A 45,693-nucleotide genomic window follows, 5' to 3' on the forward strand; every position below is an offset into this window, starting at 1 on the left:
GCCCCGCGGCCCTGGCCCGCGCCCCGGACGACGCGGGGGCTGGGGAGCAGGCGAAGGTGAGCCACGAGCAGCAGTGGTCGGAGCCCGAGCGCACCCACTACCAGTCCTCACCCGATTGCCGCAACGCGCTCTGGGCGACCTCGTCCAGCCTGAACTACGAGGACCGGCAGTACCCGGCGGTGCGCGACTTCCGGGCGGCGATGGCCCGCTACTACCCCGACCGGGCGGCGCAGCTGTCCGCCTGGGAGCTGGAGGGCTGGGCGGGCGCCCAGTGGCTCACCGACGCGATGGACTCGTGCGGCGCGGCGCTCACCCGGGCCTGCGTGGAGGCGTTCATGAACCGCGCCGAGCCGTACGACGCGCACGGCCTGATCCTGCCCGCCTCCTTCGTCCCCGAGCCGCCGCCCGCGGGCCCCGTGCGCGCCTGCCTGAACGCCGCCCGCTGGCAGGACTCGGCCGGGGGCGGCGCGGGCGGCTGGGTCACCCAGGTGCCGTCGATGACGACGACCTGCTACGACGTGCCCCAGCTGCCGTACAAGCCCTGACCGGTCCGGTGCGTCAGTCGTCCGGGAGCCGCTCGACCACGACCATCGCCGCGTCGTCGTCCAGGTGGCCGCCGACGTGGGCCAGGAGGTCGCGGCGCAGGCGGTGCAGGAGGACGGACGGGCGGTCGGCCTGCCAGGCCGTGACGCGTTCGGTGAGCGGGTAGAAGCGCTTGCGGGCGTCCCGGGCCTCGATCACGCCGTCCGTGTAGATCAGCAGCCGGTCGCCGGGCCGGAACGGGAACACCTCGACCCGGTACTCGCCCGGCGCCAGTTCGCCGAGGCCGAGCGGCGGCGCCGGGTGGTCGGCGGCCAGCGGGGTGATGCCGTCGGCGCGCAGGAGCAGCGGGGGCGGGTGGCCGCAGTCGATCAGGCGGACCTCGGTGCCGTCGTCGGGGATGTCGAGCAGGACGGCGGTGATGAAGGACTCGCCGCTGTCATCCGCCCCGGCGTCCTCCTCGGGCCCGTCGCCGGAGCCGCCGACCAGCCGCCGGTGGCTCGCCTGGGCGCTGAGCTGGGCGAGGTCCCAGCAGACGCTGCCGTCCAGGTAGGCGGCGAGCCCGGGCAGCTCGGCGTGCAGGTGGGCGGCGGCGCGGAAGGCGCCGAGCAGGAGCGCCGCGTCGCCGAGCGAGGACAGGCCCTTGCCGCGCACGTCGCCCACCAGGAGCCGGGTGCCGGTCGGGGTGCGGGCCGCCGCGTAGAGGTCCCCGCCGACCTGTGCCTCGGCCTCGGCGGCCAGGTAGACGGAGGCGAGGTGCAGCGGCCCGATCCGGTCCGGGAGGGGGCGCAGCAGCACCCGCTGGGCGGCCTCGGACACCGAGCGGACCCGGGCCAGCTCGCGCTCGTGCCGGTCGCGCAGCACCCGCAGGGTGACGATCAGCACCGAGACGGCGAGCTGAGCGGCGAGCTGGGTCTGGATGTTCGTGGTGGTGAGGCCCGCCTCCCGGACGCCGCCGATGACGGCGAGCGCGGCGAGCGCGAGCACGGCGACGCCGAACGTGGCGCGGGCGCCGGCCAGGGAGGCGGTGAGCGCCGGGGCCACGATCAGCAGCGGGCCGAGGTGGATGTCCGGCGGCGAGAGGATGTCGACGACCGTGATGACGACGATCAGCGCGAGCGGCAGCGCCGTCAGCGCGCGGCGGTCGAGCCGCCACGGTCGGCGGCGGTCGCGGGGGCGCGGGTCACGGTCTCGCTGCCGTAGTGGCACCTCTCCTCTGTACACCGTGGGGGCGGTGCGGCGCACCCCGGGCGGCGGTCGCGGGGGCCGGTGGGTGGCGGGCGACGGGTGCGGGCCGGTGGGTGGTGGGCGGCCGTCGCGGGGGCCGGTGGGCGTCCGGTGTGGGAGCCGGTGGGCGTCCGGGGAGGGTCAGCCCTCGGCGCCGTAGCGGGCGAGGTAGTCGGCGAAGCGCGAGACGTCGGCGTCGGACCAGTCGGTGAAGCGCTCGGTGAAGGCCAGCCGGCGTTGTTCGTTGGCGTCCCGCAGGAGGGTGAGCCCGGCGTCGGTGGCGCGCAGGATCTGGCCGCGCTGGTCGTCCGGGTCGGTCTCGCGGCGCAGCAGGCCGAGCCGCTCCAGGGCGGTGACCTGCCGGCTGACGGTGGACTTGTCGAGCATGAAGTACGCCGCGACGTCGGCCGCCCGGCAGCCGCCGCGCTCGGTGATCAGGTCGAGGATGCTGTAGGTGACCAGGGAGAGGTCAGGGTGCAGCTGCGAGGCCTTGTGGCGGGCGCGGCGGGCGAAGGCGGTCAGCTCGCGCTGGATGGTGTCGATCGACGTCTGGCGGCCGGGCACGGCGTCCTACCTCCTCGGGATTTGTTGCACTATACAACGGGTTTCGGCGGGATGCCCGCCGGTCCGCCGGTCGGCCCGTCCGTGGGCTCGTCCGTCGACCGGTCCGTCGGCCCGTCGGTCGACTCGCCCGCCGGTCCGCCCGGTGTCCCGTCGGCGCTCGTGCCCTCGGCCCGCCACGCGCGGGCGGCGGCGATCCGGCGGGTCGCGCTGGGGTGAGTGGCGAACAGTAGCTCAAGCACCCGGGGCGGGTCGACATCGGACACGTTGGCCAGTGCCAGTCTGCGCTGCATCGCGATGAACTGCTCGGCGTCCGAGGTCAGTTCGAGGGCGTGCCGGTCCGCCCTGGCCTCGATCCGGCGGCTCGCCGCGCACTGCGCCGGCCCCGACAGCGCGCCCAGCAGCGCCCCGATTGCCGCCAGCAGCGGCAGCGCCCGCGGATCCGCCGCGTCCGCCGCCCCGGCCGCCTCCAGGAGCGGCCGCCACGTGCCCAGCAGACCCAGCACCACCACCGCCACGGCCGCGCCCGCCGCGCCCAGCACGGTGCCGGTCAGGACGTCCCGGTGCTTCACGTGCCCCAGCTCGTGCGCGACCACCAGCTCCACCTCGCGCGGCTCGGCCGTCGACAGCAGCGTGTCGTACGCGACGATCCGGCGGGTCGCGCCCAGCCCCGACACGTACGCGTTCAGCGCGGTCGTCCGCCGGGAGGCGTCCGCCACCAGGACGTCGCGGATCCCGACGCCGTCCCGCTGCGCCAGCGCGAGCAGCGCCGTCCGCAGCGGCCCCTCCGGCATCGGGGTGAAGCGGTTGAACACCGGCTCGACCACGAGCGGGTGCAGGAACGACAGCGCGCCGACGAGCACCGCCGCCGCGCCCGCCCCCGACACCCACCAGCGCTGCGGCGACCACGCCGTCAGCGCGAACAGCCCGAGCGCGAGCGGCAGGACCAGCACGAGCGCCAGCGCCAGGCCGCGCACCGCGTCCAGCGCCCAGCCCGCCCAGCCCTGTGTCACCAGCCCGTACCGGGCCCGGACGGTCCGCGCGCCGGCGCCGAACGGCAGCTGCGCCGCCTGGCCGAGCACGACCAGCGCCGCCGCGCCCGCCAGGACCTCGGCCGTGCGGGAGCCGCCGAACCAGCCGCCGACGGCGCTCACCAGGCCCGCCCCGGCGGGGGTGAGGCCGAGGACGAGGGTGAGCGCGAGACCGGTCAGCCGCCCGCCCAGCGCCCACGGGAGCTGGGCGCGGCGCAGGGCCCGGCCGCGGGCGCGTTCGGCGGGGGTGAAGTCGTCCGTGGTCGTGGTGTCCATGGGAGGGGTGCGGCTCCGGGGTCCTGGACGGCGGGTGTCGGGGTGCAGCGTGTCGGGGTTCAGCGTGTCGGGGTTCAGCATGGCGCACCGGGCCGGGGCGTGGCCCGTCCTCAGGCGGGTTCACCCCCCCGTTGGCCGGGTGGGTCCTGGCTTCGGGCGGGTGGGTTCCGGCTCCGGTCTTGTCCGCACTGTGTCCGAACGGTGCCGAAACCGCGCGGGTGCGTGACGTAGGCTGACCGCTCTTGTGCCGATGCTCCGCGCGGCCGCTCCGTCGTGCTGCTCTGCGTTGCCGCTTCGTCTTGCTGCTGGTGTTGATCTCGGGGGGAACCACTCATGCGCCGCGCCGTCTCGTCCGCTGCCGCCTGCACCGCGCTCCTGCTCGGGCTGACGGGTGTCGCCGCGTGCGGGCCCGACGACGCGGCGTCCGGGGCCGGAGCCTCTGCATCCGGGGCTTCCGCGTCCGCCGCCGCCCCGTCGGCCGCGGCTTCGGGGAAGGGCTCCTCCGCGCCGACCGCCTCCGCGGCAGCTCCCGCCCCCGCGACGGCCAAGCCGACGGCGCCGCGGCCCGACGGGACCATCCGGGTGGCCTTCGCCGGGGACGTCCACTTCGAGGGCCGCACCGAGGCCCGGCTCGCCGTGCAGCCGCCCGAGCCGCCGCTCGGCCCGATCTCCGCGACCCTCGCGGACGCCGACCTGTCCGTGCTCAACCTGGAGACCGCGATCACCGGCCGCGGCGCCCCGGAGCCCAAGCTCTACACCTTCCGCACCACGCCCAAGGCGCTCGACGCCCTCAAGGCCTCCGGCGTCGACGTCGTCTCCATGGCGAACAACCACGCCGTCGACTTCGGCGCCGACGGCCTCGCCGACACCCTCGCGGCCAAGGACTCCGCGCCGATCCCGGTCATCGGCGTCGGCCGCACCGCCAAGGAGGCGTACGCGCCGTACGTCTCCACGGTGCGCGGCGTGAAGGTCGCCGTCGTCGCGGCCAGCCAGATCGAGGACCTCACCAACCAGAAGTGGCGCGCCGGCGCCGCCAAGCCGGGCATCGCCTCCGCCCTCGACGTCCCCGCCGTGGTCAAGGCGGTGGAGGACGCGAAGCGCCAGGCCTCCGTCGTCCTCGTCTACCTGCACTGGGGCGAGGAGGGCAAGGCCTGCCCGACCGCCGACCAGACGTCCATCGCGAAGAAGCTCGCCGCCGCCGGCGCCACCGCCGTGGTCGGCACCCACGCCCACACGATGGTCGGCTCCGGCATGCTCGGGAACACCTACATCGGGTACGGCTTCGGCAACTTCCTCTGGTACGGCACCTCCAACTACCCGTTCTCGAACGAGACCGGCGTCACCACGCTGACCGTCACCGGCGACGGCCGGGTGACCGGCGAGGCGTTCGCCCCGGCGACGGTCGACGACCGGGGCGTTCCGGTGCCCGTCACCGGCGCCGCCGCCGAGGCCGCGCTCAAGCGGCGCGACGGCCTGCGCGGCTGCGCGGGACTCGCGCCCGCTCCCGCCGCCGCGCACTGAGCTCGCCGACGTCCCGGGTGGTCAGCGCCGCGGCCGCGGACAGCCCGGTGCCGCGCGACGCGGCCAGTCGCTCGCGGACCTCGCGCGGCGTGCGCGGGCGCCAGCCGGGCCCGTCGCAGCACGAGGAGTGGAACGTCACGCCCGCGCCCAGCAGCGCCGTGAGCGCCCGCCAGCCGGCGTCGTCCCGCTTCCCCGGCACCTCCAGGTCGTGCCCGGCGTCCGTCAACTGCCCGCCGCAGCGCGGGCACCCGTCCCGCCCCGGTGCGCCGTGGCGCTTCATCGACACCCGGCAGGACACGCAGACGTAGTGGCGCCGGGAGGTCTGAGATCGCGTGCACATGCACGCCAGGCTAGGAGAGCCGGCGCGCGGCGGCACCCGGTTTTCGGCACGTGCGGACGACGGCAGGATCGGCCCCCGGGGCGGACCGTCGGGTGGCACCGTCCGATTGGCGCCGTCTGAGTGGCACCGTCCGGATGGCGCCGTCGTGCGGCCCGGAAGGCGGACGGATGATCGAGGCGGAACTGAAGGCGCTCGTGCGCCGACCGGGGGCGGTCCTGCGCCACCTGGAGGGCGGGTACGGTCCGGGGCGGGCGGAGGTGTACCGGGACACCTCCTACGACACGCCGGGCGGCGAACTGCTCGACGGCGACCGGGAGCTGCGGATCCGCGAGATCGAGGGCGCGGACGGATCCCGGCGCGCGCTGCTCACCTACAAGGGCCCCCGGGTGGACGGACCGTCCGGCTCGAAGCCCGAGCACGAGACGGCGGTGGCGGACGCCGGAGCCGCCCACGGCATCGCCCGGGGCCTCGGGTACCTGCCCCGGCTCGCCTTCGAGAAGCGCTGCCGCAACTACGCGGTGGAACGCGACGGCCGCCGAGGGCTCGGGCGAGCTGGCCCCGGCGCTGGCCGTTGTGCGCGGGCTGATGGCCGAGCTCGGCATCGAGGACGGCGACTTCACCCCAGAGCTCTACACGGACGCGGTGGCGGCCCGGCGCGGTGCGGGGGGTGGGGGCCGGACGGGGCGGTGAGCTGTGGGCCGGCGGGGTTCCGATGGGCGGGCTGCTGCTCTTCGGGCTGCGGTGCTTGGGACTGTCGCGCTTCGGACCGCCGCGCTTCGGGCTGTCGGGTCTTCAGGAGGCCGGGTGTCCGGGGTGGTTCGGTCGCGGGAGCGCCGTGCCTCCCGGCGTCTGGGCGTGGACGAACAGCTGTGTTAGGTTAGCCTTACCTAAGAGAGCTGGTCGGAGGGGAAGTCCGTGCTGCAGTCCGAACTCGCCGGTACGGTCGCCCTGGTCACCGGGGCCGCCCGGGGCATCGGCGCGGCCGTCGTCCGGGCGCTGGTCGCCGAGGGGGCCGTCGTCGCGGCGGCGGACCGTGACGCCGGCGCGCTCGCCGCGCTCGCCGAGGAGTCGCCCGCCATCCGCCCGTACGTCCTGGACGTGACGGACCCGGCCGCCGTCGAGGCCGTCGTGGCGTCCGTCGAGGCCCGACTCGGGCCGCTGGGCGCCATGGTGAACGTCGCAGGGATCCTTCGTGCCGCACCCGCCGTCGAACTCTCCGACCGGGACTGGGCGGACATCTTCGCCGTCAACTCCAACGGGGTGTTCCACGCGTGCCGCGCGGCCGGCCGGCGGATGGCCGAGCGCGGGGGCGGTGCCATCGTGACCGTCGGCTCCAATGCCGCCAGCGTGCCCCGCGCCGGGATGGCCGCCTACGCGGCCTCCAAGGCGGCGGCCACCATGTTCACCCGCTGCCTCGGGCTCGAACTCGCCCGCTCGGGCGTGCGCTGCAACATCGTCTCACCCGGCTCGACCGACACCGCGATGCAGCGCTCTCTCTGGGGCGACGACGCGGAGGCCGCCCAACAACGCGTGATCGACGGCGACTTGGCCGCCTGGCGGATCGGCATCCCGCTCGGTCGGATCGCCGCACCCGCCGACGTCGCCGAGGCGGTGCTGTTCCTGGTCTCCGACCGGGCCCGGCACATCACCATGCACGACCTGTACGTCGACGGCGGCGCCACCCTGCGCGCCTGACGGGCGGATCGGGCCCTCGGGCCGCCGTTCCGTTCCCCAGGCTCTTTCTCAGGCCCGTTCTGGTCCTTTTCCGGTCCTTTCCGGTCCTTCCCGGCCGACGCCTCCCCAGGCCCCCGTCGGCCGTCAACTCCCGGGCAGCTCCCGGACGTCCACCCCACGCAGACTGGAGACTCCAGGTGACCACGGTCCACCACGCCCCCGTCGGGGACCCGCCGTATCCCCCCGCGGCCACCACCGCCCCGGACCACACCGTCATCGGCGCGGCCAGCGGCCTGCTCGGCCAGTACCGGGCCGCCCCCGACGAGGCCTTCTTTGCCTCGCCGACCCGCACCCTGCTCACCTCCGGCGTCCTTGCCCGGGTGCCGCAGGACGGGCGCCCGCTGCCCGCCCGCGTGGCCGCCACGCTCGCCGACGCCCGCCGGGCTGGAGTCGAACGACCGTTCGTGGTGGGCGCGGTGGCGTTCGACCACGACGCGCGGGCCGAACTCACCGTGCCCGTCCGGGTCCGCGCCACCGGCGCACTGCGCGACGACCCGCTGATAGCCCTCCCCGCACCGCCGGCCGAACAGGTGGACTGGCAGGTGCGCCCGGTACCCGAGCCAGCCGGGTACGGCGCCGGCGTCGCGGCGGCCGTCGAACGGCTGCGCGCAGGGGAGTTGAGCAAGGTCGTCCTGGCCCGCACGCTCGAACTGACCTCCGGCGCCCCGCTCGACCTGCCCGCCGTCCTCCAGCGCCTCGCCCGCCGCGACCCGGGCGGGTACACCTTCGCCGTCCCCGCCGGCGGCGGCCGTACGCTGATCGGCGCCAGCCCCGAACTCCTGCTCTCCCGCCGGGGAACGGCCGTCCTCGCCAACCCGCTGGCCGGCTCGGTGCCGCGCAGCGCCGACCTCGGCGAGGACGTCCGCCGGGCGGCCGCCCTCCTGGAATCGCCCAAGGACCTGCACGAACACGCCGTCGTGGTCGACGCCATCCGCACCGCGCTGGCACCGTACTGCCGCACCCTCGACATCCCGGCGCGGCCGACCCTCGTGCGCACGGCCGCCATGTGGCACCTCGCGACGACGATCACCGGCGAACTGGCCGACCCGGCCGCCTCCGCGCTGGAACTGGCCGCCGCGCTGCACCCCACCCCGGCGGTGTGCGGCACCCCGACCCCCGTCGCCCGCAGAGTCATCGGCGAGACTGAACCGTTCGACCGCGGCCTGTACGCCGGCATGGTCGGCTGGGGGGACGTGGACGGCGACGGCGAGTGGGTGGTCACCATCCGCTGCGCCGAGGCGCACGAGCGCACCCTGCGCGTCTTTGCGGGCGCGGGCGTCGTCGCGCAGTCCCGGCCGGAGGCCGAACTCGCCGAGACCGAGGCCAAGTTCCGCACTTTCCTGGACGCGGCGGGGGTGCCGCGATGAGTCGGCTTGACGAGGCGACGGGGTCGGAAGAGGCGACGGGGCTGGACGAGGCGACGGGGTCGGAAGAGGCGACGGCTCCGAGCGAGGTGACGCCCATGGACGAGGTGCTGGCCGGATTCACCCCGTATCCGGCCGAGTTCACTGAGCGCTACCGGGCCGCCGGGCACTGGCGCGGCGAGACCTTCGGCCGGATGCTGCGCGAACGCGCCGCCGCGCACGGCGAGCGCGTCGCGATCGTCGATCCGGCGGGGGAGGGACGGCGCTGGACGTACGCCGAACTCGACCGCCGGGCCGACCGGATGGCCGCCGGACTGCTGGCCCGGGGGATCCGGCGCGGGGATCGCGTCGTGGTCCAACTGCCCAATGTCGCCGAGTTCTTCGAGGTGGTCTTCGGGCTGTTCCGGATCGGCGCGCTGCCGGTCTTCGCGCTGCCCGCCCACCGGTACACCGAGATCGGGCACTTCTGCTCCTTCACGGGCGCGGTCGCGTACGTGATCCCGGACGTCGACGGGGGCTTCGACTACCGCGAACTGGCGGACCGGGTACAGGCGGAGAGTCCCAGGCTGCGGCTGGTGCTGGTGGCGGGGGAGGACCCCGGGGGGCACGTGCGGCTGGCCGACGTGCCCTGCGATGTGCTGCCCTGCGACATGCCCCTCGGAGGGGAGTTCGGCGAGCCGCAGCCCGGGGAGGTCGCGTTCCTCCAGCTCTCCGGCGGCAGCACCGGCGTACCGAAACTGATCCCGCGCACCCACGACGACTACATCTACTCCCTGCGCGGCTCCGTCGAGCTGTGCGCGCTGGACCAGGACAGCGTCTACCTGTGTGCCCTGCCCGTCGCGCACAACTTCCCGCTCAGCTCGCCCGGTTCGCTCGGCACGCTGTACGCGGGCGGCCGGGTGGTGCTCTGCCCGCGGCCGGGCCCCGAAACGGCGTTCCCGCTGATCGGGCGCGAGGGCGTGACGATCACCGGCCTGGTACCGCCGCTCGCCCTGCTGTGGCTGGACGCCGCCGAGCGCGGCGCGTGCGGCTTCGAGAGTCTGGAGGTCCTGCTGGTCGGCGGCGCCAAGTTCAGCGAGGAGGCCGCCCGCCGGGTCGGCCCGCTCCTCGGCTGCACGCTCCAGCAGGTGTTCGGCATGGCCGAGGGGCTCGTCAACTACACCCGCCTGGACGACCCCGACGACGTCATCGCCACGACCCAGGGCCGCCCGATCTCCCCGGACGACGAGGTCCGGGTCGTCGACGACCACGACCGGGACGTGCCGGACGGGACCACCGGCCACCTGCTCACCCGCGGCCCGTACACGATCCGCGGCTACTGGAACGCGCCCGGACACAACGCCGACTCCTTCACGGCGGACGGCTTCTACCGCACCGGGGACCTCGTCCGGCGCACTTCCACCGGCCATCTCGTGGTCGAGGGCCGCGCCAAGGACCAGATCAACCGAGGCGGCGAGAAGGTGGCCGCCGAGGAGATCGAGAACCACCTGCTCGCCCACCCGGCCGTGCACGACGCGGCCGTGGTGTCGATGCCCGACCCCTACCTCGGCGAACGCACCTGCGCGTACGTCGTCTTGCGGCGAGCCGAAAGCGAACACCAGCCGAAGGCCGTCGAGTTGAAGCGATTCGTGCGCGGGCGCGGGCTCGCCGACTACAAGGTGCCGGACCGGGTCGAGTTCGTCGACGCCTTCCCCGCCACCGGCATCGGCAAGGTGAGCAAGAAGGGCCTGCGAGCCGCCATCGCCGCCTCCCTCCGTACGGCCCCTGGCTCGAACGCCGGCCCGAACGCCGCCCTGAATATTGGCCCGAACGTCGGGCCGAACGTCGGCCCGAACCGAAAGTAGTGACGCCGTGGGCCTGCCCCGCATCCCCTCGTACCCCATGCCCGGCGCCGCCGAGCTGCCCGCCAACCGGGTGGCCTGGACGGTCGACCCGTCGCGCGCCGTCCTCCTGGTGCACGACCTGCAGAACCACTACCTCTCCGCCTTCGACACGTCCGCCGCCCCGGTGCCCGAACTCTTCGGCAACGTCCGGCGGTTGGCCGAGGCGGCCCGCGCCCGGGGAATCCCGGTCGTGTACTCGGCCCAGCCCGGCGGGCAGAGCGCGATCGAACGCGGTCTCCAGCAGGACTTCTGGGGCCCCGGGATCCCGGACGACCCGCACGCGGTGGCGATCGCCGACGCCGTGGCACCGGCCCCCGGGGACACCGTCCTGACCAAGTGGAAGTACAGCGCCTTCGTCCGCACCGAGCTGGCGGGCCTGCTGCGCGAACAGGGCCGGGACCAGCTGGTGATCACCGGCGTCTACGCCCACATCGGCGTCCAGGCCACGGCCTGCGACGCGTGGATGCGCGACCTGCCGGCCTTCGTGGTGGCCGACGCCGTCGCCGACTTCGGGCCGGACGAGCACCGCGCCGCGCTCGCCTGGGTGGCCGGCCGCTGCGGGCAGGTCACCACCACCGACGCCGTCCTGAGCATGCTGGAAGGGAAGTGAGCGCCATGGCCTTCACCGTGGAGCGGATCCGGGCCGAGGTCGCCGACCTGCTCGGCGAGGACCCGGCGGACATCCCGCTGGACGAGGACCTGGCGGACTGGGGGCTGGACTCGGTGCGGCTGATGTCGCTCGCCGAGCGCTGGCGGGCCGAGGGCGCGGACGTCGCGTTCGTGCGGCTGGCCGAGCGGCCGGAGGTCGGGGCCTGGGCCGCGCTGCTGGGCGCGGCGGCGTGACGGCCGTGGCTGCGCTGACCGTGGTTGCGCTGACCGTGGTTGCGCCGGCTGGGGCACCCGCCGTCGCACCCGCCGTCGCGCCTGCGGTGGCGGTCACCGTGATCGGTGGCGCGCGGCCGGAGCGGGCGGCTGAGCACCCGCCGACCACCGTGATCGGCCCGGTCGAGGCGCAGGCCGCCCGGACGCCCGCCGCACCCGCGCTGGTGCTCGCGGGCGGGGCGGTGGTGACGTACGGCGAGCTGAACGCGGCGGCCAACCGGCTGGCGCGCGCCCTGGCCGCCCGGGGTGCCCGGCCGGGCACGGTCGTCGGGCTGGGCCGGCTGAGACCGGTGGACCAGCTGACCGCGCTGTTGGCGGTGGCCAAGTCGGGGGCGGCGTTCCTGGTCCCGGAGCCGGGGGAGCTCGGGGAGCCGGGAGAGCTTGGGCACTTGGGGGAGCCGGGAGACACTGGCGTCCCGGCCGCGGCGACTCCGCTGCTGGTGCTGGAGGAGGACGACCTGGCGGTAGGCGGCGGGCTCGCCACCGACCCGCCCAGGGCACTGACGCCGCAGCACCCGTTGTGCGTCGCCCCCGGCCCGGGCTCCCGCCCGTCGGCCGCCCGGCTGACGCACGGCGAAGCGGACCGCCGGGTGCGCGAGCTCCAGGCGGCGTACCGGCTGGGCCCGGACGACCGGGTGCTTCAGACGGGGCTGCCGACGTGGGCGTACTTCTGGCCGCTGCGGACGGGTGCGGCGATCGTGCTCGCTGACGGCTGACGGCCGACAGAAGACAGCGAACAACTTTCAGATAACAGATTTCAAAATCTGTTATCTGAAAGTTGTCATCTGTTACCCGCCCCCGGTCCCCCCGTCAGTCCTCCGCCACCGCCGCCCGGCCCGCCGCGAAGTCCGCCGCCGTCCACGCCATGGCGACCGCGCCGTCGAGCACGGCGCGGTCGCCCTCCGTCGACACCGCCGCCTGCGCGAAGGCGGGTTCGTGCGGGGCGCACGTGCCGCCGGTGATGTCCAGGACCGGGTGGATCGCCGGCACCGCGTGCGACACGTTGCCCATGTCGGTGCAGGCGAACGGTCCGCTCTCGACCGGTTCCGGGCGCCCCAGCGCCGCCGCGTTCGCCCGCCACAGGGCGAGCAGCCCGGCGTCGCCGCGCATGTCGAGGTAGTCCGGCTCGGGCCGCGTCAGCGCCACCCCGCAGCCGGTCGCGAGCGCCCCGGCGCGGAAGCAGGCCTCGACGCGCTCGCGCAACTCCGTCAGGTCCTCGGCCGCCGTCGCCCGCAGCTCGTACTCGGCGCTCGCGCTGTCCGGGACAAGGTTGGGCGCCGTCCCGGCGGCCGTCGTGATGCCGTGGACGCGCCATTGCGGCGGGAGGTGCTGGCGCAGCAGTCCGAGGGCGACCTGGGCGACGGTCAGCGCGTCGGCGGCGTTGCGGCCCTCGTGCGGGTTGAGGCTCGGGTGGGCGGTGCGCCCGGTGTAGCGGACGGACAGGGTGCCGAGCGCGAACGACCGGAAGTCCGCGACCTCCACCGGGCACGGATGCACCATCATCGCGGCGTCCACCCCGTCGAACACGCCCGCGTCGAGCAGCAGGGCCTTCCCGGCTCCGCGTTCCTCCGCCGGTGCGCCGATCACGCGCACCGTCAGCCCGAGCCGGTCCGCGTGCGGGGCGAGCCCGAGCGCCGCCCCGACGCCGGCGGCGGCGATCAGGTTGTGTCCGCAGGCGTGGCCGAGCCCGGGCAGTGCGTCGTACTCGCAGACGAGCGCGACGGTCGTCGGCCCGCTGCCGAGGGTCGCGGTGAACGCGGTGTCGAGGCCGGCCGCCGGTGCGGTGACCGCGAACCCGTGGGCGTCCAGCAGTTCGGCGCACCAGGCCGCCGCCCGGTGTTCCGCGAACGCGGTCTCGGGGTGGGCGTGGATGCGGTGACTGAGCGCGAGCAGGTCCGCGCGTCGAGCGTGGACGTGCTCGCGGACGGCCTGCTTGGTCGTGGTGAGCGGCACGGCGAGTGTCTCCGATCGGTCAGGGCCCGCGCTCCAGCAGGCCGTTGACCAGATCGTATGACATTAGGTTAGGCTAACCTAAGTCGCTCGTCCCTTGCTGTTCCCCCTGCCGTTCCCCTTGCCGAGCCGCCTTCCCGTTCCGCCTTCCCGTTCCGCCTGCCGGACCCGACCGGACCCGACCGGACCCCGAGGAGCTCCCCGCACCATGCCCCGCCACCAGGCCGCGTCCGACCCAGCCGCCCCCCTCCGAGGAGCGGTCGCCGACCTCCCGCTGCTCGCCACCCAGGCGGCCATCTGGTTCGCCCAGTCGCTCGACCCCGGCAGCCCGGCGTACAACACCGGTGACGCCGTCGAGATCACCGGCCCGCTCGACGAGACCCTGTTCGAACGCAGCCTCCGGCGGGCGGTCGGCGAGGCCGAGGCGTTGAGCGCCGTCGTCGTCACCGGCCCGGACGGCACGCCGCGCCAGCGGCTGCGCCCCGGCCGCCCCTGGCCGCTGCACCGCCTCGACGTGAGCGCCGCCGCCGACCCCGACGCCGAGGCCGACGCCTGGATGCGCGCCGACCTCGCCCGCCCGGCCGACCTCACCGCCGGCCCGCTGTTCACCCACGCCCTGATCCGCCTCGCCGCCGACCGGCACCTGTGGTACCGGCGGATCCACCATCTCGCCGTCGACGCCTATGCGTTGGCCCTCCTGGGCGAGCGCGTCGCGGAGCTGTACACGGCAGGCGCCGGCGGCACCCGTCCCGCCGAGAGCCCGTTCGCCCCGCTCGCCGAACTCGTCGCCGAGGAGCAGGCCTACCGCCACTCCGACGAGTACGCCGCCGACCGCGCCTTCTGGACCGCCCGCCTCGCGGACACCGGCAGCGCCGCCGCCACCACCGACGCGACCGCCGCACCGGCCACGTTCCCCGGCCGCACCGCCGATCCCGACGCGAACGCCAACGCCACCCCCGCCACCACCGCCCCGCCCCTGCGCCTCGCCGCCGACCTCCCCGCCGGCACCCGCGACCGCCTGGAGCGCGCCGCCACCGCCGCCCGCGCCACCTGGGCCGAACTCGTCCTCGCCGCCACCGCCGGCTACCTGCACCGCCTGGCCGCCACCGAGGACGTCGTCCTCGGCCTCCCGCTCGCTAACCGGCGCGGCCCCGCCGCCCTGCGCACCCCTGTCGCCACCGCCAACGTCCTCCCGCTGCGCGTCGCCGTCCACCCCGCCGACACCGCGGACGGGCTCCTGCGCCGGGTGGTCCGCGAACTGCGCGCCGTCCGCCGCCACCAGCGCTACCCCCTGGAGGACCTGCGCCGCGACCTCGCCCTGACCGGGGACCGCCGCGCCCTGTTCGGCCCGGTGGTCAACATCAAGGCCTTCGAGGGCGACCTCGACCTCGCCGGCCTGCCCGGCACCGTGCGCAACCTCGCCGCCGGCCCGGTCGACGACCTCGCGCTCGCCGTCTCGCCCGGCCCCGACGGCGCCCTGCGGCTGGTCCTGGAGGCCGACCCCGTCCGCTACGACGCCGACGCGCTCGCCGCCCACCGGGACGGCCTGCTGCGCTACCTCGACGGCCTCGCCCGGCTGCTCCTCGCCGACCCCGGCACGCCGATCGCCCGCATCGACCTGCTCGACGCCGACGCCCTCCGCCGCGCCACCACCGGCCGCGACGAGCCGCCGGCCGACCGGACGCTGCCCGAGCTGTTCGCCGAGCAGGCCGCCCGGACCCCGGCCGCCGCTGCCGTCTGCTGCGGCGAAGTCGCGCTCACCTTCCAGGAGTTGGACGAGGAGTCGACGCGCCTCGCCCACCGCCTCGCCGCGCTCGGCGTCCGCGCGGGGGCACCCGTCGCCCTGGCCCTGCCCCGCAGCGCCGACACCGTGGTCGCGATGCTCGCCGTGCTCAAGGCCGGCGGTGCCTGCGTGTCGCTCGACCTCGCCCACCCCCGGCAGCGCCTCGCCGCCGTCCTGGCCGACGCCCGCCCGGCCTGCGCCGTCGGTACCGCCGCCGCCCTCGCCGGGCTCGACCTGCCGGGCCACGTGCCCACGATCGTCCTCGACGCGTCGCTCCCCGAACCACAGTTCCCCGAACCGTCGCTCCCCGAACCACAGTTCCCCCAACCGCCGCTCCCCGAACCGCCGGTCACCGTTCTTCCGGCGCCCCAACTCGCCGACCCCGCCTACATCCTGCACACCTCGGGTTCCACCGGCCGGCCCAAGGGCGTCGTCGTCACCCACGCCGCGCTGGCCAACCTCCACGCCGGACACGGCGAGGACCACATCGCCCCGGCCGTCCGGCGCACCGGCCGCACCCGCCTGCGCGTCGCCCACAGCGCCTCCTTCGCCTTCGACGCCTCGTGGGACCCACTGCTGTGGATGGTCCACGGTCACGAACTGCACCTCCTCGACGACGCCACCTACCGCGACCCGGCCGCCCTCGTCGCCCACGTCGACCGCGAGCGCGTCGACTACCTCGACGTCACCCCGTCCTACCTCGAAGTCCTGCTCGCCGAAGGCCTCCTGGACGACGGCCGGCACCGCCCGGCCGTCATCGCCGTCGGCGGCGAGGCCACCCCGCCCGCGCTGTGGCAGCGCCTCGCCGCGGTCCCCGGCGTGTGCTCCGTCGACCTGTACGGTCCGACCGAGACCACCGTCGACGCCTACGCGTGGACCCCGGGCCCCGACGGCACCCCCGTCGGCCGGGTGGTGCGCGGCTCCCGGGCCTACGTCCTGGACGGCTCCCTGCGCCCGGTGCCCGACGGAGCCACCGGCGAACTCCACATCGCCGGGGCCTGTTTGGCGCGCGGCTACCTCGGCCGTCCGGACCTCACCGCCGAACGCTTCGTCGCCGACCCGTACGGCCCGCCCGGCTCCCGGATGTACCGCACCGGGGACCTCGCCCGGCGCCGCCCCGACGGGACGCTGGAGTTCCTCGGCCGCGCCGACGACCAGGTGAAGATCCGCGGCTTCCGCGTCGAGCCCGGCGAGATCGCCGCCGTCCTGGCGCAACTCCCCGACGTCGAGCGGGCCGTGGTGATCGCGCGACCGGGCCCGCAGGGCAAGCGGCTGCTCGGCTACGCGGTCCCCGCGCCCGGTGCGACGCCCTCGCCGGCCGCGCTGCGGGCCGGACTCGCCGCCCGCCTGCCCGCGCACATGGTGCCGGCCGCCGTCCTCGTCCTCGACGACCTGCCGCGCACCGCCCACGACAAGCTCGACCACCGCGCCCTGCCCGAACCCTCCGCCACCGCGGGCGGATCGGAGCCCGCGGCCACCCCGCAGGAGGAGGTCCTGTGCGGCCTCTTCGCCGACGTCCTCGCCCTCGCCGAGACGCCCGGCCGGGAGGCGTCCTTCTTCGACCTTGGCGGCCACTCCCTGCTCGCGGGCCGCCTCGCCGCCCGCGTCCGCGAGACCCTGGGCGCCACCGTCGGGTTCGCCGACGTCTTCCGCCACCCCACCCCGGCCGGGCTCGCCACCCTGCTGCGCGAGCGTTCCGCCCCCGAGCCGCGCCCCGCCCTCGTGCCCGTCCCGCGCGCCGAGCGCATGCCGCTGTCGCCCGCCCAGCGCGGACTCTGGTTCCTGCACCGGCTCGAAGGCCCCAGCCCCACCTACAACATCCCGCTCGCGCTCACCCTCACCGGTCCGCTCGACCGGGACGCGCTCGCGCTCGCCGTCGCCGACCTCGCGGCCCGGCACGAGATCCTCCGCACGGTCTACGGCGAGGAGCCCGACGGGACGCCGTACCAGCGGGTACTGCCCGCCATGCCCGTTGCGCTGCACCATGGCGACAGCCTTGCCGAGGCGGTCCGCCACGCCTTCGACCTGACGGCCGAACCGCCCCTGCGGGCAGGCCTGTTCAGGGACGGCGAGCAGGAGCACGCGCTCCTCCTCCTGCTCCACCACATCGCCGGCGACGGCGCGTCCACCACCCCGCTGGCCCGCGACCTCGCCACGGCCTACCGCGCCCGGGCAGCCGGGTCCGATCCCGAATTCGGCGAACTCACCGTCCAGTTCGCCGACCACGCCGCCCGCCAGCGGCAGCTCCTCGGTACGCCCGAGGCGCCGGCCCCGCTCGCCGCCCGGCAGCTCGACCACTGGCGGACCGCGCTCGACGGCCTGCCCGACCAGCTCGAACTCCCCACCGACCGCCCGCGCCCGGCCGTCGCCGGACACGACGGCGCCACGGTGCCGTTCGCGCTCGGCGCCGAGGCCCACGCCGCCCTCGCGGCGCTCGCCCGGGCCACCGGCACCACCGTCTTCATGGCCGTCCAGGCGGGTCTCGCCGCCGTGCTCACCCGGCACGGCTGCGGCACCGACATCCCGGTCGGCACCCCGGTGGCGGGTCGCGACGAGCCGGAGACCGCCGCGCTGGTCGGCTACTTCGTCAACTCGGTGGTCCTGCGCACGGACACCTCGGGCGACCCGGGCTTCCGAGAGCTGCTCGGGCGCGTCCGCGGCACCGTCCTGGCCGCGCACGAGCACGCCGACCTGCCGTTCGACCGGCTCGTCGAGGAGCTCAACCCGCCCCGGTCGCTGGCCCGGCACCCGCTCTTCCAGGTGATGCTGGCCTGGCAGAGCCGCCCGGACGAGGACTTCGCGCTGGCCGGGGGCCTCACCGCCCGCATGGCCGCCGTGCCCACCGGCACCGCCAAGTTCGACCTCACCCTCAACGCGGGCGAGCTCCCCGGCGGCGGCATCGGCGGCTTCCTGGAGTACCGCACCGACCTGTTCGACGCGTCCACCGCCGAGGCCCTGGCCACCCGGCTCGCCCGGCTCCTGACCGCTGCCGCGGCCGACCCCGACACCGCCATCGGCCGACTCCCGTTGCTCGGCGAGGAGGAGCGCCGGCGCGCACTCGTCGACTGGAACGGCACGCCCGTCCCCTCGGTGCCCGGTCCTGGGCTGCCTGGCCCTGGCGTGCCCGGCGCGACGCTGCCCGAGCTCTTCGAGGCGGCCGCAAAGGCCAATCCCGGGGCCGTGGCCGTCGGTTACGGGGACGATCGGCTCGACTACGCCGAACTCGGCGCCCGCGCCGACCGCTTGGCCCGCGCCCTCGCCGCGCGCGGCATCGGTCCCGGTACGATCGTCGCGCTCGCCCTGCCCCGCTCGCTCGAACTCGTCGTCGCCCTCCTCGCGGTGACCAAGTCCGGCGCGGCCTACCTGCCGCTCGACCCCGACTACCCGGCCGACCGCCTCGCCTACATGCTGGCCGACGCCGCCCCCGCCGCCCTCCTCACCGATCGCGCCACCGCACCCCGGCTGCCCGGCAACGACGTGCCCCGACTCCTCGTCGACGACGAAGAAGAGGCGTTCCCCGCCGTCCCGCTCGCCCAGCACGAACGCACCCGTCCACTGCGGGCCGACGACACCGCCTACGTCATCTACACGTCCGGCTCCACCGGCCGGCCCAAGGGCGTGCCCGTCACCCACCGCAACGTCGTCCGGCTGTTCGGCGCCACCGACCACTGGTTCGGCTTCGGTCCCGAGGACGTCTGGACGCTCTTCCACTCCTACGCCTTCGACTTCTCCGTCTGGGAGCTGTGGGGCGCCCTGCTGCACGGCGGCCGGCTGGTCGTCGTCCCGCACCTGGTCAGCCGCGACCCGGCGGCCTTCCTCGACCTGCTCGCCCGCGAGCGCGTCACCGTCCTCAACCAGACCCCGTCCGCGTTCTACCAGCTCAGCGCCGCCGACCGGGACCACCCCGGGCGCGAACTCGCCCTGCGGTACGTCGTGTTCGGCGGCGAGGTGCTCGAACCCGGCCGCCTCGACGACTGGTACGCGCGGCACCCCGAGGACGCGCCCGTCCTGGTCAACATGTACGGCATCACCGAGACCACCGTGCACGTCACCCACCGCGCCCTCGACCGGGCGAGCGCCGCCGCCGGAACCGGCAGCACCATCGGCGTCAACATCCCCGACCTGCGCGTCTACGTCCTCGACGAGCACCTCCAGCCCGTGCCGCCCGGCGTCACCGGCGAGATGTACGTCGCCGGGGCCGGCCTCGCCCGCGGCTACCTCGGCCGTCCCGCGCTGAGCGCCGGGCGCTTCGTCGCCGACCCGTACGCCGAGCTGTTCGGCGAGCGCGGCACCCGGATGTACCGCTCCGGCGACCTCGCCCGCCGCCGCGCCGACGGGGAACTGGAGTACCTCGGGCGGGCCGACCAGCAGGTGAAGATCCGCGGCTTCCGGATCGAACCCGGCGAGATCGAGGCCGTCCTGGCCGCCCACCCGGGCGTCGCCGACGCCGCCGTGGTCGTCCGGGAGGACGCACCCGGCGACAAGCGGCTCGTCGGCTACGCCGTCGCCACGGCCACGCCGGACGAGCTCCGCGCCCACGCCGCCGCCGGACTGCCCGCCCACATGGTGCCGTCCGCGGTCGTGCTCCTCGACCGCCTCCCGCTCACTGCCAACGGCAAGCTGGACCGCCGCGCGCTGCCCGCCCCCGAGGCGCCCGCCGCCGGCGCCGGCCGTCCGCCGCGCACTCCGCGCGAGCAGCAGCTGTGCGAACTGTTCGCCGAGGTCCTGGGCGCCCCCGCGGTCGGCGTCGAGGACGACTTCTTCGCCCTCGGCGGCCACTCGCTGCTGGTCGTCCGCCTCGCCGGCCGGATCCGCGACGTCCTCGGCGTCGACGTGGGCATCGGCACCCTGTTCCGTGCCCCGACGGTCGCCGCCCTGGACACAGCCCTGGCCGCCGGGGACGAGGACGCCGACGCGCTCGACGTCCTGCTCCCGCTGCGGCCCGCCGCACCCGGACGGCAGGCCCCGCTGTTCGCGATCCATCCGGCGGGCGGCCTGAGCTGGTGCTACACCGGGCTGATCCGCCACCTGCCCGCCGACGTGCCGATCTACGGCCTCCAGGCGCAGGGCGTCGGCGCCGCCACCGCGGAGGAGCCGCTGCCGCGGAGCCTGGAGGAGCTGGCGGCGCACTACGCGGACCGGCTGCGCGAGGTGCAGCCCGACGGCCCGTACCGGCTGCTCGGCTGGTCCACCGGCGGCATCATCGCGCACGCCGTCGCCGTCCGGCTCCAGGAGCTGGGCCACGCCGTCGAGCTGCTCGCCATCCTGGACGCCTACCCGGCCGAGGGCTTCCGCGAGCTGCCCGTCCCCGACCAGGCCGAGGCGCTGGAGGCCCTGCTCACCATGGGCGGCTTCGGCCCGGCCGACCTCGCCGGCCGGCCGCTCGAACTCGCCTCCGTCACCGCGCTGTTGCGCCGCGAGGGCAGCCCGCTCGCCGGGCTCGGCGACGCCACCGTCGAGGCCCTGAACCGGATCTACCTCAACACCAACCACCTCGTGCGCGGCTACGACCACCGGCGCTTCGACGGCGACGTGCTGTTCTTCCGCGCGACCGTCGACACCATCGACGAGACGCTCGTGCCCGAGCTGTGGACGCCGTACGTGTCCGGCCGGATCGCCGACACCGACGTCGCCTGCTCGCACAAGGACATGACCCTGCCCGCACCCATCGCGCACATCGCCCGCGTGATCGCCGACCACCTGGAGAACGCCACCCATGAGTGACGCACCCGCCAACCCCTTCGACGCCGACGGCGACTTCCTCGCCCTCGTCAACGGCCAGGGCCAGCACTCCCTCTGGCCCGCCTTCGCCGCCGTCCCGGCCGGCTGGGACGTCGCCCACGGCCCGTGCGCCCGCACCGCCGCCCTGGACTGGATCTCCGCGCACTGGACCGACCTGTGACCGCACCCGCCGAGGCCCGGCCCCTTCTGGCCGGCCGGGCCGCGGTGGTCGTCGCCTACACGGCCGCGATGTGCATGAGCGGCCTGGACTCGACGATCGTCAACCCCGCGCTGTACACGATCGCGGGGGACTTCGGCCGGCCGGTCGAGGCGGCCAACGCGGTCGAGACCGCGTTCCTCGTCGGCCTCGCCGCCGGCCTGCCCGTGGCCGGCTGGCTCGGCGACCGGTACGGGGTGAAGCGGGTGTTCCTCGGGGCGCTGGCCGCGTTCACGCTCGCCTCCGCGCTGTGCGCCGCGGCGCCCGGGCTGGGCGCACTGGCCGCCGCCCGGGCCGTCCAGGGCGTCGCGGGCGGCCTGCTGACGCCGGTCGGGATGACGCTGCTGTTCCGGGCCTTCGCCCCGCACGAGCGGGCGGGCCTCGGCAAGGTGCTGATCGTGCCGACGGCACTGATGCCCGCCCTCGGCCCGCCGCTCGGCGGGTTCCTCACCGAACACCTCTCCTGGCACTGGCTGTTCCTCGTGAACGTGCCGATCGGCGCGGCCGCCGTGGCCGTCGGGCTCGTCGGCCTGCGGGCGGGGGAGGAGCCCCCGGCCGGACGCTTCGACACCACCGGCTTCCTGCTCGCCACCCCGGGCCTCGGCCTGCTCACGTACGCGCTCGGCTTCGGCCCGGCGCAGGGCTGGTCGTCGCCGGAGGTGCTGGTGAGCGGGGTGACCGGGACGGTGCTCCTCGTGGCCGTCGTGCGTCACCAACTCCGGTCCGCCGAACCACTGGTGGACCTGCGGCTGCTCGCCGACCGCACCTTCGGCGCCGCCGCCCGGCTCGCGCTGCTGACGTCGGCCGGGCTGATGGGCGCGCTGTTCGTTCTCCCGCTGCTCTACCAAGTGGCCCTCGGCGCCTCGGCGCTGGACGCGGGCCTGAGCGTCTTCCCCGAGGCGGTGGGCCTGATGGCTGCCTCCCAGGCGGTGGACCGCCTCCTGCCCCGCCTCGGCCCGCGCCGCCTGGCCGTGCCCGCCCTGCTGCTGGCGGCGGCGGTCCTGACCGCGCTGGCTCTCACCGAAGACCCGTGGGCGGTAAGGGCGTTGATGTTCGCCGTGGGCCTGGTCCTGGGCACCGCCGTGCTCACCCTGCAGATCGCCGGCTTCGCCGACGTCCCGCCGCCCGCGACGGGCCGGGCGATGGCCCTGTTCACGATCGTCCGCACCCTCGGCGGAGCCCTGGGCATCGCGACGACCGCCGCCCTCGTCGCCCTCCTGGCCGACGGCGACAACCCCACCCCCTACCGCATCGCCCTCCTCGCCACCGCCCTCCCGATCGCCGCCGCTGTCCTCCCCGCCACCCGCCTCCCGAAGGCCCTCGCGCCCCCGCCACCGGAAGACTGATCACGCGGAGAGTCGATCCGCATCCCCGAACCGTTCGGCTTCGAGCTCGACCTGTCGGGGCTGGTCCCCTACCGGGACTGACTATTCGCTCGGCCAGAGGATCAGGTTCGGGAGGGCGTGGCGGGTCGGGGTGCCGCCCGACGATGTGAGGGCTGTGCGGATGTCGTGGAGGTCCTCGACCGTGAGCTGGAGCGGGGGTTCGTCGGGCTGGTAGGTGGTGCGGATCGGGTAGTCCACGCCCGGGGTGGTGGTCATCTCGATGTGGCAGCCGAGCACGTGGGTGGCCGGGCGGCGGTCGGCGAGGGCGATCAGGCGGTCGATGCTGCGCGTGAACGCGGGCCAGTCGTCGATGTAGAGCCGCCCGGGGTAGACGGTGTCGCCGGTGAGGAGGACGCCCGTCCAGGGGTCGTAGTACGTGACCGCCGCCGGGTGGTGGCCCGGGGTGGCGAGGCACTCCAGCACCCGGCCGCCGCCCAGGTCGACGAGGGCCACGGCGTCCGGGTCGGTGTCGAAGCCGAAGAAGGGCCATGCGACGGCCGGGTCGGCGGCGACCACGGTCGTGTCGGGGCGGTCGGCGAACTGGCCGTCGCCCGCGACGTGGTCGCCGTGCGGGTGGGTGTGCAGCACGAGCAGTCCGTACCCGTCCCGCGGGTGGCGGGCGAGCCACGCCTCGATCTGTTCGTCGACCACCGCGCGCAGCGGGAAGTGCGCGGCGTCGGCGGTCGCCCCGGTGTCGAGCAGCACCGCCCGCTCGGCCCCGAACAGGAGGTACAGGAACGGCGCCTCGTAGTGGACGGCCTTGTTCTGCCGCAGTACGACCGTGTGCTCGTCGTACGCGTGGACCTGGATCTCCGGCCCGGTGTCGTGCTTGGCCGACGGCGAGCCGTGGATCCACCGCACGTCCAGCGGCCGCGGCACCGGGACGGCCCGGGTGAAGTCGGGCATGACGCCTCCTCCGGTGCGTCGTCTTGTCGGGCCGGGTACGGCGCACGTCTCGTCCGGGGCGGGCGCGCCGGTGCGCCGCCACCGGGACGCTAGCACGGTGCCGGGCCGCCCTCATGACGCTCCGGGGACCGCTTCCCGGACGCCGGTTTCCGGCCGGTCCGGCGCACCGAGTGGGAAGAGTTTTCCAGGCGACGTACAGTTCCGCTTCGTGATCGAGATCGAGATCGTCGTCGAACAGCAGGCGGGCGGTGCGTGGGACGCCCTGGCGGAGGCGGCCCGCGTCCTGACCGGGGAACTGGCCGGTCCCGTCGAGGAGACCACGGGCCTCGACCTCGGCCCCGGGGTGCGCCTCGCGCTGGTGGACCCGGACGCGTTCGCGCAGCGCCGCGAGGCCTACGTGCGCCGGGTCTGCGAGACCGTCCTCGCGGGCGAGGCGCTGGCGGCCGTCGCGGACCCGGCGAAGCGCGAGAAGGCCGAGGCGGCGCTGCGCAAGGGGCCGGCGTCGGCGGACTCCGACCGCAGGATCAGCTGCGTGCCGTCCGGTCGGGTGGTGCAGGACGAGGAGGGCCGGTGGGTGCTCCTGCTGGCCCCGGCGCTGCTGGCGGGCGCGCCGCAGCGGGCCCCGCTGCGCGCGGTGCTGGCGCACCTGCTGACCCACCAGGCCCAGATCCGCGCGGGCGGCCCCCGGCCGGGCGCGGACGCGGTCGAGGCGCTGCTGCTCCACCGGACCTCCGGCGGCACGCGGGAGGACGACCCGGTCCTCGGCGCGCTGTGGGAGGGGCACGCGCGCTGGGCGACGCGCCGGCTGCTGGCCCGGGACCAGGCGGGGGAGCGGAAGACGGCCCGGGCCGCCCGGCTGCTGTCCCGCCTGCCGGGCGTGCGCGCCGAGTCGGACACCCACGAGAAGGCGGTGCGGTTCGTGCGCACGCTGGTCGAGGCGGGTGGGACGGAGACGGTGAACCGGATCTGGACGGACCGCTCCCTGGTGCCGACCCGCCGCGAGCTCACCTCCCCCGCCCGCTGGCTGGCCCGCACGGGGCTGGGGCCCGCGGAGGGCGGTCCCCCGGAGGGGTGAGGGGCCCGGGTCGGCGGCGGTCGCGCAGCAGGTGCGCGAGCCCGTCGGCGAGGCCGCCACGCCAACAGGCGTAGTCGTGCCCGCCGTTGAACTCCCGGTATTCGAGGTCGTAGCCGCGCGCCGTGAGGACGTCGCGCAGGTGGCGGCTCTGGGCGAGGAGCAGCCACTCCTGGAGCCCCACCTCGACGTAGAAGCGCGCCGCCCGGCGCTCCTCGGTGGCGAAGCGGCGGGTGAGCCACTCGCTGCCGGCGTCGAACTCGGTCTCGTCCGGCCACCAGAACGAGCCGGACTGGGCGAGCGCGTTGCCGAAGCGCTCCGGGCGCCGGTAGGCGGCGAAGGCGGCGGTGAGGCCGCCCGCGCTCTGGCCGGCGACGACGGTGGCCGCCGGGTCCGTGGTGGCGCCGAACTCGCGGGCGGCCCAGGGGAGGAGCCGGTCGGCGAGGAAGTCGACGAAGCCCGGGTTGCAGCTGAGGTCGGCCGCGCGCTCGGGGCCCATGGTGTGCACGAGCAGCGCGACCGTCGGGGGGAGGGCGCCGTCGGCCGCCAGGTTGTCGAGGGTGTCGCCGACGGACAGCACCTCGCCCCACATCTCGCCGTCGAGCAGCACCGCCACCGCGTACGGCGCGGCGGGCCCGTCGGCGCTCCAGCCGGCCGGGAGGTGGACGTCCACCCGGCGCCCGTCGAGCGCACGGGCCGTCGTCCGCCCGCGCGGCACGCCGTCGCGCCGGGCCGCGTACGGCTGGGCGGGCGCCTCGGGGAGGCTGAGGACGGTGGCGGGCCGCCGGCCGTCCCGGGCGGGGAGCAGGGGGCCGCCGTGCGGGTCGGGCCGGGCGTCGTCGAGGACGCGCATCCAGTCGGCGCGCGCGGTGCCGGGGGGCGCGCCGTGGAACGGGTACACCTGGTAGGACGCGCGATGGTCGGCCCGCAGGCGGTAGGTGATCTCCCAACGCCCTCTCCCCGTCGGTTTCATGAGGTGCGGGGTGAGGTCGCCGGCGTGCCGGTCCCGGTCCGTGACGGTGTGGACGAGCGCGAGCACGCCGTCGCAGTCCGGGCCGTCGTACGTGAACGTCACCTGCCGGTAGGTCGGATCGTCCGGATCGGGCTCGATGCGCGGGCCCGTCTGCTGCTCCATGGTCCAACTCCCCTTTCGTTCAAGCGAATCAGTCGTCACGCCGCGCTTGCTTTCACGCGGCGCTCGCTCCCGCACCGTGCTCGCCGTCACACCGCGCCGCCCCTGCGCCCGAGCAGCACCCAGAGCAGGAACGGCCCGCCGAGCACCGTCGTGACGATGCCGACCGGGATCTCCACACCGCCGATCAGCACCCGCCCGAGCGTGTCCGCGAGCACGACGAGCAGGGCGCCCGCGAGCGCCGAGCCCACCACCGGGACCCGGGCCGGCCCCGCGAGCCGTCCGGCCAGCACCGGCGCGACGAGGGCGACGAAGCCGACCGGCCCGCACACCCCGACCGCGAGGCCGGCCAGCGCGACGGCCAGCAGCAGGCACACCAGCCGGACGCGCCCCGGCTCGACCCCGAGCGAGGCGGCGACGTCGTCGTCGAAGCGCAGTACGGCCAGCCGCCGGGCCACCGCGAGCGCGACCGGCACCAGGACCGCGAGCCCGGCGAGGACGGGCGCGGCGACGTCGTAGTCGCGCCCGTTGAGGCTGCCGGAGGTCCATACGTACAGCGAGCCCGCCGAGTTGAGCGAGCGGCGGGCGAGCGCGACCTGGACGACGGCCGAGGCGAGCGCCGACATCGCGAGGCTGACGACCAGGACCCGGTAGCCGCGCGCGCCGAGCTCGCCGGAGACGAGGGTGACGGCGAGGACGGCGGCGAGCGCGCCGAGCGGTCCGGCCCACCAGGCACCGAAGGTGCCGGAGACGGTCGCGCTGACGAGCACGGCGGCCGTGGCGCCGTCGTTGACGCCGAGCAGTTCGGGGGTGGCCAGGCGGTTGCGGGCGAGGGTCTGGGTGAGGCAGCCGGCCAGGCCGAGGGCGGCGCCGGCGGCGAGCCCGGCGACGATCCGGCCGAGCCGGAAGCGCTGCACGAGCAGGACGTCGAGCCGGTCGCCGTAGCCGAACACGGCCTGGAACGTCCGGCCGAGGCCGAGTCCGCCCTGTCCGGCGTGCGCGGAGACGACGACGGCGGCGAGCAGGGCGGCGCCGAGCCCGAGCGCGGCGAGCAGCGCGCGGCGGGGGAGGAGCAGCGACCACGCGCCGCGACGCAGGACCAAATCCGGTTTCCCGGGCGGCAGTTCCCGGCCGGGTGGGGAGGACGTGGCGGTCTCGGTGACGGCGAGCGCGGCCGTGCGGCGCGAGCGGACGATGCCGATCAGGGCCGGCGCGCCGATCAGGGCGACGACCACCGACACGGGCGCCTCGAACGGCCGGGCCACCACGCGGGCGAGGACGTCCGCGCCGGTCAGCACGGCGGCGCCGAACAAACCTGCGAGCATGGTCAGTTGGCCGACCCTCGGCCCGGCGGCGGCGCGGGCCAGGAACCCGGCGAGGAGGCCGAGGAAGGAGACCGGACCGGCGAGCGCGACCGCCGAGGCGGTGAGCAGCGTGACGGCGAGCGCGACCGCCGCCCGGGTGGCGCCGGGCCGGTGGCCGAGGCCGCGGGCGAGGTCGTCGCCGAGGGCGAGTGCGGTGAGCGGGCGGGTGGCGAGCGCGGCGACCGCGAAGCCGAGGCCGAGCACCGGAGCGATCCGGCCGAGCGTCGACCAGCCCTCCGTGCCGGCCAGCGAGCCGAGCACCCACACGCGGTAACGGTCGTAGGCCTCCGGCGAGTTGACGATCAGGACGCCGGTGAGCCCGCCGAAGGTCGCGCCGACCGCCGATCCGCCGAGGACCAGCCGCATCGGCGAACCGCCGCCCCGGGCGCCCGCGATCAGCAGCACCAGCACGCCGGACACCAGGGCCCCGCCGAACGCGAACGCGAGGTAGCCGTACGAGCTCTGGACGCCGAGCACGGCGATGCCGAGCACGACCCCGAGGGAGGCGCCCGCGTTGACGCCGAGCAGGCCGGTCTCGGCGAGCGGGTTGCGCGTGACGGACTGCAGCTGCGCGCCCGCGACCCCGAGGGCGGCGCCGACCAGCAGCGCGGCGAGCGTGCGCGGCAGGCGCAGATCGCCGACGACGAGGGCGAGTCGGCCGTCCGCGCGGGCGCCGTCACGGTCCAGCAGGTAGGCGAGCACGCGCCCCGGGCCGACCTCGCCCGCGCCGACGGACAGCGAGAGGGCAGCGAGCGCCAGCAGCGCCGCGAGCACCCCGGCGGCGACCGGCCAGGTCCGGCGGTGGCCCTCGCCCGCCGGCGCCCCGGCGGGCCCGGAGGGCTCGGGGGATGCGGGGGAGCTGCGCGGGCCGGTCCGGGGTGCTTCGTGGACGCCCACTTGCGACAATGTCATAAGGTAAGGCTAACCTAACGTCGAAAGCGGTCCGTCCTGGCGCCCCCGTCGCGCCGATCCGGCGGAGCCCGCCGAACTCCCGTACCACCGCTGCCCGGAGGCACCCATGCCGTACGCCCATAGCCCGCTCCGTCCCGCCCGCCACCGCGCGGCCCGGGTGCTGGCCGTCACCGGGGCGGCCGCCCTCCTCCTCGCCGGGTGCGGTTCGTCGGGTTCGTCGGGCTCCTCTGCCAAGGCGGCCGACGCGCCGCAGTCGTCCGGGGACAAGCGGACCGTCAAGGATGCCACGGGCAAGGCCGTCGAGGTCCCCGCCGCCCCCCAGCGGATCGTCACCCTCACCCAGGAGGACCTCGACGCGGTGCTCGCCCTCGGCGTGCGGCCGGTCGGCATCACCAACGGCCAGGGCCTGGACGCGCCGCCCGCCTACCTCAAGGGCAAGGTCGAGGGCGTCCCGGTGGTCGGCAACCTGCTCCAGCCCGTCATGGACAAGGTGATCGCCGCCAAGCCCGACCTCATCCTGGCCGGCGACATGCAGGACGAGCAGGTGCTCAAGCAGCTGCGCGAGATCACCCCGGCCACGCTCGTCACCATGGCGCCCACCGACGACTGGAAGCTCGCCCTGCGCGGCATCGGAAACGCCGTCAACAAGCTCGACCAGGCCGACAGGGTCATCGGCGACTATGACGCCAAGGCCAAGCAGGCGGGCGAGGGCCTCGGCCCCGGCAAGGGCGCGGCCGTCTCGATCGTCCGCTGGAACCCCACCGGGCCCAGCTGGATGGAGAAGAAGCAGTTCGCGAGCGGCGTCGCCCTCGACATGGGCCTCACCCGCCCCAAGTCCCAGGACAAGGACGGCAACGCGCACGGCCCGGCGCTCAGCCTGGAGAAGCTCGACGAGATCGACGGCGACTGGCTGTTCCTCTCCACCCTCACCGACGACGGCAAGTCCGCCCTCAAGGACGTCCAGTCCAAGCCCGCCTACCGGGAGTTGGGCGCCGTGAAGAACAACCACGCCGTCACGGTGGACGGTTCGGTCTGGTCCACCCGCGGCGGCCCGCTCGCGGCCGGCGTCGTCATCGAGGACATCACCAAGGCCCTGACCGCCTCCTGAACCGCACGCCCATCAACCCTCTGGAGACACCGTGGAGTTGACCGTCCAGGGCCTCACCGCCGGCTACGGCCCCGGGCGCCCCGTGCTCGACGGCGTCGACCTCGCCGTGCCGGCCGGCCGGGTCGTCGCCGTCGTCGGCCCCAACGGCTGCGGCAAGTCCACGCTGCTGCGGGCCGTCGCCCGGCTGCACCGGCCCGACGCCGGGCGGGTCCTGGTCGGCGGCGAGGACGTGTGGCGGCTGCGCCCGCGCCGGGCGGCGCACCGCGTCGCGCTGCTCCCGCAGAGCCCGCAGGCGCCCGAGGCGGTCACCGTGGCCGGCCTGGTGCGCTACGGCCGCCACCCGCACCAGGGCCTGTTCCGCCAGTGGTCCGCCGAGGACGAGCGGCGCACCGCCCACGCCCTGCGCGCCACCGGCGTCGAGGCGCTCGCCGACCGCCGCCTCGACCGCCTCTCCGGCGGCCAGCGCCAGCGCTGCTGGCTCGCCATGGTGCTGGCCCAGGACGCCCCCGTCGTCCTGCTCGACGAGCCGACCAGCGCCCTCGACCTCGGCCACGCCGTCGAGGTGCTGGAACTCGTCCGCGAGGTCGCCTCCGACGGGCGCACCGTCGTCATGGTCCTGCACGACCTCGCGGCGGCGGCCCGCTACGCCGACCTGCTCGTCGCCCTGCGCGACGGCGCCGTCGTCGCCAGCGGCCCGCCCCGCGAGGTGGTCGACCCGGACCTCGTGCGTGCCCTGTACGACGTCGACACCGACGTCCTCCCCGCCCCGGCCGACGGCGCCCCGGTCATCGTCCCGCGCCCGCGCACCCGCTGACGGGCCGCCGCGGCTTCTCCGGGGGTGCCGTCTCCAATTACTCCTTCCAACTCCGCGCAGGCAAGCAACACCTCCGCAGACCTCCTCTGCCCCTTGCCGAGCGCCAACGCCACCCGCCGCGTCCGCTCGGTAGCCAGCCGGATCGTCGTCCGGTGGGAGATCCATGCCCGGAGCACGGAAGCGACTCCCGACACCGCCAGGATCGGCAGAACCATCGGGTTCGTCAGCAAGTCGGTCGACAACACGCCGGACCTCCTCTGGTCATCGCCGCCGGGCCCGGTGCCGGGCGGCCGAAACCCAGACTGTCGACCGGCGGGAGTTTCCCACTAGGCTCCGGAAACCGGGGGAAACACCGGTCGGGCGTGAGAAGTTGGGCGGGGATGCGATGCCTGGGGGGCGTCCGTCGAAGGGCGAGCAGGTGCGGTACCGGGAGCTGGAACCGCTCGCGGCTTGGTTCCGGCAGGCCCTCGCCGAGAAGGGCTACCGCACGCCCAACGCGTTCGTGCAGGCCGGGCTCTTCGACAAGAACCTGGTCTACGGCGTGCACAACGCCGCCAAGTTCTATCCGCTCGCGACCGTGCAACTGCTCGCCACGGCGCTCGGCCGCGACCCCGGAGAGGTCACTCCGCTCTGGAAGCGCGCCAAGCTGGCCCTCGACCGGGCGACCGCCGCCCAACGCGCCGCCGACGCTCCCCGGCTCGCCTCCTGGGACCGCTTGCCCGCCGCTGGGGCCGTGCTGGGCAATCTGCTCGGCGCCCAGGCCGCCGTGGTCGACCGGCTGCCCTACGACCTCCTCGATGTCGTCGAACCGCCACTGTCGGCGATCTACGTGCGCCAGCACGTCCGCGCCCAGACCGTCCGCGAGCCGGCCGACGGCGGCCCGGAGGCGCGCGGCGGCCCGGCGGCGCAGGAGAGGAGCGGCACCAAGTCACCGGAGTGGGACGCCGTGCTGCCCGCCTCGGACCTCCTCGACCGGCACACCCATCTGCTGGTCACCGGCGAGCCCGGGGCGGGCAAGTCCACGCTCGCCCACCACCTCACCTGGCTGCTCGCCCGGATCTGGCTGCGCGAGGAGTCCATCGACGCCGCCCCGACCGCCGAACCGCTCGTCCCGCTGCGCATCGCCGCCCGCGACCTGGTCGGAGAGGAGGGCTCGTGGAGCGCCGCCCTGTGCGGGGCCGCCCTCGCCTGCATGGGCCACAGCCTGCTCGTCGACCCTGAACCGGGCCTTTTCGCAGGCCGTGTCCACGGAGCCCGCTGGCTCGTGATGGTGGACGGCCTCGATGAAGTGACGGACCGGCAGGAACGGGCCGGAATCATTCGGGCCGTCGCCCAGCACGCCCGGGCCGACAGCGCCTACCGCTTCCTCGTCACCTCCCGGCCGCTGCCGGAGACCGAACTCGCACCCTTGCGGGCCGCCGGCTTCGAGGGCTACCGCATGGAGCCTTTTGACGAGGCCGAACTGCGCGCCTTCGCCCACCAGTGGTTCACCGCCCAGGGCGAGAACGCCGAGGCTGCGGCCGCGTCCGTCGCCCGCTTCCTGGAGGAGATCGCGGACGGGCGGCTCAGCGAACTCGTCCGCAACCCCCTGCTCGCCACCATCGCGGCGATCAGCGCCACGCTGGAGCCGCTGCGGGCCCTGCCCAGCAACCGGTTGAGCCTCTACCGGCGCTTCCTGGAGTACCTGCTCCGCCGCCGGGAGGGTGGGGCGCCATGGCTGGAGGACCTGCTGGAGACCCTCGGCCGCTACCGGATCGAACAGGGCGGCCTGCTGACGGCCGCCGCCCGGGAGTGGCTGAAGGGCCGTGCCGACCCGTCCGACCGGGAACTGCGGGCCGTGCTCCTGGACTCGGGCCTGCTGGTCGCCCACGGGGACGACCTCCGCTTCCTGCACCAGTCGTTCGCGGAGTTCCTCGCCGCCCGCTCCTACGCCGCGGAGATTCCCCCGGACTTCCCCGATCTGAAGGCCTGGGTCGCCCGCGCAACCGGCGGCGCGGGCAAGACGCTCGCCCTGTTCACATTCCGCCTGTGGTCGGAGCGGGAGGGCTGCGACGGCGACCTGATCGTCGGGCACCTGCTGGGCGAGGTGGAGATCGAGTCCCTCACCCTGGCCGCTTCGCTGATCGCGGAAGGGGTGACGATCGGCCCGGGGCTCCGGATGGCGTTGGCGGACCGCTTGATGGACTGCGCGCGGAATGACTCCAGCGAGACGGTCGAGGCCATGCGAGGGCTCGCCGCGTTCGGCGATGATCCGATGGTGGTCGAGCGCTTGCGAGCCGTGGCGACCGGGACCGCTCTGGGACTCTTCTATCGGCTCGAGGCGGTCGGCGCGCTCACCAGGAGCCTGCCGGTCATCGAACTCGAAGAGCTGCTCCGGTCTGTTCTGCCCGACACGTACGGACTGCTTCCGCGAGCTGCCCGGATCGCCCGGACCATCAGTTCAGGTGCTCAGAAAGCGGTGATCCAACATGCACATGCCTGGGAAGGAAGGTGGGACCATCTCTGGGCGACGGCCGTCAAGGCGCAAACGCTGGAGACCCTCGGGATTGCCTCCGAGGCGGCAGGATACGCCCGTGATGTGCTGAGCACCCCGGTCGCCGATGCCAGTGACCGGCGAATGGCGGCCGAGGCGTGGCTCAGTGCCGACCCCGGCGCCGCCGGGGAGATCGCCGAACTGGCCCTCCGGTACCCGGGTGCCCGCGGTGGTGGCGCGATATCGGTGGCCTTGGCGCTCGAAAAGCTCGGGGAGGGCTCGGCAGCCGCCAGGATTGCCCAAGGACTGCTGGATTCGGACCTCTTGGACGGCGAGCAACTCCAACAAGCCGCCGAACTGTGGGCCAAGGCCCCGGGCCACGAAGGCGCAGACCTGCTGCTGCAAGCCTTCGAACGGATGGAGCCCGAGGGTGATGGCAGCGGCCTGCTGCCGTCCGCGGCGAAACTGGGAGCGAGTTCGGTCGCGCTGGACTGGGCCCGCACGCATGCCGCCGGGGCGCAGCAGCGGAACGCCAGCGCTTCCCGGATCATCGCCGTGCTGCTGGCCGCTCTCGGCCCGGCGGGCATGGCGGAGATCACCGACCGATTCGGAGGAGGAGAGCGGATCGATCCGTTCGATCTGGTGCCGTGCGCGGAGGAGCTCTTGAACGGCGGCGTTCAGCGTGCGGCGCGGGAATTCGCGGAGCGAGCCCTGCGGACACCCCGTCTCGGCCCGGAACTCTCCGGGCGCGCCGTGGACGTCCTCTATGAGGTCTCCGCGGTGGATGCGCTCGCCGTCCTGGAACGTGAGGCGAAGGGGCTCGCGGGCAGGGACCCGGGCTGGCGTGCCGGGGTTCTCCACGTGCTGGCGCTGAAGGAGGGGGACCGGCATCACGGCCTGATGGTCGAATTGGCGCACTGCCAATTGCAGTCCCCGGAGGTCGACGGTCAGGAGTTGCTCGATGCGCTGAGGATTCTGGTGCTCGTCGAAGGCAGGAAACACGTCGACCGGCTGGTCGACACGGTCATCACCGACCCGAGGGTGACTCTCGGTCAGATGGTCGACCTCGCGTCCGACCTCGTCTCCATCGGCGAGCGGGAAGCTGCCGTCCGCCTCTGGTGGCGCCTCCTTGAGGACTTGGTGCCGCCGCGCGTCCTCGAGTGGCACCTCCTCCGGGACGTTCAGCGTGCGGACCTGGTCCCCGAGGCGGTCGCCAAGATGACCGAGCTGATCGACGCCGAATCCACCGCCCCCGCCAAGCGGCTGCGCCTGCGCCAGATGCGGGCCTGGCTCCGGGAGGCTGCGGAGCCCGGGGCGTAGCAGCGGATCGTTCACTCGTTCGAGGGGTTTGGTTTCCGCAGGTCGTGGAGCCGGGACCCTGGGCGTCGCGTTGTCAGTGGGCCTCGCTACGTTCCTCCCATCGCTGACCGACAGGTGGGAGGAGAACGGCTGTGGCATGGGTGGAGACGACTGCGGGCGGGTACCGCGTCGCGCTCGACGGGGACGGTACGGTGCTGTGCCGGAACGCGGCGGGGCGGCAGCTGAAGGCCGTGCCGCCGAAGCTCGGCGACGATCCGGTGGTCACCCAGCTGAGGCAGCTCGCCGAGTGGCTGGGGGCGCACGAGCGGCGCTGCCTGGAGGACGTCGAGCGGTGGATGGTGCGCTCGCTGCCCGTGCCCGCGGCCGTGGTCACCGCGGTGTGGGCGGACGAGGCCTGGCGCGGCGTCCTGCGGGACCTGGTCGTCACCGGGGCCGACGGCGAGGTCGCCGGGTTCCTGCGCGACGCCGACGCCGAGCGCGGGCTCGGGCTGGTCGACCCGGACGGCGACACCGTGCGCCTCGCCGACGGCGAGATCCGGATACCCCACCCCGTCCTCCTCGCGGACCTCGACGACCTGCGCGAGTTCGCCGTCGAACTCGGCGTCTCGCAGCGGGTCCAGCAGCTCTACCGCGAGGTCTGGCACCGGCCGGCGGAGGTGCCGGCGGGCACCGAGGTCACCACATACGCGGGCGGGCGCTACAAGGAGCTGCGCGAGCTCGTCGGGCGCTGCGCCCGGCTCGGCTACCGGGTGCGCGGCGGCAGCGCCGTCGTGCCGGTGGTCGAGGACGGCCGCACGGTCGAGGCCCGGCTGTGGGTCGGCGACTACTACGACTACGACGAGTGCGAGACGGGCCCGCTCAGCTGGGCGGGGCCGGACGGCCGGGCGCTGCCGCTGGCGCAGGTCGGTCCGGTGGCGTGGTCCGAGGGCATGCGGATGGCCGCCGCGCTGTACGCCGGCCGCACGATCGAAGGGGAGGAAGCGGCATGACCGCCACCAGCCTGAACGGCACCACCGCCAACGGCACCACCGCCAACGGCACCACCGCCAACGGCACCACCGCCAACGGCACCGGCCCGGACGGCACCGGCCAGAGCGCCCTGCCGGACGTCGGCCGGCACGAGCGGCTGCTCGACGCCGGCGCCGTCCTCCCGGCCGGCACCGTGCCCGGCGCCGGCCGCTCCGACAGCGCCGCGGACGTGCTGACCGCCCGCACCTACGCCCACCCCGCGCTCGACGGCCGCCGGATCGTCCGGCTGGTGCCCGGCGCGCTCGGCCCCGCCGAGGACCTGGCCGTCGACTTCCTCGGCCTTGCGCCGCAGGCCGAGCCCGCCGAGGTCGGCCAGGTGCGCCAGGAGGCGCTCGGCTTCCCGGCGTGGGCGCTGGTCCACGACCCGGCCAACGGGCACCACGCGCTGGCCCTGGTCAAGGAGCTGGAGCGGCTGGCCCGCCAGGCCAAGTCCAAGCCCGGCGCCGCCAAGGACGGCTTCGACGCGCTCGCCGCGCGCCTGGGCCGCGCCGTGCCGCACTTCCTGCCCACCTTCTGCGAGGAGGTCGGCCGGATCTTCCTCGGGGTCGGCAACCAGACCTACGCCGCGAGCTGGTTCGGCAAGGCCCGCGAGGCCGAGCGCACGCACGGCCTGGGGGTGGACGAGGAGCGGCTGCGCGCCGTCTTCCTGGAGTTCGCCCTGGCCGGCGCGCTCACCGTCAAGTCCCTGCGGCAGTACGTGAAGTCGCTCGGCGCCCGGCTCGACGCGGCGACGGCCTGGCAGCGCTTCCGCCAGCTGTGCACCGAGCGCGCCGCCGCCGGCATGGCCCCCTACGCGGGGGTGGCCGAGGACGCCCGCGCCCTCGTCAAGGCCGCCGGACTGGACCGGGAGGAGCACGAACAGTCCCTGCTCGCCGAGCTGTTGGCGGCACCGGCGGCCAACCGGGCACCCGTCGCGTTCTGGAAGTCCTGGCACGGCGCCCTCGTCGCCCTCGGCAGGCGCGACGAAGCGGTGCGGGTCCGCCTGCTGGAGCTGATGCCCACGGCGGGCGCCAACTCCGGCGTCGCCGAGCACGACGCCGCCTGGCTGGCCGTGCTCGCCGAGACGGGCGCCGAGGGCCTGCTCACCGGTCCGCGCCCCGAGCACACCCCGGGCGCGCAGGGCGCCGAGGACACCGCGCCCGCCGCCTGGCTCCGCCGCTGGACGGACCACATCGGCCGCGGCTGGGGCTCCCGGCCCACCTGCGCCGCCACGGTGGCGCTCGCGGGCCGGATGGCCGAGCGGCTGCGCGCCGACGGCACCCCGGTCGACCTCTTCACCGGGATCCGCCGCAGCACCACCCAACTCGACCTGCTGGAGCGGCTGCTGGCCGACGGCGTGCCCGTCGCCGACCCGCCGGCCGGCCTCGGCCTCGACCTCACCGGCTGGGCCCGCCACAGCGGCTCCACCGGCCCCGACCTGGCCGCCGTCGCCGCCGACCCCCGCTTCCGGGGCGTGCTGCGCGCGGCGACGCCCTCGGCGTGGGAGACGGCCGTGCAGCAGAAGCTGCCCGCGCTGCCGCTGCTGCGCGAGCTGTTCGCCGAGTGGGCGGACGAACGCGCCGCCGAGGTGGCGGCCGCCCGCGGCCTGGCCGGCGCCGCCGACCTCGTGCGCTCGCTCTCGCCGTACCGCTCGGTGCTCCGGTCGATCTCCCCCGCCGCCGCCGAGCGGATCGCGGCCCTCGACGTCGCCGGGCTGCTCGCCCGCGCGCTCGGCGCCGGCATCCTGGACGAACTCGGCTGGCCCGCCCTGGAGGAGGCGCTCGACAAGCTCGCCGACCCGCCCAAGTCCCCCGGCACCACCTCCGATCCCGTCGGCAGCCAGGACGACGACCTGGGGAAGACGCCCGGCGGCCGCACCCTGCAGGGCCTGATCGTCGAGGACGCCTGGCCGCACCTGATCCTCGCCCGCCTGGACCGCGCCGTCGTCGTCGGCCCGCAGGGCATCGTGCTGGAACACACCCTGCGCCTGCCCAAGCTCGAACAATGGAGCCGCCCGCGGCTGCGCTTCGTCGACGGCGAACTCCTCGTCGTCTGGCACGAGAAGGGCAAGCAGCGGGCCTACTGGTCCGGCCGCCCGGCCGAGACCTTCGAACTCGGCGGCGAGACCATCGCCCGGTACTACTACGGCGACCGGCACCCCGAAGCCCCGTCCCTCCCGCTGCCCGGCGGCGGCCGGACCACCGGCGAGCGCCCGCTGCACACGGGCGACACCCGGATGCCCGCCGAGCACCCCGTCCTCGGCGACGGCACCGGCCACTGGACGCTGCGGCACGGCCCGACGGGCCGGGCGCTGCACGAGTTCGACCCGGCGACCGGCACCCTCGGCCGCGCCGCCGAACCGCCCGTGATCGCCGCCTCGGCCGCCGCGGGCACGCTCGACCTCGACCGTACGCGGCTGCTGCCGCTCCAGCCCGGCCTGGAGCACACGCCCTTCGGCACCGACGGCACAGTGCTGGGCAGCTGGGTGCGCGTCGACACCGGGCGCACCGTCACCACCGTCAGCGCCGACGGCCGCACGATCGTCATGCCCCTGAACGGGGCCCACCCGGACATCGTCCCCGTCGGCCGGCTCACCCTGCCGGGCACGGCCGCCGCACCGGGAGAGAGCGCCCCGACGGGCCCGGTCGTCACCAGGTCGATCCGCGACCACCTCGCCCTCGCCCTGCCCGACCTCGGCCCCGACGTCGCCACCGCCGACCACGCCCGCACCGTCGACCTCAGCCCCTGCCGCCCCGGCGACCTCCAGGCCGTCGGCACCGGACTCGTCCCGCCGCTCGACCACTGGCACGCGCTGCGCCCCCGCGACGAGGCCGGCTCGCAGGTGCTGCGCGCCGTCACCCCCGAGCAGGCCGCCGCGCTCATCGACATCGCCTGGCCCGCCGACGTCGAACCGGTGCCCGAGAACGAGCAGCGCTGGCTCACCGTCCAGGGCGTGCGCCGCAAACTCACGCACCGCCGGGGCGCCCGCCGCAGGCTGCCCGTCCGGGCCGTCGGCGCAGCCCTCCCCGGCATCACCGACCCGCGGCTGCTCGCCGGCGTCACCGGACTCGCCCGGATCGCCGCCGAACTCCTCAACGGCGTCGGCCGGTTCGTCGAACAGCCCGAGGCCGAGGTTCGACCCACCGCCGCCACCGCCACCGCCGCCGCACCCCCCGAGTACCGGCCCGACCACGGCCGCGACGCCGAACTCCAGGCCGCCGTCAGCGGCTGGGTGCCCGACGTCGACCGCTACGGCTCCTCGTGGGGCGCCCCCGGCACCTGGAAGGTGCTGAACAACCTGCGCACCGTCACCGCCGTCCTCGCCGACCCGCCCCCGGCCACCGCCGAGGGCTGGAGCAGCCCGGCCTCCGTCGACCTCAAGGGCGGCGACATCCACCACGCGTGGTTGCCCCTGCTCGGCCGACTCCACCTCCTGGTCCAGGCCGCGGCCTCCCCGCTCACCGAGCCCGCCCACCGCTCCACCCTCGTGCTCCTGCTCGGCGAGCTCACCCGGGGCCTGCTCGCCGACCGCGGCGCCACCGTGCGCCAGATCGCCCTCAGCGAGCCCACCGAGCGCACTACCACCGGCCGGCCCACCGCCCACCGCCAGGGCCAGGTGCTGCGCCACGGCGACCGCACCGTCGTCATCCTCGGCCACCGCAACACCCGCGGCGACCACGCGTACTGGCTGGCCGTCGACCACGACCCGAGCGGCGAGTTCGGTCCGGTCGACCACTTCACCACCATCGCGGAGCGCAACACCGAGGAGCGGCTCGACGCCGCCTGGATCGCCACGTTCCTGCGGGTCCTCGCCCTGCACGGGCCCGTCCCCGCCGACCGGGCGCGGGCCACGGCCTTCGGCGAGCTCACCGGCATCGGCACGGCCCGGGCCTCCCTGGTCCTCGCCGCGGCGCCCGCCCTCTTCCAGTGGCACGGCCCGGTGCTGCCCGCCGACCGGCTCCCGGACTTCGGCCTCAAGGCCGCCGAGGCCACCGCCGCCCGTGACTGGCTGCGCCGGCGCGAGCGCACCGGACTCGACGAGGTCTGGGCCGCGCTGCTGCCCGCCGACCCCGAGACCCTCCCGAGCGACGGCCCCGACCTCACCGCCGGAGCCGAGGCCTGGATCCGGCACTTCGGACGGCTCGTCACCCTTCCCGACGACGCCCAGGCCACCGTCACCGGCGTCGACGTCGACCACGTCGAGGCCGTCCTCAACCCCGACCGGACGCCCTGGCTGAGCCGCACCACCACCTTCCGCCTCACCACCACCCCCGACGGGTCGTCGAAGCAGATGGTCGCGGCCGACGCCTCCGCCGTCCCCGGCTTCGGAATGCTGCGCGGGGCCATCGACGCCCTCCGCTGGCTCGTCTACCACCTGCCCGCCGACAGCCCGCTGCGCCCGCTGCTGCCGCGCACCGCCACCGCCCTGCGTGAACGCCTCGCGGACCCGGAGCTCCTGTTCGACTTCAACCTCTTCCAGACCGCCAAGGGCCAGTCGCTGGCCGTGATCCTGCGCTCCCACTACGGCCTGCCCCCCGAGGGCGGCGCCGATCCCGACGGACTGGTTCGCTGCGGCCCCGCCCTCGTCCTCGCCCCCAGCGGCGGCACCATGGAGCGGGTCCTGCTGCGCCCCGCCGGGCTCACCGGCGCCGACGACCAGGTGCTCGAACTGCTGGAGGGACTGGGCGCGGGCTACGGGCTCGCGAGCGAGCTCGCCGCCATCGCGGCCGTCCTCGGCGGCGAACCGGAGAACCTGGCCGCCCCCACGGAGCCGGCCGGCTCCGCCGAGGGCGACGCGCGGTGGCTGCACAACCCGCAGTTCTCCGTCCCCGCCCTCGTCGCCGAGGCGGCCCGCACCCACGGCCTCGGCGAGGACGCCGCCGCGCTCTACCTCCAGCTCCTCGCCCTGCCCGACCCCACCGACCGCAACGCCGCCCGCTGGACGGGCTGGAAGCCCGCCCGGCTCAAGCGCGCCCGCGCCGAACTCGCCGCCACCGGCCTCGTCATGGAGGCCAAGCGGGCCCGCGCCGGACGCACGCTCTTCCTGCCCTGCGGCTGGCAGGAGGCCAAGGCGCCCGCCCTGCCCGCCGAGACCTGGAAGGCCGACTTCTACGAGCTGGCCACCTACCGTCCCGCGCTGCCGCACCAGCCCGTCCCGGAGCTGTTCGCCCGCGCCTGGCAGCGGACCGTCGACGGCGACGCCCCCGGATACGAACAGCTCCAGACCGCGAAGCGCAGGAAGGTCCGCCGATGACCGCCCCCACCACGACCCCTACCGGCACGACCCCGGCCGACGCGCCCGCCCGGCAGATCACGCCGCCCGAGGAGAAGTACGCCGCCGAACTCGAGTTCCTCGCCGCGCACGATTCCGGTCCGCGCCCGCCCGGCTGGCGGCTGACCCCGCGCGCCGTCGTCACCTTCGTCCTCGGCAGCGACGGCGAGAAGCTCAAGGCGGGCCGCAAGGGCCTCGTCATCGAGCGGAAGTTCGTCGGCGAGCGGGCACTGGTCGAGCGCTGCGTCGTCACCCTCGCCGGCGAGCGCGGCCTGCTGCTCGTCGGCGAGCCCGGCACCGCCAAGTCGATGCTCTCCGAACTGCTCGCCGCCGCCGTGTGCGGCACCAGCGCGCTCACCGTCCAGGGCACCGCCGGCACCACCGAGGACCAGCTCAAGTACGGCTGGAACTACGCCCTCCTGCTCGCCAAGGGCCCCAGCCGGGAGGCCCTCGTGCCGTCCCCGGTCCTCACCGCGATGACGGCCGGCGCCGTCGCCCGGGTCGAGGAGGTCACCCGCTGCCTGCCGGAGGTGCAGGACGCCCTGGTCTCGCTGCTCTCCGAACGCCGCGTCGCCGTCCCCGAGCTGGCGGGCACCCCGGACGCCCAGCTGCACGCCGCCCCCGGCTTCACCCTGATCGCCACCGCCAACCTGCGGGACAAGGGCGTCAGCGAGATGTCCGCGGCCCTCAAGCGGCGGTTCAACTTCGAGACGGTGGGCCCGATCGCGAGCCTCGCCGCCGAGGTCGACCTGGTCCGCCGCCAGTCCACCGCCGCCGTCGCCCGCGCGGGCGCGCCGTTCACGGTGGACGACGCCGTCCTCGAAGCGCTGGTCACCGCCTTCCGGGACCTGCGCACCGGCCGCTCCACCGAGGGCTGGGACGTCGAGCGCCCGTCCACGGTGATGAGCACCGCCGAGGCCGTCTCGGTCGCCACCGCCCTCGGCGTCACCGCCGCCTACCTGCCCGACGGCGGCGACCTGCTCGGCCGCCTGCCCGGCCAGCTGATCGGCGTCGTGCGCAAGGACGACCCGGCTGACGCCGCCCGGCTGCTCGGCTACTGGGACGGCCCGGTCCGGCGCCGCGCCGAACAGGGCGCCGCCACCTGGCGCACCCTGTGGGACCTGCGCCCGGCCCTGGAGGCGTGAGGTCATGAGCAGCGCGGTGATGCCCGAAATCCCGACCGGTGCCGCCGGGTTCGACGGCTCCCGGCAGGCCGTCGAGGAGGCGGCGGCCCGCCTGGCCGCCGCCGGCACCGAACGGCCCGGGCCCTACCTGATCGGCGTGCGCCACCACGCGCCGTCCCTCAGCGCGGTCGTCCCCGCGCTGCTCGACGCCGCCCGGCCCGAGGCGGTGCTGGTCGAACTCCCCGCCGAGTTCCAGCCCTGGCTCGGCCACCTGGCGGACGAGGCTACGGAGGCCCCGGTCGCCCTCGCGGCGGCCCCTGCCGACCCTTCCGCCGAGAGCGCGGACGGGCCCGCCTTCTACCCGTTCGCCGACTTCTCCCCGGAGCTCGCCGCCCTGCGCTGGGCCCGGCGCAACGGCGTCGAGGCCATCGCCTGCGACCTGCCGCTCGCCCACCGGGGCGCCGGGCAGCGGTCCGCAGGCGGGCCGGCCGCCGGCCCGTCCGTCACCGACGCCCTGCGCCGGCGGCTCACCGGCCGCGAGGGCGACGAGGACCTCTGGGACCGCCTCGTCGAGACCGCCGCCCCCGGCTCCGCCCCGGAGGCGGTCCGCCGGGCCGCGCTGCTGGTCGGCTGGGCCATGCGCCGCGACGCCGAGACCGGTCCCGGCGTCGACCCGTACGACCTCCGGCGCGAGGCCTGGATGCGCGCCCGGATCGCGGCCGCCTCGGCCGGCGGGCGGCGCGTCGCCGCCGTGATCGGCGCCTTCCACGCACCGGCGCTGCTCGAAGGGCCGCACGCCGACGAAACGCACGCCGACCAGTCGTACGCCGCCTGGCCGCACGCCCACGGGCCCCACGCCGACGACGAACCGCCGGGCGCGGAGGCGCCCGCCCACGTCGTCTCCCTCATCCCCTACACCTACCCGCTCCTGGACGCCCGCTCCGGCTACCCGGCCGGCATCCGCGACCCCGAGTGGCAGCACACCGTCCTCGACGCGGCCGGCGACCCGGACCGCCTCGCCGCCGCCCTCACCACCACCGCCGTCCGCATCACCGAGGCCCTGCGCACCCAGGACCACCCCTCCGGCCCCGCCGACGCCCGCGAGATCGTGCGCCTCACCGGCGACCTCGCCCGCCTTCGCGGCCTCGCCGCCCCCGGCCGCGGCGAACTCGTCGAAGCCGTCCAGACCGTCCTCGCCCAGGGGGAACCCCTCGGCCGCGGCCGGGCCGTCGCCCGCGCCCTCGAACGCGTCCTCGTCGGCAGCCGCACCGGCCGCGCCACCCCCGCAGCACCCCGCAGCGGCCTCGGCCCCGCCGTCGAAGCCCTCACCGGGACGCTCGGCCTGCCCGGCCCCGCCGAACCGGGCCCGCGCGAACTGCGCCTCGACCCGCTGCGCAGCGCCCTCGACCGCCGCCGCGAGACCCTGCTGAACCGCCTCTCCGCCTGCGGCGTCCCCTACGGCGACCGGGTCGACTCGACGGGCCCGGGCGGCACCGAAACCCTCGGCACCCGCTGGCGCCTGCACTGGACCCCGGCCACCGCCGCGATGCTCACCGTCGCCGGCACCCGCGGCGTCACCCCCGCCCAGGCCGCCGAAGGCACCCTGCGCGACCGCCTCCGCCGCGAGCAGCAGGCCGACGGCCCCACCCCGCGCGACGTCATCCAGGGCCTCGCCGACGCCGCGGCCTGCGACCTCCCCGCCCTCACCCGCACCCGCCTCACCCAACTCGCCACCACCCTCCCCGCCGCCGGCACCCTCCCCGACCTCCTCGACGCCCTCACCACCCTGGACCGCCTGTCCGCCGGCCACTTCCCCGTGACCCTGACCCCACCCGCGCCCGAACAGGAGCCGGCAGACGGCGCCGCGCAGGGCACTGCGCCCCCGGTCACCGTCACGGCGCCGGGCGCGCAGTCGGAGCCGGCGGGGGAGTCGGCCCCGGGCGTCGTGTGCGGCGTGCCCGTGCCGGGTGGCGCCCACGTCGGCTCCGGGCCTGCACCGGACACCACGTCCCTGGCCGCCCCCACCCAGGCCCACCCCCGAGCGGCGCTTCCCGACGCCCCCGCCACCGGCCCCGCCACCGATCCCACCGGCGCCCACCCCCGAGCGGCGCTCCCCGGCGCCCCCGCCACCGATCCCACCGCCGGCCCCGACGTCCTTCTGCCGCAGGGCGGTTCTGCGCTGTCGGACCGTCACCCCTTCACGCCGTCCCCCGGAAGTGCCGTCCCCCTGCCGCACGGCACCGCCCCGGAGGCGGTCACCCCCTCCCACCTCCATTCCTCGCCGGCCGCCGTCAGCGACCTCCTGATCGCCGCTGCCGTGCGGCAGTTGGAGGGCCTGAGCGGGTCCGACGATCCTGCGGACGCGCGGGCACTGGTGGAGCTGGCGCGGCGGGCGGATCTCGACGGCGGGGTCCGGCTCGGGTACGTGCTGCGCGAACTCGCCGACGGCGGGAGCCCGTTGGTGCGTGGTGCCGCCGGGGCCGTCCGCGTCCTGCTCGGGCAGGACCCGGCCGCCGAGCTCGGTGGCCGGGCCGCGTCGTGGGTCGACGGCGCGACCGTGCCGGAGGCACGCCATGCCCTCGCCCGGTCACTGGTCGGGCTGTTGTCGGCCGCGGAGGGGCTGTTCGCAGCCGCGCCCGAGGCACTCGAACCCGTCCTGGAACGAGTCGTCTCCCTGCCCGACGAGGCCTTCCTCGACCGTCTGCCCGCTCTGCGCGGAGGCTTCGACACGCTCAGCCCGGCCGCCCGCGACCGGCTGCTGGCGCTGGTCGAGGAGCGCCTCGGCACGCGGCTCGTCGACCTGCCCGACGCCGTGCCGCCCGCCGTCCTGGCGACGTGGGCCAGGGCCGACCTCGCCGCCCGCGGCGTGCTCGGCGAACTCGGACTGCTCCCGGCACCGCCCACCGCACCCGCCCGCACCCCGGAGCCCCTGCCCGCCCTCCCCGAGACCGGCCACGGCCTCGCCCCCGCCGAGACCGGCCACGGCCTCGCCCCCGCCGAGCGCTGGCGTCTGCTCCTCGGTCGCCCCGGCGGCTCCGGCCGGGGCGCCCGCGCCGCCCGACTCGCCACCGCCCTCGACGAGTTGTACGGCTCCGGCCGGGGCGAGGGCTCCGGCCCCGGCCTGGACGGCCGGGGCCGCCGGGGCGGCCGCGAGGCCCCCTACCCGGGGGTCCGCGAGTGGGCCGAGGAGCTGTCGGCGCTGTTCGGGCCCGGGATCCGCGAGGAGGTCCTGGCAGCGGCCGTCGCCCAGGGCCGTACGGACGCCCTGGAGGCGATCGACCCGGGCGCCGCCCGCCCGTCCGTCGAGCTGCTGCGCACCGTCCTGGAGCACGCGGGCGGTCTGCCGGAGGCGCGGGTGGCCGGGCTGCGCCCGCTGGTGCGGCGCCTGGTGGAGGAGCTCACCCGCGAGCTGGCGACCCGGCTGCGCCCGGCGCTGACCGGCATCAGCCTGCCGCGCCCGAGCCGTCGCCCGGGCGGCGGGCTGGACCTCGACCGCACGATCCGCGCGAACCTCGCCACCGCCCGCCCCGCCCCGGACGGCGGCACCGTGATCGTGCCGGAGCGCCCGGTGTTCCGGACGCGGGCGCGGAAGTCGGCGGACTGGCGGCTGATCCTCGTGGTGGACGTCTCCGGCTCGATGGAGGCGTCGACGGTCTGGGCGGCGCTCACCGCCTCGATCCTGGCCGGGGTGCCGTCGCTGAGCACGCACTTCGTGGCCTTCTCCACCGAGATCGTCGACCTGACCGAGCGGGTGGAGGACCCACTGGGCCTGCTGCTGGAGGTGCGGATCGGCGGCGGCACGGACATCGCGTCCGGCCTGCGCTACGCGCGGCAGCTGGTGACGGTGCCGTCGCGCACGCTGGTCGCCGTGATCAGCGACTTCGAGGAGGGCGGCCCGGTCGGCGCGCTGCTCGCGCAGACCCGGGCGCTGGTGGACTCGGGCGTGCACGTGCTCGGCTGCGCGGCGCTCGACGACACGGGCACGGCCCGGTATTCGACCGCGGTCGCGGGCCGATTGGTCGCGGCCGGCATGCCGGTGGCGGCACTGAGCCCGCTGGAACTGGCCCGCTGGGTGGGGGAGAAGGTGCGATGACGGCAGGGTCGATCGGTTGGCCGCGGGTGCGGCCCGAGGTGGTCGCCGAGGTGGTGGCGGGGCTGAGCGCCCGGTTGCAGAAGCGGCTGGACGGCGCGGCGGCGAAGCTGGCGGAGCGTCCGGTGACGAGCTCCGGCGACGAGTGGCGGGTGGAGGTGGACGAGGAGACGGTGCTCGTCCTGCACGCCCCGGGCGGGGTGCTCGCCGACCCGTCCGGCGTGCACTGCGGCTGCCTGCTCGCCCCGGCGTGCGTGCACCGGGCGGCGGCGGTCACGCTGTGCCCGCTGGCCGACGCCACGGACGATCCCGAGCAGTCCGGGCCGTCCGGGCCGTCCGGGCCGTCCGAACCCGCCTCACCCACCGAACCCGCTGATCCCGCCGCTCCCACCGAACAGGCGGCGGACGACGACGTCCTCACCCCCGCCGAGCAGAGCGCCGCCCGCCACCTCCACCACGCCGCGGCCGCCGTCCTGGCGGCGGGCGTGAGCGGGGCGGGAGCCGTCGCCCAGGCGGAGCTGCTGCGGGCGGCCCACGGTGCCCGCGCGGCGGGGCTGTACCGCCCGGCCGCGGTGGCGGTCACCGTGGGGGCGGCGGTTCGGCGCGGCCCCGCCCGGCCGGCGCGCCCCCCCCCCCCCGCCCCCCGCGCCGGTCAGCGGGCGGCGGGGCCCCCCCCCCCCCCC

28 protein-coding genes, 1 pseudogene and 1 riboswitch are annotated in these 45,693 nt (G+C 75.8%); of the genes and pseudogenes, 21 read left to right on the forward strand and 8 right to left on the reverse strand.

Annotation, left to right across the window (positions count from 1 at the left end):
• On the forward strand, positions 1-545 hold a 545-nt coding region (locus ACFV4G_RS03845; protein WP_380436120.1), incomplete at its 5' end, for an ABC transporter substrate-binding protein.
• A gap of 13 nt (positions 546-558) precedes the next feature.
• Here the strand turns inward: ACFV4G_RS03845 and ACFV4G_RS03850 are convergent.
• The 3 genes from ACFV4G_RS03850 to ACFV4G_RS03860 form a co-directional block, all read right to left on the reverse strand.
• Complete coding sequence (locus tag ACFV4G_RS03850; RefSeq protein ID WP_380436122.1) at positions 559-1,749, reverse strand: PP2C family protein-serine/threonine phosphatase; 1,191 nt, start codon at positions 1,747-1,749, stop codon at positions 559-561.
• A 159-nt stretch (positions 1,750-1,908) separates the two neighbouring features.
• On the reverse strand, positions 1,909-2,331 hold the full coding sequence (locus tag ACFV4G_RS03855; RefSeq protein WP_380436124.1) for a MarR family winged helix-turn-helix transcriptional regulator: 423 nt from the start codon (positions 2,329-2,331) through the stop codon (positions 1,909-1,911).
• A 29-nt stretch (positions 2,332-2,360) separates the two neighbouring features.
• Positions 2,361-3,635, reverse strand: a complete 1,275-nt coding sequence (locus tag ACFV4G_RS03860; protein ID WP_380436126.1) for a M48 family metalloprotease — start codon at positions 3,633-3,635, stop codon at positions 2,361-2,363.
• 333 nt (positions 3,636-3,968) lie between these two features.
• Between ACFV4G_RS03860 and ACFV4G_RS03865 the strand changes: the two genes are divergently transcribed.
• Entirely contained in the window at positions 3,969-5,156 is a 1,188-nt protein-coding gene (locus ACFV4G_RS03865; RefSeq protein ID WP_380436128.1) for a CapA family protein, read from the forward strand.
• Here the strand turns inward: ACFV4G_RS03865 and ACFV4G_RS03870 are convergent.
• On the reverse strand, positions 5,092-5,496 hold the full coding sequence (locus ACFV4G_RS03870) for a hypothetical protein (RefSeq protein ID WP_380436130.1): 405 nt from the start codon (positions 5,494-5,496) through the stop codon (positions 5,092-5,094). The two genes, ACFV4G_RS03865 and ACFV4G_RS03870, sit on opposite strands and share 65 nt — an antisense overlap.
• A gap of 167 nt (positions 5,497-5,663) precedes the next feature.
• Here ACFV4G_RS03870 and ACFV4G_RS03875 point away from each other — a divergent pair, with 167 nt between their 5' ends.
• The 7 genes from ACFV4G_RS03875 (at position 5,664) to ACFV4G_RS03905 (ending at position 12,075) form a co-directional block, all read left to right on the forward strand.
• The gene (locus tag ACFV4G_RS03875; protein ID WP_380436132.1) at positions 5,664-6,377 is read left to right on the forward strand and encodes a class IV adenylate cyclase; all 714 of its coding nucleotides are present in this window, start codon (positions 5,664-5,666) and stop codon (positions 6,375-6,377) included.
• A gap of 34 nt (positions 6,378-6,411) precedes the next feature.
• A complete protein-coding gene (locus ACFV4G_RS03880) occupies positions 6,412-7,191 on the forward strand; it encodes a 2,3-dihydro-2,3-dihydroxybenzoate dehydrogenase (RefSeq protein ID WP_380436133.1) in 780 nt (259 codons plus the stop codon).
• Between the two features lie 176 nt (positions 7,192-7,367).
• The gene (dhbC, locus tag ACFV4G_RS03885) at positions 7,368-8,597 is read left to right on the forward strand and encodes an isochorismate synthase DhbC (RefSeq protein WP_380436135.1); all 1,230 of its coding nucleotides are present in this window, start codon (positions 7,368-7,370) and stop codon (positions 8,595-8,597) included.
• Between the two features lie 95 nt (positions 8,598-8,692).
• Complete coding sequence (locus ACFV4G_RS03890) at positions 8,693-10,438, forward strand: (2,3-dihydroxybenzoyl)adenylate synthase (RefSeq protein WP_380436229.1); 1,746 nt, start codon at positions 8,693-8,695, stop codon at positions 10,436-10,438.
• Positions 10,439-10,445: 7 nt separating this feature from the next.
• Positions 10,446-11,087, forward strand: coding sequence for an isochorismatase family protein (locus tag ACFV4G_RS03895; RefSeq protein ID WP_380436137.1), 642 nt, complete (start codon positions 10,446-10,448; stop codon positions 11,085-11,087).
• 5 nt (positions 11,088-11,092) lie between these two features.
• Positions 11,093-11,320, forward strand: a complete 228-nt coding sequence (locus tag ACFV4G_RS03900; RefSeq protein WP_380436139.1) for a phosphopantetheine-binding protein — start codon at positions 11,093-11,095, stop codon at positions 11,318-11,320.
• Positions 11,317-12,075: an AMP-binding protein gene (locus tag ACFV4G_RS03905; protein WP_380436141.1), complete on the forward strand. Its 759-nt coding sequence runs from the start codon at positions 11,317-11,319 to the stop codon at positions 12,073-12,075. Before ACFV4G_RS03900 ends, ACFV4G_RS03905 begins: the two co-directional genes overlap by 4 nt.
• Positions 12,076-12,169: 94 nt before the next feature.
• Here the strand turns inward: ACFV4G_RS03905 and ACFV4G_RS03910 are convergent, their stop codons facing one another.
• Positions 12,170-13,312: an amidohydrolase gene (locus ACFV4G_RS03910; protein ID WP_380436143.1), complete on the reverse strand. Its 1,143-nt coding sequence runs from the start codon at positions 13,310-13,312 to the stop codon at positions 12,170-12,172.
• A gap of 205 nt (positions 13,313-13,517) precedes the next feature.
• Here ACFV4G_RS03910 and ACFV4G_RS03915 point away from each other — a divergent pair, with 205 nt between their 5' ends.
• From ACFV4G_RS03915 to ACFV4G_RS03925, 3 genes are read left to right on the forward strand one after another with little or no spacing between them, the layout of a single operon-like run.
• Positions 13,518-20,816, forward strand: a complete 7,299-nt coding sequence (locus tag ACFV4G_RS03915) for an amino acid adenylation domain-containing protein (protein ID WP_380436145.1) — start codon at positions 13,518-13,520, stop codon at positions 20,814-20,816.
• Positions 20,809-20,994: an MbtH family protein gene (locus ACFV4G_RS03920; RefSeq protein WP_380436147.1), complete on the forward strand. Its 186-nt coding sequence runs from the start codon at positions 20,809-20,811 to the stop codon at positions 20,992-20,994. Before ACFV4G_RS03915 ends, ACFV4G_RS03920 begins: the two co-directional genes overlap by 8 nt.
• Positions 20,991-22,376, forward strand: a complete 1,386-nt coding sequence (locus ACFV4G_RS03925) for a DHA2 family efflux MFS transporter permease subunit (protein ID WP_380436149.1) — start codon at positions 20,991-20,993, stop codon at positions 22,374-22,376. Before ACFV4G_RS03920 ends, ACFV4G_RS03925 begins: the two co-directional genes overlap by 4 nt.
• A gap of 81 nt (positions 22,377-22,457) precedes the next feature.
• On the opposite strand, the gene ACFV4G_RS03930 is transcribed toward ACFV4G_RS03925, so the two are convergent.
• Complete coding sequence (locus tag ACFV4G_RS03930; RefSeq protein WP_380436151.1) at positions 22,458-23,321, reverse strand: MBL fold metallo-hydrolase; 864 nt, start codon at positions 23,319-23,321, stop codon at positions 22,458-22,460.
• A 12-nt stretch (positions 23,322-23,333) separates the two neighbouring features.
• Positions 23,334-23,403, reverse strand: a riboswitch (guanidine-III (ykkC-III) riboswitch).
• A 126-nt stretch (positions 23,404-23,529) separates the two neighbouring features.
• Here ACFV4G_RS03930 and ACFV4G_RS03935 point away from each other — a divergent pair.
• The gene (locus ACFV4G_RS03935) at positions 23,530-24,396 is read left to right on the forward strand and encodes a zinc-dependent metalloprotease (RefSeq protein ID WP_380436153.1); all 867 of its coding nucleotides are present in this window, start codon (positions 23,530-23,532) and stop codon (positions 24,394-24,396) included.
• Here ACFV4G_RS03935 and ACFV4G_RS03940 read toward each other — a convergent pair.
• Entirely contained in the window at positions 24,326-25,528 is a 1,203-nt protein-coding gene (locus tag ACFV4G_RS03940; RefSeq protein ID WP_380436155.1) for an alpha/beta hydrolase-fold protein, read from the reverse strand. The two genes, ACFV4G_RS03935 and ACFV4G_RS03940, sit on opposite strands and share 71 nt — an antisense overlap.
• Before the next feature lie 86 nt (positions 25,529-25,614).
• On the reverse strand, positions 25,615-27,801 hold the full coding sequence (gene fhuB, locus ACFV4G_RS03945; protein WP_380436157.1) for a Fe(3+)-hydroxamate ABC transporter permease FhuB: 2,187 nt from the start codon (positions 27,799-27,801) through the stop codon (positions 25,615-25,617).
• Between the two features lie 106 nt (positions 27,802-27,907).
• On the opposite strand from fhuB, the gene ACFV4G_RS03950 reads away from it, so the two are divergent.
• The 8 genes and pseudogenes from ACFV4G_RS03950 to ACFV4G_RS03985 all read left to right on the forward strand — a co-directional run.
• Entirely contained in the window at positions 27,908-28,909 is a 1,002-nt protein-coding gene (locus ACFV4G_RS03950; protein ID WP_380436159.1) for an ABC transporter substrate-binding protein, read from the forward strand.
• A 31-nt stretch (positions 28,910-28,940) separates the two neighbouring features.
• On the forward strand, positions 28,941-29,723 hold the full coding sequence (locus tag ACFV4G_RS03955; protein WP_380436161.1) for an ABC transporter ATP-binding protein: 783 nt from the start codon (positions 28,941-28,943) through the stop codon (positions 29,721-29,723).
• Positions 29,724-30,093: 370 nt separating this feature from the next.
• Positions 30,094-33,516 (forward strand): NACHT domain-containing protein, encoded by a 3,423-nt coding sequence (locus tag ACFV4G_RS03960; RefSeq protein ID WP_380436163.1) that lies wholly within the window; start codon positions 30,094-30,096, stop codon positions 33,514-33,516.
• Positions 33,517-33,647: 131 nt separating this feature from the next.
• Positions 33,648-34,505, forward strand: coding sequence for a DUF4132 domain-containing protein (locus ACFV4G_RS03965; protein WP_380436165.1), 858 nt, complete (start codon positions 33,648-33,650; stop codon positions 34,503-34,505).
• Positions 34,502-39,778, forward strand: a complete 5,277-nt coding sequence (locus ACFV4G_RS03970) for a hypothetical protein (protein ID WP_380436167.1) — start codon at positions 34,502-34,504, stop codon at positions 39,776-39,778. The genes ACFV4G_RS03965 and ACFV4G_RS03970 overlap by 4 nt, the downstream gene beginning before the upstream one ends.
• On the forward strand, positions 39,775-40,941 hold the full coding sequence (locus ACFV4G_RS03975; protein WP_380436169.1) for an AAA family ATPase: 1,167 nt from the start codon (positions 39,775-39,777) through the stop codon (positions 40,939-40,941). Before ACFV4G_RS03970 ends, ACFV4G_RS03975 begins: the two co-directional genes overlap by 4 nt.
• Positions 40,942-40,945: 4 nt before the next feature.
• Positions 40,946-45,013, forward strand: a complete 4,068-nt coding sequence (locus tag ACFV4G_RS03980) for a DUF5682 family protein (protein WP_380436171.1) — start codon at positions 40,946-40,948, stop codon at positions 45,011-45,013.
• A pseudogene (locus ACFV4G_RS03985) lies at positions 45,010-45,693 on the forward strand (hypothetical protein); the annotation flags it as partial. The gene ACFV4G_RS03980 and the pseudogene ACFV4G_RS03985, both read left to right, overlap by 4 nt.

The organism is Kitasatospora sp. NPDC059747 (assembly GCF_042732955.1).
GTDB lineage: Bacteria > Actinomycetota > Actinomycetes > Streptomycetales > Streptomycetaceae > Kitasatospora.

Excerpts from the sequence above, each read along its gene's own strand:
- ACFV4G_RS03860 (WP_380436126.1), bottom strand. The coding sequence starts at position 3,635 with ATGGACACCACGACCACGGACGACTTCACCCCCGCCGAACGCGCCCGC.
- ACFV4G_RS03865 (WP_380436128.1), top strand. The coding sequence starts at position 3,969 with ATGCGCCGCGCCGTCTCGTCCGCTGCCGCCTGCACCGCGCTCCTGCTC.
- ACFV4G_RS03870 (WP_380436130.1), bottom strand. The coding sequence starts at position 5,496 with ATGTGCACGCGATCTCAGACCTCCCGGCGCCACTACGTCTGCGTGTCC.
- ACFV4G_RS03875 (WP_380436132.1), top strand. The coding sequence starts at position 5,664 with ATGATCGAGGCGGAACTGAAGGCGCTCGTGCGCCGACCGGGGGCGGTC.
- ACFV4G_RS03890 (WP_380436229.1), top strand. The coding sequence starts at position 8,693 with ATGGACGAGGTGCTGGCCGGATTCACCCCGTATCCGGCCGAGTTCACT.
- ACFV4G_RS03900 (WP_380436139.1), top strand. The coding sequence starts at position 11,093 with ATGGCCTTCACCGTGGAGCGGATCCGGGCCGAGGTCGCCGACCTGCTC.
- ACFV4G_RS03915 (WP_380436145.1), top strand. The coding sequence starts at position 13,518 with ATGCCCCGCCACCAGGCCGCGTCCGACCCAGCCGCCCCCCTCCGAGGA.
- ACFV4G_RS03920 (WP_380436147.1), top strand. The coding sequence starts at position 20,809 with ATGAGTGACGCACCCGCCAACCCCTTCGACGCCGACGGCGACTTCCTC.
- ACFV4G_RS03930 (WP_380436151.1), bottom strand. The coding sequence starts at position 23,321 with ATGCCCGACTTCACCCGGGCCGTCCCGGTGCCGCGGCCGCTGGACGTG.
- ACFV4G_RS03940 (WP_380436155.1), bottom strand. The coding sequence starts at position 25,528 with ATGGAGCAGCAGACGGGCCCGCGCATCGAGCCCGATCCGGACGATCCG.
- fhuB (WP_380436157.1), bottom strand. The coding sequence starts at position 27,801 with ATGACATTGTCGCAAGTGGGCGTCCACGAAGCACCCCGGACCGGCCCG.
- ACFV4G_RS03950 (WP_380436159.1), top strand. The coding sequence starts at position 27,908 with ATGCCGTACGCCCATAGCCCGCTCCGTCCCGCCCGCCACCGCGCGGCC.
- ACFV4G_RS03970 (WP_380436167.1), top strand. The coding sequence starts at position 34,502 with ATGACCGCCACCAGCCTGAACGGCACCACCGCCAACGGCACCACCGCC.
- ACFV4G_RS03975 (WP_380436169.1), top strand. The coding sequence starts at position 39,775 with ATGACCGCCCCCACCACGACCCCTACCGGCACGACCCCGGCCGACGCG.
- ACFV4G_RS03980 (WP_380436171.1), top strand. The coding sequence starts at position 40,946 with ATGAGCAGCGCGGTGATGCCCGAAATCCCGACCGGTGCCGCCGGGTTC.